The organism is Brevibacterium antiquum CNRZ 918, assembly GCF_900169145.1.
Taxonomy (GTDB): domain Bacteria; phylum Actinomycetota; class Actinomycetes; order Actinomycetales; family Brevibacteriaceae; genus Brevibacterium; species Brevibacterium koreense.
In genome coordinates, this window is sequence record NZ_FXZD01000005.1 from 1 (window position 1) to 57,671 (window position 57,671).

51 protein-coding genes (1 of these 51 running past the window's edge) are annotated in these 57,671 nt (G+C 62.7%); 22 read left to right on the plus strand and 29 right to left on the minus strand.

The features are described from left to right. The first annotated feature begins 146 nt into the window (after positions 1 to 146). Positions 147 to 968 carry a hypothetical protein gene (locus BANT918_RS08280; protein ID WP_101619807.1) on the plus strand — a complete coding sequence of 274 codons (822 nt, stop codon included), beginning with the start codon at positions 147 to 149 and terminating at the stop codon, positions 966 to 968. A gap of 148 nt (positions 969 to 1,116) precedes the next feature. Next, a complete protein-coding gene (locus tag BANT918_RS08285) occupies positions 1,117 to 3,135 on the plus strand; it encodes a hypothetical protein (RefSeq protein ID WP_101619808.1) in 2,019 nt (672 codons plus the stop codon). A 1,017-nt stretch (positions 3,136 to 4,152) separates the two neighbouring features. Here the strand turns inward: BANT918_RS08285 and BANT918_RS08300 are convergent. Next, positions 4,153 to 4,875: a TetR/AcrR family transcriptional regulator gene (locus BANT918_RS08300; RefSeq protein WP_101619810.1), complete on the minus strand. Its 723-nt coding sequence runs from the start codon at positions 4,873 to 4,875 to the stop codon at positions 4,153 to 4,155. Between the two features lie 87 nt (positions 4,876 to 4,962). Between BANT918_RS08300 and BANT918_RS08305 the strand changes: the two genes are divergently transcribed. Both BANT918_RS08305 and BANT918_RS17995 read left to right on the plus strand, forming a co-directional pair. Then, entirely contained in the window at positions 4,963 to 6,720 is a 1,758-nt protein-coding gene (locus BANT918_RS08305) for an oleate hydratase (RefSeq protein WP_086999542.1), read from the plus strand. Between the two features lie 59 nt (positions 6,721 to 6,779). Continuing rightward, positions 6,780 to 7,442, plus strand: a complete 663-nt coding sequence (locus BANT918_RS17995; protein WP_101619811.1) for a uracil-DNA glycosylase family protein — start codon at positions 6,780 to 6,782, stop codon at positions 7,440 to 7,442. 10 nt (positions 7,443 to 7,452) lie between these two features. Here BANT918_RS17995 and BANT918_RS08315 read toward each other — a convergent pair whose 3' ends face one another. The 3 genes from BANT918_RS08315 to BANT918_RS17545 form a co-directional block, all read right to left on the minus strand. After that, positions 7,453 to 7,956 (minus strand): DUF2254 family protein, encoded by a 504-nt coding sequence (locus tag BANT918_RS08315; RefSeq protein WP_101619812.1) that lies wholly within the window; start codon positions 7,954 to 7,956, stop codon positions 7,453 to 7,455. Between the two features lie 107 nt (positions 7,957 to 8,063). Further along, complete coding sequence (locus BANT918_RS08320; RefSeq protein ID WP_086999536.1) at positions 8,064 to 8,924, minus strand: 3-hydroxyacyl-CoA dehydrogenase; 861 nt, start codon at positions 8,922 to 8,924, stop codon at positions 8,064 to 8,066. A gap of 347 nt (positions 8,925 to 9,271) precedes the next feature. Next, positions 9,272 to 9,649, minus strand: a complete 378-nt coding sequence (locus BANT918_RS17545) for a hypothetical protein (RefSeq protein ID WP_208618058.1) — start codon at positions 9,647 to 9,649, stop codon at positions 9,272 to 9,274. Positions 9,650 to 9,849: 200 nt separating this feature from the next. Between BANT918_RS17545 and BANT918_RS08330 the strand changes: the two genes are divergently transcribed. Beyond that, positions 9,850 to 10,503, plus strand: a complete 654-nt coding sequence (locus BANT918_RS08330; protein ID WP_101619813.1) for a nucleotide-binding domain-containing protein — start codon at positions 9,850 to 9,852, stop codon at positions 10,501 to 10,503. A gap of 192 nt (positions 10,504 to 10,695) precedes the next feature. Here the strand turns inward: BANT918_RS08330 and ychF are convergent, their stop codons facing one another. Beyond that, on the minus strand, positions 10,696 to 11,781 hold the full coding sequence (ychF, locus tag BANT918_RS08335; protein ID WP_101619814.1) for a redox-regulated ATPase YchF: 1,086 nt from the start codon (positions 11,779 to 11,781) through the stop codon (positions 10,696 to 10,698). A 73-nt stretch (positions 11,782 to 11,854) separates the two neighbouring features. On the opposite strand from ychF, the gene BANT918_RS08340 reads away from it, so the two are divergent. Beyond that, positions 11,855 to 13,039 carry a DNA recombination protein RmuC gene (locus tag BANT918_RS08340; protein ID WP_101619815.1) on the plus strand — a complete coding sequence of 395 codons (1,185 nt, stop codon included), beginning with the start codon at positions 11,855 to 11,857 and terminating at the stop codon, positions 13,037 to 13,039. A gap of 13 nt (positions 13,040 to 13,052) precedes the next feature. On the opposite strand, the gene BANT918_RS08345 is transcribed toward BANT918_RS08340, so the two are convergent. Then, entirely contained in the window at positions 13,053 to 14,111 is a 1,059-nt protein-coding gene (locus tag BANT918_RS08345; protein ID WP_101619816.1) for a 4-hydroxy-3-methylbut-2-enyl diphosphate reductase, read from the minus strand. Positions 14,112 to 14,278: 167 nt separating this feature from the next. Here BANT918_RS08345 and xseA point away from each other — a divergent pair, with 167 nt between their 5' ends. Next, the gene (xseA, locus tag BANT918_RS08350; RefSeq protein WP_101619817.1) at positions 14,279 to 15,589 is read left to right on the plus strand and encodes an exodeoxyribonuclease VII large subunit; all 1,311 of its coding nucleotides are present in this window, start codon (positions 14,279 to 14,281) and stop codon (positions 15,587 to 15,589) included. Between the two features lie 48 nt (positions 15,590 to 15,637). Next, positions 15,638 to 15,877, plus strand: coding sequence for an exodeoxyribonuclease VII small subunit (locus BANT918_RS08355; protein WP_101619818.1), 240 nt, complete (start codon positions 15,638 to 15,640; stop codon positions 15,875 to 15,877). A 3-nt stretch (positions 15,878 to 15,880) separates the two neighbouring features. On the opposite strand, the gene BANT918_RS08360 is transcribed toward BANT918_RS08355, so the two are convergent. Next, a complete protein-coding gene (locus tag BANT918_RS08360; RefSeq protein ID WP_233430405.1) occupies positions 15,881 to 16,585 on the minus strand; it encodes a DUF4245 domain-containing protein in 705 nt (234 codons plus the stop codon). 74 nt (positions 16,586 to 16,659) lie between these two features. Between BANT918_RS08360 and glpX the strand changes: the two genes are divergently transcribed. The 3 genes from glpX (at position 16,660) to BANT918_RS08375 (ending at position 19,982) form a co-directional block, all read left to right on the plus strand. Next, a complete protein-coding gene (glpX, locus tag BANT918_RS08365; protein WP_101619820.1) occupies positions 16,660 to 17,784 on the plus strand; it encodes a class II fructose-bisphosphatase in 1,125 nt (374 codons plus the stop codon). Between the two features lie 96 nt (positions 17,785 to 17,880). Then, complete coding sequence (locus BANT918_RS08370) at positions 17,881 to 18,507, plus strand: carbonic anhydrase (RefSeq protein WP_101619821.1); 627 nt, start codon at positions 17,881 to 17,883, stop codon at positions 18,505 to 18,507. Between the two features lie 71 nt (positions 18,508 to 18,578). Next, positions 18,579 to 19,982, plus strand: coding sequence for a class II fumarate hydratase (locus BANT918_RS08375; protein WP_233429316.1), 1,404 nt, complete (start codon positions 18,579 to 18,581; stop codon positions 19,980 to 19,982). 86 nt (positions 19,983 to 20,068) lie between these two features. On the opposite strand, the gene BANT918_RS08380 is transcribed toward BANT918_RS08375, so the two are convergent. Together BANT918_RS08380 and BANT918_RS08385 are read right to left on the minus strand one after the other, a co-directional pair. After that, positions 20,069 to 21,376 (minus strand): PhoH family protein, encoded by a 1,308-nt coding sequence (locus BANT918_RS08380; protein ID WP_101619823.1) that lies wholly within the window; start codon positions 21,374 to 21,376, stop codon positions 20,069 to 20,071. A gap of 177 nt (positions 21,377 to 21,553) precedes the next feature. Beyond that, positions 21,554 to 22,315 (minus strand): isoprenyl transferase, encoded by a 762-nt coding sequence (locus tag BANT918_RS08385; protein WP_101619824.1) that lies wholly within the window; start codon positions 22,313 to 22,315, stop codon positions 21,554 to 21,556. 136 nt (positions 22,316 to 22,451) lie between these two features. On the opposite strand from BANT918_RS08385, the gene trhA reads away from it, so the two are divergent. Further along, the gene (gene trhA / locus BANT918_RS08390) at positions 22,452 to 23,237 is read left to right on the plus strand and encodes a PAQR family membrane homeostasis protein TrhA (RefSeq protein ID WP_101619825.1); all 786 of its coding nucleotides are present in this window, start codon (positions 22,452 to 22,454) and stop codon (positions 23,235 to 23,237) included. 26 nt (positions 23,238 to 23,263) lie between these two features. Here trhA and BANT918_RS08395 read toward each other — a convergent pair whose 3' ends face one another. Together BANT918_RS08395 and mca are read right to left on the minus strand one after the other, a co-directional pair. Beyond that, positions 23,264 to 23,629 (minus strand): hypothetical protein, encoded by a 366-nt coding sequence (locus tag BANT918_RS08395; protein WP_101619826.1) that lies wholly within the window; start codon positions 23,627 to 23,629, stop codon positions 23,264 to 23,266. Continuing rightward, on the minus strand, positions 23,626 to 24,618 hold the full coding sequence (gene mca, locus BANT918_RS08400; RefSeq protein WP_101619827.1) for a mycothiol conjugate amidase Mca: 993 nt from the start codon (positions 24,616 to 24,618) through the stop codon (positions 23,626 to 23,628). Before mca ends, BANT918_RS08395 begins: the two co-directional genes overlap by 4 nt. A 124-nt stretch (positions 24,619 to 24,742) precedes the next feature. On the opposite strand from mca, the gene BANT918_RS08405 reads away from it, so the two are divergent. Next, entirely contained in the window at positions 24,743 to 25,168 is a 426-nt protein-coding gene (locus BANT918_RS08405) for a DUF4307 domain-containing protein (protein ID WP_233430406.1), read from the plus strand. Between the two features lie 191 nt (positions 25,169 to 25,359). Further along, complete coding sequence (gene greA, locus BANT918_RS08410; protein WP_101619829.1) at positions 25,360 to 25,854, plus strand: transcription elongation factor GreA; 495 nt, start codon at positions 25,360 to 25,362, stop codon at positions 25,852 to 25,854. A 121-nt stretch (positions 25,855 to 25,975) separates the two neighbouring features. Here the strand turns inward: greA and BANT918_RS08415 are convergent, their stop codons facing one another. Beyond that, positions 25,976 to 27,334 (minus strand): AI-2E family transporter, encoded by a 1,359-nt coding sequence (locus BANT918_RS08415; RefSeq protein ID WP_101619830.1) that lies wholly within the window; start codon positions 27,332 to 27,334, stop codon positions 25,976 to 25,978. Between the two features lie 77 nt (positions 27,335 to 27,411). Between BANT918_RS08415 and BANT918_RS08420 the strand changes: the two genes are divergently transcribed. The 3 genes from BANT918_RS08420 to BANT918_RS08430 all read left to right on the plus strand — a co-directional run bounded on the left by BANT918_RS08420 (position 27,412) and on the right by BANT918_RS08430 (position 30,947). After that, on the plus strand, positions 27,412 to 28,350 hold the full coding sequence (locus BANT918_RS08420) for an SGNH/GDSL hydrolase family protein (RefSeq protein WP_101619831.1): 939 nt from the start codon (positions 27,412 to 27,414) through the stop codon (positions 28,348 to 28,350). After that, positions 28,347 to 29,015, plus strand: a complete 669-nt coding sequence (locus tag BANT918_RS08425; RefSeq protein WP_101619832.1) for a Maf family protein — start codon at positions 28,347 to 28,349, stop codon at positions 29,013 to 29,015. Before BANT918_RS08420 ends, BANT918_RS08425 begins: the two co-directional genes overlap by 4 nt. A gap of 123 nt (positions 29,016 to 29,138) precedes the next feature. Next, a complete protein-coding gene (locus tag BANT918_RS08430) occupies positions 29,139 to 30,947 on the plus strand; it encodes an acetyl/propionyl/methylcrotonyl-CoA carboxylase subunit alpha (protein ID WP_101619833.1) in 1,809 nt (602 codons plus the stop codon). Between the two features lie 27 nt (positions 30,948 to 30,974). On the opposite strand, the gene BANT918_RS08435 is transcribed toward BANT918_RS08430, so the two are convergent. From BANT918_RS08435 to BANT918_RS08450, 4 genes are all read right to left on the minus strand, one after another. Further along, positions 30,975 to 32,255 (minus strand): RNA polymerase sigma factor, encoded by a 1,281-nt coding sequence (locus BANT918_RS08435; protein WP_101619834.1) that lies wholly within the window; start codon positions 32,253 to 32,255, stop codon positions 30,975 to 30,977. Beyond that, complete coding sequence (locus BANT918_RS08440) at positions 32,255 to 32,596, minus strand: YciI family protein (protein WP_101619835.1); 342 nt, start codon at positions 32,594 to 32,596, stop codon at positions 32,255 to 32,257. The genes BANT918_RS08435 and BANT918_RS08440 overlap by 1 nt, the downstream gene beginning before the upstream one ends. A 118-nt stretch (positions 32,597 to 32,714) precedes the next feature. Further along, the gene (locus BANT918_RS08445) at positions 32,715 to 34,133 is read right to left on the minus strand and encodes an NAD(P)H-quinone dehydrogenase (protein WP_101619836.1); all 1,419 of its coding nucleotides are present in this window, start codon (positions 34,131 to 34,133) and stop codon (positions 32,715 to 32,717) included. Positions 34,134 to 34,263: 130 nt separating this feature from the next. Continuing rightward, a complete protein-coding gene (locus BANT918_RS08450; RefSeq protein WP_101619837.1) occupies positions 34,264 to 34,818 on the minus strand; it encodes a gamma carbonic anhydrase family protein in 555 nt (184 codons plus the stop codon). 360 nt (positions 34,819 to 35,178) lie between these two features. Here BANT918_RS08450 and BANT918_RS08455 point away from each other — a divergent pair, with 360 nt between their 5' ends. Continuing rightward, positions 35,179 to 35,427 (plus strand): WhiB family transcriptional regulator, encoded by a 249-nt coding sequence (locus BANT918_RS08455; protein WP_009884680.1) that lies wholly within the window; start codon positions 35,179 to 35,181, stop codon positions 35,425 to 35,427. 205 nt (positions 35,428 to 35,632) lie between these two features. Here BANT918_RS08455 and BANT918_RS08460 read toward each other — a convergent pair whose 3' ends face one another. Then, on the minus strand, positions 35,633 to 37,147 hold the full coding sequence (locus BANT918_RS08460) for a sensor histidine kinase (protein ID WP_101619838.1): 1,515 nt from the start codon (positions 37,145 to 37,147) through the stop codon (positions 35,633 to 35,635). Between the two features lie 140 nt (positions 37,148 to 37,287). After that, positions 37,288 to 42,177, minus strand: a complete 4,890-nt coding sequence (locus BANT918_RS08465; RefSeq protein ID WP_101619839.1) for an NAD-glutamate dehydrogenase — start codon at positions 42,175 to 42,177, stop codon at positions 37,288 to 37,290. A gap of 139 nt (positions 42,178 to 42,316) precedes the next feature. Between BANT918_RS08465 and BANT918_RS08470 the strand changes: the two genes are divergently transcribed. Next, positions 42,317 to 42,790, plus strand: a complete 474-nt coding sequence (locus tag BANT918_RS08470; protein ID WP_101619840.1) for a DUF2505 domain-containing protein — start codon at positions 42,317 to 42,319, stop codon at positions 42,788 to 42,790. A gap of 92 nt (positions 42,791 to 42,882) precedes the next feature. On the opposite strand, the gene BANT918_RS08475 is transcribed toward BANT918_RS08470, so the two are convergent. From BANT918_RS08475 to BANT918_RS08485, 3 genes are read right to left on the minus strand one after another with little or no spacing between them, the layout of a single operon-like run. Further along, positions 42,883 to 43,407 (minus strand): DUF6912 family protein, encoded by a 525-nt coding sequence (locus BANT918_RS08475; RefSeq protein WP_101619841.1) that lies wholly within the window; start codon positions 43,405 to 43,407, stop codon positions 42,883 to 42,885. Positions 43,408 to 43,416: 9 nt separating this feature from the next. Continuing rightward, positions 43,417 to 44,637 carry an AAA family ATPase gene (locus tag BANT918_RS08480; protein WP_101619842.1) on the minus strand — a complete coding sequence of 407 codons (1,221 nt, stop codon included), beginning with the start codon at positions 44,635 to 44,637 and terminating at the stop codon, positions 43,417 to 43,419. Further along, positions 44,634 to 45,284 carry a hypothetical protein gene (locus BANT918_RS08485; protein ID WP_101619843.1) on the minus strand — a complete coding sequence of 217 codons (651 nt, stop codon included), beginning with the start codon at positions 45,282 to 45,284 and terminating at the stop codon, positions 44,634 to 44,636. The genes BANT918_RS08480 and BANT918_RS08485 overlap by 4 nt, the downstream gene beginning before the upstream one ends. A gap of 140 nt (positions 45,285 to 45,424) precedes the next feature. Between BANT918_RS08485 and BANT918_RS08490 the strand changes: the two genes are divergently transcribed. Continuing rightward, a complete protein-coding gene (locus tag BANT918_RS08490) occupies positions 45,425 to 45,646 on the plus strand; it encodes a helix-turn-helix domain-containing protein (protein WP_101569802.1) in 222 nt (73 codons plus the stop codon). A 65-nt stretch (positions 45,647 to 45,711) separates the two neighbouring features. On the opposite strand, the gene BANT918_RS08495 is transcribed toward BANT918_RS08490, so the two are convergent. Next, positions 45,712 to 46,227 (minus strand): hypothetical protein, encoded by a 516-nt coding sequence (locus BANT918_RS08495; protein ID WP_101620008.1) that lies wholly within the window; start codon positions 46,225 to 46,227, stop codon positions 45,712 to 45,714. Between the two features lie 148 nt (positions 46,228 to 46,375). Here BANT918_RS08495 and BANT918_RS08500 point away from each other — a divergent pair, with 148 nt between their 5' ends. After that, positions 46,376 to 47,143 (plus strand): LysM peptidoglycan-binding domain-containing protein, encoded by a 768-nt coding sequence (locus BANT918_RS08500; RefSeq protein WP_101619844.1) that lies wholly within the window; start codon positions 46,376 to 46,378, stop codon positions 47,141 to 47,143. Next, a complete protein-coding gene (locus BANT918_RS08505; RefSeq protein ID WP_101619845.1) occupies positions 47,140 to 47,607 on the plus strand; it encodes an Rv3235 family protein in 468 nt (155 codons plus the stop codon). Before BANT918_RS08500 ends, BANT918_RS08505 begins: the two co-directional genes overlap by 4 nt. A gap of 22 nt (positions 47,608 to 47,629) precedes the next feature. Here the strand turns inward: BANT918_RS08505 and secA are convergent, their stop codons facing one another. The 7 genes from secA to mtrA all read right to left on the minus strand — a co-directional run. Next, the gene (gene secA, locus BANT918_RS08510; protein WP_101619846.1) at positions 47,630 to 50,332 is read right to left on the minus strand and encodes a preprotein translocase subunit SecA; all 2,703 of its coding nucleotides are present in this window, start codon (positions 50,330 to 50,332) and stop codon (positions 47,630 to 47,632) included. 54 nt (positions 50,333 to 50,386) lie between these two features. Then, positions 50,387 to 51,628: a winged helix-turn-helix domain-containing protein gene (locus tag BANT918_RS08515; protein ID WP_101619847.1), complete on the minus strand. Its 1,242-nt coding sequence runs from the start codon at positions 51,626 to 51,628 to the stop codon at positions 50,387 to 50,389. 262 nt (positions 51,629 to 51,890) lie between these two features. Then, the gene (hpf, locus tag BANT918_RS08520) at positions 51,891 to 52,550 is read right to left on the minus strand and encodes a ribosome hibernation-promoting factor, HPF/YfiA family (protein WP_101619848.1); all 660 of its coding nucleotides are present in this window, start codon (positions 52,548 to 52,550) and stop codon (positions 51,891 to 51,893) included. 66 nt (positions 52,551 to 52,616) lie between these two features. Then, the gene (locus BANT918_RS08525) at positions 52,617 to 53,339 is read right to left on the minus strand and encodes a ComF family protein (protein WP_101619849.1); all 723 of its coding nucleotides are present in this window, start codon (positions 53,337 to 53,339) and stop codon (positions 52,617 to 52,619) included. 60 nt (positions 53,340 to 53,399) lie between these two features. Further along, positions 53,400 to 55,121, minus strand: a complete 1,722-nt coding sequence (locus tag BANT918_RS08530; RefSeq protein WP_101619850.1) for an LpqB family beta-propeller domain-containing protein — start codon at positions 55,119 to 55,121, stop codon at positions 53,400 to 53,402. Continuing rightward, positions 55,118 to 57,112 (minus strand): MtrAB system histidine kinase MtrB, encoded by a 1,995-nt coding sequence (gene mtrB / locus BANT918_RS08535; RefSeq protein ID WP_101619851.1) that lies wholly within the window; start codon positions 57,110 to 57,112, stop codon positions 55,118 to 55,120. The genes BANT918_RS08530 and mtrB overlap by 4 nt, the downstream gene beginning before the upstream one ends. Continuing rightward, positions 57,109 to 57,671 carry the 3' portion of an MtrAB system response regulator MtrA gene (gene mtrA, locus BANT918_RS08540; protein WP_101619852.1) on the minus strand. Its footprint extends 118 nt past the window's final position, so only the last 563 of its 681 coding nucleotides appear in the window; its start codon lies beyond the right edge, outside the window — the gene reads right to left on this strand; its stop codon occupies positions 57,109 to 57,111. Before mtrA ends, mtrB begins: the two co-directional genes overlap by 4 nt.

Genomic DNA, 57,671 nt, shown 5'->3' on the forward strand with positions numbered 1-57,671 from the left:
GGGCGAAGAGGACCTCGCTCGAGGCCCAGTAGCCTCGACCAGGCAACCTCTCCCAGGCCCTGGCGCCGAACTCCCTGACCACCAGCCCGCACCGATCCACCTATCGGCACCAAGATGGATACCCCTTAATCCCAATCATCGCCGATTTGACCACTCTCATCGGCGTTGGCGACATCGTTGGCTGGAGCGCCGACGGCGTGATGGTTTTGGAGTGCAAGAACCGGCCAGCCCCGCAGCACGAGCCCACGACCGGGCGACTGGCTCGGCAGCGTCGGCGCGGGGAACAGCTCGAGACATACTTGACCAGTAGCACTCTCGATGAAGGCGACTTCGTGCGGCAGGCGCACGCCATATCATTGCCGTCTCCAGATTGGGCCGCGGTCGCCGGCCTGCTCGAACGCTGCGAGGCATCGCCGACTAATGTCGCGGTTCACTCGCTCGGGCCGAACGACATCCTCGTGGCCGCAACTTCACAGGCGACAGTGGAACAGGTCGGGAGAGTGATGGCCGCCTTAGGGGATTCAAAGAATCCGTCGGTGGCGTTCTACTCGGAGCTGATCGACACCGCCAGTTACCGGCTGATGGCACCGTCCAGCTATCCGATCGGAGGTGAACGACGATGGCGGCTGCTTGAAGGTGACCTGCAACTGGTCAGATTAGTCGATACAGGCAACTTTGCGGCAGGGTTCGATCACGAAGGTGCGGCAGTAACGTTGGTGCCAGAGCGGTCCGCGGGGCGGCTGAATTTGCGGATTGACATCGACGGCCAGGAGTACACAAAGTTCACACATCAGCTAGCTGAGTTCTGCTTATGGATGCCAGTGCCGTTGGCGGCGCTACGGCTGACACTGATCGACTACGCCCGGATACTGCTCAACGACCGTGCATCAATTGCCGAACTCGGAGACAGCCGAGACCTCGCCCCGGGCGACAACGTCAAGTACGCGACTATCTACCGACCTGACTGACTCCACTAGGTGCCAACCCCGGTCATCGGCCGAAAGTGGTCCCCACGATCGCTGGAATCTGACCCGGGAACTTGCATCTGCAGCTGATGGTGACTGGCCGCCCCGAGGACAAGCGGCGAACGCCGGTGGGCGGCACTATAGTTGAGTCATGGTTCGGCTTGGAGGTTTTCCCGATTCTAGCTCTCTTGACGAGCAGATCTTGATCGAAAGCACGACGGCTGGGGACTTTGAGACAGTCCAAAAGTTTTTGCCTCCTGGCCCGGGGCGTGAGAAGCGATTGGTCGAGCTTCGAAACGCAATGACGTCGAACGCTGCAAAATTGCCGAGTTTGGTCGATGAACTCCGCAACATAATTTCTGGAAGAGACTTGGTGCAGCTGCTCAATTCGGTGGTGGTCCCTGCCTCGATGGTCAGCCTCGGCGAAGGAGAGGGTCTGGCTGACGGGGATCGAACCTCGTCGTGGGCTGCAAAGATCGAGTACCTGGTGGGAGTCGTACTGTCGATTGATCCCTCTGGTGAGGCGGACACCCCTCGGGTGATCACAGAGAGAGTGCTCCAGCTCGTTAGCGCGATTTTCGAAGCGGACTCCGCACGAATGATCACGGAGGAACTGTCTAACGCGAACGGTGACGAGCCTGAGCGGGAGTTGCTGTTGCAACAGTTGAAGATGGAGTATCAATCGGATCGGATGCCGGGTTATGCCGTACATCTTCAGCGGGTGGATGACGAGGTCTTCGCCCGACATCGGGACTACTACTTGAAGGCTCTGGGGTTCTGCCCTGCTGACGTGATTAGGATTACTCGCAAGCACGCACGCTGGGCGAACGAGTCGTTGAATTCGGCGCTTTTTGATATGGCGAACCTACACAACAACGCAGACATTGATCCTGAGGCTGCGGCACTACCCCTCCGGCAGGCATTCGACGCGCCAACGCTGTGGGAGCCGGACGTCGTTGCAGAACATTCGGGCGTCTCGGTTGAACAGGTCAGAGCCATACTGGACTTTTTCGCAACAAATCTCCACTGCCAGCCTGATTTCCGTCTACCCGGTGACAAAAATATTGCACGAACGCACCCCGTTGTCGAGCTCGACGACGGAAGGTACCTGGTTCCAGACCCTTGGGCGATGTCTGCTGTCCTCCATAACCGACTCGCGGTGCAACAGCGTCTCGGATACGATCCGGCAAAGTATCACAAACACCGACAAGACGCGCACGAGCGTTTGATCCTGAACTCGTTGCAGAGTGTATACGGTGAACACGCGTGTGGGTCTCGGCATTATCTATCTCCTTCAGGCGAAGGCGGAGAAATTGACACATTGGTCATATCAGAGTGGCCGCTCGTTATCGAAGGCAAAGCAATTAGCCTGACGGAGGCAGGTCGCCAGGGAAAAGCGCGTCGGGTCGAAACGAAGCTCGCGGAGATCCTTGGAAAGGCCCTAGGCCAGACAAATCGAGCATTGAGCTACATCCTTGAGGAAGAAGGACGTGAGTTCTCGCCCAAACCTTCTAGTCGAGCAGAAAAACTGCTACCAGACGCAGTCTCGGGCGGCACAGCGGTCGTTGTTACGTTCGAGCGCATGGACCCCTTGGCATTCAGCGGAACGGACGTGCTCGACTCCGTTCGTCGACCAACTTGGATAGTTTCGCTGACCGATATGTTTATGGTGGCGGACGTTTTGAAAACACCAGGCGAGTTCAGCCACTACGCGAAAACGCGAGGTGGTATGGTCGGATCCAAGACCATGGCCGCCTCAGAAGCGGATCTCCTCGGCGCCTATCTAGCCGATCGCCTGCGCATCATTGACCAACCGAGTTTGAACGAATTCGATCGCGTAATCATCGGCTATTCCGCTGATGAGCTAAACGAATTCTATACTTCGCGCGAGCTCGGTCTGGCTGCCGAGAAACCGGGAACTGGTGTTCCTGCAGATGTCACGGACGCACTGGCGAGGACCACACATGCGCCAGGATGGACCCATTGCGTCGATACGGTGATGCTAGCGCAACCGACTGCGTGGAAGAAGTGGAAGCGATTCCGCAACCGGCATCGACGCGGTGGCACATTCACGTATGGGGATTTGTCTCTTGCAGTCGTGGCACACGGCGAGCCTTCAATCAACTGCACTGCTGCGTCGATCACGCTCCACGTTCCTGCGCGAAGGTGAAGAACGGTACCGGTGGTACCCGATTGGCCCCCCATTAAAGAAACTAGCTAGATTGGGCCTACTTGATGGTTACGTGACACGTTGGCATCGGTTTAGAGAAGGCTCCCGAATTCACACGCTCTACCCAATAAGCCGGAGCTCCACCAACCTAGGTCACCATGAGGCATCTTGCTCGTGAATTGGGCGAGCAGGGCAATCACCGTCGCTTAGACATTTCAAGAATTAGTCATGTGGAATCCGGTCGAGATGTCAGATGGCTGAACGCCCCCATCTAGGCCGACTAACTTAGCTACGTGCGCAACCAAGTCACCCAAGACTCTCGTGCCCTCGGCACCGTCCTTAGCGGATATGAGAGCCCTGTAAAGTCTCATAGTTTCCGCGTCGTGACCAAAGAGTAACGGCAGCTCATTGAGCCTAAGAACGAGTTGACCCTGATCGAGTCGCCATCGCATGATTTCTCGCACGAGACCGACTCGAGCCTGCTCCTGCCGCTCTTGAAGCTGCTTTGAGAACGACCACCTCTGTTGAAAGTAGCTCCCGACAAGAGTCACAATGGTGCCCGCGACCACGCCTAGCGTTCCCGACCAAAGCGCCAGCGCTACGTCAGTCATCCGACTCCCACCTACACATTGAACCGAAACTCCAACACGTTCGGTAGCCGAATAACCTTTGACGTAGATTGACTCCATGAGTGCTGAGCCTCGGCGGGCCGCCGTCTACCTGCGGATCTCTCAGGATCGCGAGAACCGTCGCCTGGGTGTGGACCGCCACAGGGAGGACGCCGAGGCGCTCATCAAGGCTAGAGGATGGACTCCAGCAGGGGTCTACGAGGACAACGACATCTCCGGCAGTGGAGTTCTCCGATGGCGCCATCTCCCCCGCCCTGCTGGGCGAGGACCTGACCGTGGGGGCCTACACGACCGGGGGCGGGCACGCGCCTGCCGGCCGCGCGGTGGGCAATCGCGGCGGCGCCGGCCGGTGCCAACGGCTGCCCGACCGGCCCGGACGGCTTCCGGGTCACCGGGCGGCGCCCGCCCCCGCCACCACGAGGTCGATGAGCCGGCGGAGCACCACATCGACGTCCTCGCCGTCGATCCGTCTCTGCCGGGAGCGGTTGAGCTCGGCCAGCACCCCGGCGACGATGAGGCGGGCGCCGGCCGCCGCAGCCGCACCGGGCTCCTCGACGGCAGTGCCTGTCGCACCGTCCCGCGCAGCTCCGATCGCACCGGAAGCGTCGGCCCGGCCGTCCTTCAGGCGCGCGGCGATCTGCTCTTCGAGGCGATCGACGCGGTCGAGGACCCGCCGGCGATGCGGCATGTCCGCACCGAAGAGGATCTCGCGCGCGACCCACGTCGCAAGCTCGGACCAGCGCCGCATCGCGGTGACGAGCGGCGAGATCAGCTCCGCGATCCGTTCCGCGGTCTCCCCGCCCGCCGTCGCGGTGCCGGGCGCGGCGAACGCAGAGAGCGAAGTGGTGGTCGTCGCGCGCTCGTGGGCTCCCCAGAGCGCATCGACGACCATCATGAGCAGTTCGACCTTCGTCGCCGCGTACTGGAAGACAGTGCCCTCGGCCACATCTGCCGCGCGCGCGACCTCGCTCATCGAGGTCCGCTCAAAACCGCGCTCCTCGAACAGCGCGCGCGCCGCGGCGAGGATGCGGGCGCGCTTCTCCGCCTTCGCCCGCTCGCGCCTGCCCAGCATCGCCGAGGGCGCCAGCTCCGTGTCATCCCGAGTTCCCATGCGGAAATTGTAGTCGACTCAATTCTGAGTAGACTCAATATCGACGCCGGGTGATCGGCATCCGGCACGCTTCAGGAAGGATGGATCATGCAGCACACGGCAGGTAACTACGAGGCGTTCGCGCGTCCCCGCCCCGCACAGCACGCGCGGGAGACGAAGGCCTACATCGTCGGCAGCGGGCTGGCCGGACTCGCGGCGGCCGTCTTCCTCATCCGCGACGCCGGGGTCCCCGGTGCCAACGTTACGATCCTCGAGAAGGACGACATCGCCGGTGGTGCGCTCGACGGCCTCGACGTCCCGGAGAAGGGCTTCGTCATCCGCGGCGGCCGGGAGCTGGAGAACCACATGGAGTGCCTGTGGGACATGATGCGCTCCATCCCCTCCCTCGAGCTCGAGGGCGCCTCCGTGCTCGACGAGTTCTACTGGCTCAACAAGGATGACCCCAACTACTCGCTGCGTCGGGCCACCGTGCGCCGGGGCGAGGATGCGGGCCACGAGGGCCGCTTCGACCTGCCGAAGCGGGCCCAGAAGGATCTGCTCAGGATCTTCCTCGCCGAGCGTGCGGAGATGGAGGGCAAGCGCATCGACGAGGTGATGGGCCGTGAGTTCCTCGACTCGCCGTTCTGGATGTACTGGCGGACGATGTTCGCCTTCGAGGAGTGGCACTCCGCGCTTGAGTTCAAGCTCTATCTCCACAGGTTCGTCCACCACATCGGCGGACTGCCCGACTTCACGGCGCTGAAGTTCACGAAGTACAACCAGTACGAGTCCTTCGTCCTGCCGCTCATGCACTACCTCACCGAGCACGGCGTCGTCTTCCGCTCCGGCACCGAGGTCCTCGATGTGGACTTCGCCCACCGCAACGGCGAGATCCGCGCCACCGCGATCCACTGCCGCCGCGACGGCGCCGAGGAGACCATCGAGCTCGGTGAGCACGACCTCGCGCTGATGACGATCGGCTCGCTGGTGGACAACTCCGATGACGGCGACCACCACACGGCCGCCGTGCTCAACGAGGCCCCGGCCCCGGCCTGGGACCTGTGGAAGCGCATCGCGAAGAAGGACCCGTCGTTCGGGCGTCCGGAGGTCTTCTGCTCCTCGATCGAGGAGACGAAGTGGGAGTCGGCCACCGTCACCACGCTCGATCAGCGCATCCCGGCCTATATCGAGCGCATCGCCCAGCGCGATCCGTTCAGCGGCCGCGTGGTCACTGGCGGCATCGTCACCGCCGAGGACTCCTCCTGGCTGCTGAGCTGGACGGTCAACCGCCAGCCGCACTTCAAGAAGCAGCCGAAGGATCAAATCGTCGTCTGGGTCTACGGCCTGTTCGTCGACGTCGACGGCGACTACGTGAAGAAGCCCCTGGCGCAGTGCACCGGCGAGGAGATCACCCAGGAGTGGCTCTACCACCTGGGCGTGCCCGTCGAGGAGATCCCCGAGCTCGCGGCGACCGGCGCCCGGTGCGTGCCGGTCATGATGCCCTACGTGACGAGCTTCTTCATGCCCCGCCGCGCGGGTGACCGGCCGCAGGTCGTGCCGGAGGGGGCGACGAACTTCGCGTTCCTCGGGCAGTTCGCGGAGACCGGCCGCGACACGATCTTCACGACCGAGTACTCGGTGCGCACCGGCATGGAGGCCGTCTACGAACTCCTCGACGTGGAGCGCGGCGTGCCGGAGACCTGGGGCTCCACGTACGATGTGCGCGACCTGCTCGAGGCCTCGGCGCGCATGCGCGACGGCAAGAAGGTGGAGATGCCCGGCCCGGCCGCGCTGCGCGGCTACCTGCGCGGCAGGCTCGAGCACGGGGAGATCGGCCAGCTCCTCGAGGAGCACGGCCTCATCTGAGCCCCGCCCACCGCGGGTGCGCCTCGGGCCCGGTCCCGAGGCGCGCCTAGGCTGGTCTCATGTCGCCCACCGCTCCCCTCGGCTCCGAATCCCGCCTGCCCGCCGCCTGGCGCCCCTGGCGCCGGCCCTCGCCGCTGGCCGGTGCGCGGCCCACGCCGGCCCAGCTCGCCGCGGCGGCGGACGGCCCGGCTCGCGACGACGTGCTGCCGCTGCCCGGCGATGCCGAGTCCGCGGGCCTGGTGCGCCTGCTCATCGTGGGCATCAACCCGAGCCCGTGGACGACCGCGGTCAACGCCCCCTTCGCGCGCCCGGGCAACCGCTTCTGGCCCTCGCTCGCTGCGGCAGTCATCCTCCCCCGCACCGTCGATGCCTCGCGGGGGCTGAGCCCGGACGACGAGCGCCTGCTGGCCGAGCGCGGGATCGGGATCGCCAACCTCGTGGGACGGACCACGGCGCGCGCCGCCCAGCTGATGCGCATGCCCCACGTGTCCTCGCAGTCGAGCAGGCGCGGGATGTTGACGGCGAGCACGACGTCCCCCGCGGGGCGCGGCGGCGCCGGCAAACCGGGCGGCCGCCGGCGGCGGTGCCGGTGGCGAGCTCCGCGGCGCGGGTGTGGAAGCGGGCCGCGTCGTAGCGGGTGGAATCGCGGCCCTCGGCGGCGAGGTGGCGCAGCAGCGCGCCGGGGTCGAGCAGCCGGCACACGCGCACGGCGACCGCGATGAACATGACGCCTCAGCCCACGGTGATGGCCACCGCGCCGACGGTCGAGGCCCAGGGGCGATAGGCGTCCCCGCCCACCGCGATCGAGAGCGCGATGAGGAACGCATAGGCGAACGTGCCCACGAAGCAGCCCAGCCCCCACTGCATGACGCGACCGGCCTGGAATACCGGCGAGATGCGCACCGACAGGGCGGTGACGCCCAGGCTCATGGCGGCCGTCAGCGCGCTGAAGACGAGGCCGGCCAAGGTGACCATGGCCCCGAAGATGATGCCCAGCAGCGAGCCCACGCCCCCCGCGTCGAGCTGCGGGTAGTGAAGCGGCGGCGCGAGCGCGCGGTCGGGGGCAAGCAGCACGGCGCCGAGTGCGAGGGCGAGCAGGAAGAGGCGCAGGGGGATGCCCCACATAGTGGGCACGCGGGCGTGGCGGCACATGGCCGCCCATGCGCGGCGGTCGGCGGCGGTCTCCCGGCGGGCCGGGCCCGCCTCGGTATCGCCGTCCCTCAGCGCTGCACCCACACGAACCTCCTCGCGACCGGGCCGCCCGGCGGCGCGCCCGCCGCACCGTGGCGCGGCAGGTCAAGCCTACCGAGCGCGGCCCACCTCCACCACAGAGCGGGCGGGACTCAGCCCTGCGGGTCGTCGTAGAAGCCGCCGCCCGCGCCGGCGCCCATGCGGCCGCGGTCGATGTAGTGCTCCTTGAGCCAGGCGGCGAGGCGCTGGCTGTGTTCATCGCCGCTCGACAGGATGTTGTAGGCGGTGCCGAGGCCCACGACGTCGTAGATCTGGAACGGTCCCATGGGCGCGCCCGTGGCGATCCGCCAGACGTTGTCGACGTCCTCTGGCTGTGCGTAGCCGCCCGCCGGCAGGTCGAGGGCCGCATTGAGGAAGGGCACGAGCAGCGAGTTGAGCACGTAGCCGGGGCGCTCCTTGAGCACGGGGATGGGCACCATGCCGATGGCGCGGGCGAACTCCACGACCGTGTCGAAGACCGCGGGGCTCGTCTCCGCCGTGCCCATGACCTCGGCGGTGTTGAACTTCCAGATCTGGTTGGCGAAGTGCAGGGCGAGGAAGCGGTCGGGCCGCCCGGTGAAGTCCTTCATGTCGCTGGGCAGCAGGGTCGAGGAGTTCGTCGCGAAGATCGTGTGCTCGGGGGCGAGCGCCGCGAGCTTCTCGTAGGTCTCGCGCTTGATGTCGAGGCGCTCCGGGACGGCCTCGATGATGAGATCGGCATTCCCCGCGGCCCGCGCGAGGTCCGTCGTCATCGCCAGGCGCTCGAGCGCTGCCTGTGTGCTGGCCTCGGTGGCGCCCTCGACCTCAGCCCGGTAGGCGGTGACGAGCGCGTCCAGGCGCTTGCGGCCGGCGCTCAGGGCCTCGTCGCCGATGTCGTAGACGGTGACGTCGAAGCCGGAGTAGGCGGTCTGGTAGGCGATCTGGGCGCCGAGCACTCCGGCGCCCAGCACGGTGACGCGGGCGATGTCGCTCATGGTGTTCCTCCTCGATGGGCCGCCGGGGGCGGCAGCCGCGCAACCTGCGCGCCTATTTTTGAGTGTACTCATTTTTCCGCGCTCGGCAAGGGCGCGGCCCGGCGCCCGCTCCCCTAGCGTCCGGGCCACTTCCGCAGCGCGCGGCGGCGAACCGCGCCCGGTCGGCGGGCGCGACCAGCCCGGCAAGCGCCTCGGGCTCGGCTGGCAGCCCCGCCCGGCGCGCGCCCTCGAGCGCCTTAGCATCGAAGAATCGAAGACCGGCGGGAGGGACCAGATCCCCTGGACCTCGCCCAGGAAGATCTGCGCCCCGGCGGACCCGATTTCGGGAAAGGGGCGCAGCAGGCGGCTCAGGGCCGCGGGCTCCGCGTGCCCCGCTGCGCGCAGCCGGCGCAGGTCACCGCCGTAGTCCGCGAGCAGCTGCTCGGACATGCGGCCCAGGCGGGTGGCAGTGCTCTCGTCGTAGCGGCGGTAGCCGGCGCGGCGACGCGCTGGCAGTGCGTCGAGGCGCGCATGTGCGCGGGGGTGGTGAGGCCGGCGTCCCACAGCTCACGCGCTGCGGCCACCGCGATGTCCGCCCCGATCCGCGCGGCCAGGAGGTTGGCGAGCACGAGCAGCTGGAAGAGGGGCGCGGGGCGATCGGCCAGATCGATGCTGGCCTGCTGGGCGTAGGTGGTGCCGTGCTCGTCGAGGAGGTCGCCCGCGATGCGGGCGAGGGGCTTCGCCATGGCGCCCACCCTAGGCCAGCCCCCGCATCGTTGGTGGAGGTCGCCTTGAGGCAGCACTGCGACTACTGAAGTACCTGCGCGATACGAAAACGACGTTCTCCATCAAGTCCGTGCTACTCACAATCCTAGTCGGTAACTCCATCGAGAGCTGGCGCTCCGCGGACGATCCGGAGTAATACGGCGACATCGCGACAGCGCTCGTGCACGTCATCGAAGACCTCAACGACTACCTTCAGTCCAACCCGACGATGCCGTCGATTTACGATCCGGCAAGCACCGGCCGAGATTTCCGGGAACGATGGGACCAGGATGGATGCTCGAACTTCCGGGCCCAGATTCTCCACTACGCCACGAAGATGCGGGAGGCGTACGACGCTGAGACTGTCAACGACTCCGTGGCAGCCTGGCAGGACGCCTTCGGACCGTCGTTCAATAAGCCGGCTGTCGAGGCTGCGCAGAAGTCGTTGCCCGCCGAGCAGTTCATCGACACAATGCTCCGCATTCCGATCCGATTGGAGAATCGCGTCACCTTGTTCGGAAGGGTCCGCCGCGCCGGAGTTGTACGAGCGTACGACCTACCCCGCCGCGAAGACCGAGTGCAGAAGGATCGAACAATCGACTTCGAATTGCGAGACCTAGATGTCACAGGACCTTACGAGGTCTATTGGAAAGTGAAGAACCACGGTTCGGAAGCTGTCCAGGCAGGCCAGCCACGTGGTGACGTCATAGTGGGCGGGGACACCCGATACGAGAGCACGGCGTTTGTGGGGAGCCACTACGTCGAGATGTACATCGTCCAGAACAACGTCTGCGTCGCCAAGGATCGCCAACCAGTGATCATTCAACCGCGCTGAGACGCTCTCCAACACCCACCGTCGCCAAGACCTTGGCAACGATGCCGCCGAGGTTCTTGTCCGTCTAAGGAGCGGCCTGCTTGGCCTTCGCCCGTCTGACAGCCCACCGGGGACAATGGTGGTGTGAGCAGCTCCAACTTCTTCGACAGGTTGCTTGCCGATACATGAAATTGCTCGTCCCCACGCCAGAGGTTAGATTGAAAACCTAAACTCCACCACATCGCCGTCGGCCATCACATAGTCTTTGCCTTCCATCCGGACCTTGCCGGCGGATTTGGCAGCGGCCATGGTGCCGTTGGCATCGAGGTCGTCGAATGAGACCACCTCGGCCTTGATGAAGCCCTTCTGGAAGTCGGTGTGGATGACTCCGGCTGCTTCGGGGGCCGTCGCGCCCTTCGGGATCGTCCAGGCACGGGATTCCTTGGGCCCAGCGGTCAGATAGGTCTGCAGACCCAAGGTGTCGAAGCCGACGCGTGCCAGCTTGTCCAGACCGGCTTCCTCCTGCCCGGTCGATTCCAGCATCTCCCGGGCCTCTTCTTCGTCGAGTTCGGAGAGCTCCGACTCGAACTTGGCGTCCAAGAAGATCGCTTCGACCGGGGCCACCAGAGCACGCATCTCAGCCTTCTTCTCTTCATCGGCGAGCACATCGTCGTCGACGTTGAAGACATAGAGGAACGGCTTGACGGTCATCAGCTGCAGTTCGCGCAGCTGCGTGACATCGAATTTGTCGGCCTGCATCGCCTGGAAAAGGGTCTTTCCGCTCTCGAGGATCTCCACGGCGGCATCGATGACGGTCAGCTGTTCTGCCGGTGCACGCTTGCCCTTCACTTCTTTTTCGATCCTCGGCCGCGCCTTCTCCAAGGTCTGCAGGTCCGCGAGGATGAGCTCAGTGTTGATGGTGTCGATGTCGTCGGCGGGGCTGATCTTGCCCTCGACGTGAATGACATCGTCATCGACGAAACCGCGGATGACCTGGCAGATCGCTTCCGCCTCGCGGATGTTAGCCAGGAACTGGTTGCCCAGGCCTTCGCCTTCGGACGCGCCTCGGACGATCCCGGCAATATCGACGAAGTCGACGGTTGCATTGAGGATGCGTTCGGAGCTGAAGATCTCTGCCAGTCGAGTGAGTCGCGCGTCGGGCAACGGCACCACGCCGACGTTCGGTTCGATCGTCGCAAACGGGTAGTTCGCCGCGAGAACTTGGTTCTTGGTCAATGCATTAAACATGGTCGACTTGCCGACATTGGGCAGTCCCACGATTCCGATAGTTAGAGCCACGGTAGCTAAGTCTATCCCGCCGCCGAGGTGCGGGTCTAAATCTCGTGTCAGTGCCGTCTGTCACGCTCGAGTCATGAATTCTTTCCCCACCGCTGGACTTCCCATCGTCTTCATCCTGGCGATCATCATCAGCGCCGCCCTCGGCTTCCTCCTCGGTCGCGCGCACATGCGTTCTCGCTATATCGAGCGACTCACCAGAGCAGAGACCACGTCTCGGATCCTCACCAGCCGGACGGAGGATCTGGAAGCCGATGCGCAGATGGCCGGTGAGATCACCGCTGCAATCGGGCCGCTGGCGGCAAGCGTCAACCATCTGCAGGAGAATCTTCAGGCTCAGGACCGAACTCAGCTCGAGCAGATCACTCGCCTCAATACGCAGATCGGCCACCTCAGCCAACAGAATCTCCGGTTGCAGGAGTCGACGGGTTCACTGGCCAGTGCCCTGAACTCGACGACTCAGCGCGGTGACTGGGGTGAAGTCCAGCTCAGACGAATCGTCGAATATGCGGGACTCCTCCCCCATGTGGACTTTGAGACACAGGTCAGCAGCGTGCGTGATGGTAAACGCCATCGACCCGATATGACCGTCAACCTACCCGGAGGCGGAACGATCATCATCGATGCCAAGACGCCGCTGTCAGCTCGCATGGACGACGCAGATGCCAGCGATGAAGATCATGCTCGAGCACTTCTGCGCCATATCGATTCTCTGGCGTCCAAGGAGTATTGGAAGTCCTTCGACACCGCGCCGGATTTCGTCGTCTGCTTCGTCCCCACGGACGGACTGCTGTCCGCGGCGGCATCGACCTATCCGAAGATGATCGATCATGCTCTCGGCAAGAACGTCGTGCTCGCCTCCCCCGCCACGCTTCTGGTCCTGCTCAAGACCGTGGCGCTCAATTGGCGGCACGCGGACATGAGCACATCTGCGGCTGAGGTCCTCAAGCTCGGCACCGAACTCTACGAACGCATCGGCACGTTGGTCACCCACGTGACGCGAATGGGCTCGAGTCTCGACCGCTCGGTTGAGGACTACAACCGTTTCGTATCGTCGTTGGAATCACGGTTCCTCGTCACGGCCCGGAAGTTTCCATCCACGGGAATCGTCGCGACCGAGCTGGACACAGTAGCGGAGCTTGACTCACGTAGCCGTGGGATCAGCGCTGAAGAACTCTCGCGGCCACGCTTCTCAGGACAAGATCTTTTCGCGACACCAGACCGGAATGATCTGCGCGGTCGCCACACCGGCACCGATTAGGGAACGGGCCTATCTAGATGAGGTCGTGCTTCCGGTCGGCACCGTCGCGCTTGTTCGAGGTCTTCTCGCCTGCGGCCTTGAGATCTTTGCGCAGTTCGCGAGGCAGGGAGAACATGATGTCTTCCTCTGCCGTGACGATTTCCTCGACCGAGCCGAAACCGTACTCGGCCAACAGCTTCAGAAGATCCTGAACCAGCCCTTCTGGCACGCTCGCTCCTGAGGTCACTCCGACAGACGCGACATCATGGAACCAGGTTTCGTCGACCTCACGAGCGAAATCGACGCGACGCGCGTCCTTAGCCCCATGTTCCAGAGCAACTTCGACAAGACGCACGGAATTCGACGAGTTGGCCGAGCCGACGACCAGAACCAGATCGGACTGCGGGGCGATCTTCTTCACCGCCACCTGCCGGTTCGACGTGGCATAGCAGATGTCATCGCTTGGAGGGTCCTGCAGGTGTGGGAACCGTCCGCGCAGGATATCGACCGTGGCCATCGTTTCGTCGACACTCAACGTCGTCTGTGAAAGCCAGACCAGGCTCTGTGCATCGTCGATCTCGACAGTCTTGGCTTCTTCCGGGTTCTGGATCAGCGTGATGTCGTCGGGAACCTCTCCCATGGTGCCTTCGACCTCTTCGTGACCTGCGTGACCGACAAGCAGAATGTGGTAGCCGTCGCGGGCGAAGCGGACGGCCTCGCGGTGGACCTTCGTGACCAAAGGGCACGTGGCGTCGATTGTGGACAGCTCACGTGCGGCAGCCTCGGCGTGGACCGCAGGCGAGACACCGTGGGCGGAGAACACGAGCCGGGCCCCCTCGGGAACTTCGTCAGTCTCGTTGACGAAGACAGCGCCGCGTTCGGACAGAGTGTCGACCACGTGCCGGTTGTGCACAATCTCCTTGCGCACATAGACAGGAGCACCGTAGTGCTCGAGTGCACGCTCGACGGCGATCACTGCGCGGTCGACACCGGCACAGTATCCGCGCGGGGCCGCCAGAAGGACCTTCTGGTCAGCGCCTTCGGGCGTCCGGATATCCTCCGGGGCAAGACGTTTGCGCGGAATGGTGGGCATGGGTACAGATACGGCAGTCACAAGCTCAGTTTAGGCCGAGGACCTGAACAACGGCTACAAAGGTGAAGCAATCCACATCATCCCCCTCACCGATGGCGTTCCCGCGCGGCGCTCATTCCTCATGTCACCACCGTTCGTTAGGGTGGTGGACTGGAAGGGGAGACAACATGGCGCAACGAATTTCCGGCACTCCCGGGACTCTCGGCGAAACGCTCGAGACTCAGGAGCTGGCCGCGACAGCAGGCGAGACGACGGCAGAGAACCCGTGGCCCCTGAGTCTGCTCTCAAGCAAGATGAAGTCCTATATCGATCGTATGTCGAGCGTATGGATCGAGGGACAGGTCGTCGAGCTCAACCACCGCGGCAAGGCCAGCTATCTGACTCTGCGCGACACCGATGTCGAGATGTCACTGCCGGTGCAGATCTGGAAGAACGTGCTTGAACGCACCGGTGCACCACTGTCGGAAGGCAGTCATGTCGTCGCCAACCTCAAGGCTGATTTCTGGACGAAGACCGGTCGTCTGACCATGCGTGCCAATGACATCCGGGCCGTCGGCCTCGGCGAACTTCTTGCCCGACTCGAGCGGCTGAAGAAACAGCTCGGCGCAGAAGGCCTGTTCGACCCGAACCGGAAGAAGCGTCTGCCGTTCCTGCCCAATCGGATCGGCCTCATCACCGGCAGGGATTCCGATGCGCAGAAGGACGTCGTTCGCAACGTCGCTCTGCGCTGGCCGGCCGCCGAATTCGAAATCCGCAACTGCGCCGTGCAGGGACCCGATGCGGTGCCAGGTGTGATGAAGAATCTGGCCGAACTCGATGCCGATCCACAGATCGACATCATCGTCATCGCTCGCGGGGGCGGGAGCATGGAGGACCTGTTGCCGTTCTCCAACGAGGCTCTGGTCCGAGCGGTGTCTGAGGCGAACACCCCCATCGTGTCGGCAATCGGTCACGAAGCCGACCGCCCGATCCTCGACGAAGTCGCTGACATGCGCGCATCAACTCCCACCGATGCAGCCAAACGCATCGTGCCCGATGTATCCGAGGAGGCGATGAACCTACTGCGCGCTCGGGCTGAACTCGATGCCGCCGTCAATCGGATCATCGACCGGGAGCAGGAGATGCTCACCGCAGTCCGCTCACGCCCGGTCCTTGCCGAGCCTCAGACCATGGTGGATGCGCACGAAGAGCAGCTGCGACTGGTCCGTCGACGCAGTCTCCAAGCGACCACGACGCGCATCATGCAGGGGCAGACCGAGATCAGCCATCTGCGTTCACAGGCACGTTCACTTTCACCCTTGCGGACCCTCGAACGCGGCTACGCCGTCGTCCAAAACGACGATGGTCAGGCCATCAGAGACTCAGCCGAGGTAGTCACCGGCGCCGGCGTCCACGTCCGTGTCGCTCGCGGACGCTTTGACGCCGAGGTGACAGCGGTGCAGGAGAGCACCGATGACAGTCGAGCCTCCGAGCACTAACAGCATCTAGCCCAATCACACTCGATCAATCCCACGAAGGACACAATCATGACAGAACCGACAGTCCAGCAGACCCCGGCCGACATCAACTCCCTCAGCTACGAGCAGGCTCGCGAAGAGCTGGTCGGAATCGTCAAACGACTCGAAGCCGGAAATCTCCCTTTGGAGGATTCGCTGAGTCTGTGGGAACGCGGCGAGGCTTTGGCCGACCGTTGCCAGGGGTGGCTCGATGGGGCACGGGAACGCCTTGACAAGGCGCGCGAAGAATCTTCAGACGACGAGGACTGAGCCTCAGCTCAGCTGTTCGGCGACCTGCTTCGCGAAGGAGTCGATGGTCTCGGGAGTCGCGATTGCGGTGATGACGACGAAGGTGTCGCCCTTGCCTGTAACCCAGTATTCCTTGGCGTCTTCGGTCCGATAGATCTGGAAGTCCGAGCCGCCGACGGTCACCGTCTCAGCGGCAACTGCATCGTCGACTTGGTTCTCAGCCCAGTTCTCGGTGGCCTTCGCCTGCTCGATGCTCACCCATTGCCGTTCGGTGCCGATGAAGGACATATACCAGGAGGTGTAGTCGGATTCGCCCACGCGGTCCAGGCTCGCCTCGTTCGAAGTCCATCCACTCGGGATTTCAGGCACGATGAGTTCGAAGTCGGCACTGTCCTCGGATTGCTCCGCAATAGTCTGGTAGTCGACCACGCGCTGGGAGTCGACCTCCGGTTGCGGCGCGATCAGCAGAACCACTGCGACGACGGCCAGACAGGCCAAGATCGCGATGATCATGTTGACCCAGTTCGAGTTATTCCGCAGGAAGCGCATCTCTTCTCTGGACCCCGGGAGCATCACTTCGGACTCGTCAGCCATTGGCACTCCCTTGGAACTGGCATCCGTGCGTGTCACGGGCGCCTGCGCTCCCTCAGCGTAGGTTTCGGATTGGGCGTTCACATCGCCATTGTCCTCGCGGATGCCGCCAAGGGCCAATCCTGGGCGGGCATTCATGGTGGAGGCCACAGGGACGGAACGAAATCGTCCCGATGTCGGCGCCGAACGTGTGGGGTGGCACAATTGGACTTATGAGTGACTCCAATGAATCTGCTGACGTGAAATCTCATCATGACCGAGGCCGAGTGGATGCCGAGGCCCCTCCGGTAGCTGTGACCGATGCCTGGTCCCAGAAGGCACAGGTCGGAGCAGACGCCCCCGACCGCAACCTCGCCCTCGAACTCGTCAGAGTCACCGAGGCCGCCGCCATTGCAGCCGCCCCCTGGGTGGGCCGCGGCGACAAGATCGCTGCCGACGGTGCCGCTGTTGCTGCAATGCGCAACGTCATCTCGACTGTGCGCATGGCCGGACGAGTCGTCATCGGCGAAGGTGAGAAGGACGAAGCGCCGATGCTCTTCAACGGTGAGCAGATCGGCGACGGCGAAGGCGCCCACTGCGATGTGGCTGTGGACCCGATCGACGGCACCCGTCTGACCGCGCTGGGGATGCCCAACGCGATTTCGGTCATGGCGGTCACCGAAGATGGTGCCATGTACGACCCGTCAGCCGTCTTCTACATGGAGAAGCTCGTCACTGGCCCTGCTGCCGCTGACGCCGTCGACCTGCGCCTGCCTGTGGCAGAGAACATCCGCCGTGTAGCGAAGGGCAAAGGCACAAACGATCCGGCCTCTGTGACCGTGATGATCCTCGATCGTCCGCGCCATCAGAAGATGATCGATGAGATCCGTGCTGCAGGAGCACGCATCCAGCTCATCACCGACGGCGATGTCGCCGGCGCCATCGCCGCCTGCCGTCCCGGAACCGGTGTTGACATGCTGATGGGCATCGGCGGCACCCCCGAAGGCATCATCACCGCCTGCGCGATCAAGGCACTGGGCGGAGTCATCCAGGGCCGTCTGTGGCCGCAGGACGATTCCGAGCGTGAGGCTGCAGCCGCAGCCGGACTCGATGTCGACAAGGTGCTCAACACCGATGATCTCGTCACCGGTGACAACTGCTACTTCGTGGCCACTGGCATCACCAACGGTGATCTGCTCGACGGTGTGAAGTTCGACGGCGGACACGTCACCACTCACTCGCTGGTAATGCGCTCCAAGTCCGGAACCGTGCGTTCGGTCTTCGCCGAGCATCAGGCGGCGAAGACCCATTCGTATGTCGAAGCTGCCGAAGAGGCGGCTCGCCGCGGACTCATCTGAGCCTCGGCCTCTGGCCTCCACACCTCATCACCGTCGACACCGGACGCAACCGATTCGACCCCCTGACCTCACAACCCGGAAGTAGGTTCTTGACCGATGCCGAACGAAGCTTGGACACGTCTGCTCGAAGGAAATCATCGCTTCGTCGACGACGTTCCGCAGCATCCCAATCAGGACACCGCTCGACGTGAGGCACTGTCGAACAACCAGATGCCCTTCGTCACGCTTTTTGGCTGCTCCGACTCACGCGTGGCAGCGGAGATGATCTTCGACGTCGGCCTCGGCGACATGTTCGTCGTGCGCAACGCCGGTCAGGTCGTCGATCCGGTGACACTCGGTTCCCTCGAGTACGGGGTCGAGATCCTCGGCACTCCGCTGCTGGTCGTGCTCGGCCACGACAGCTGCGGTGCTGTGACGGCTGCGTATGACTCCTACGACTCCGGAGAGACTCCCCCAGGGTTCATCTCCGATGTCGTGGCGCGGATCCTGCCCACTGTGGCCAGGGCCCGCAAGAACAACCGCACAACCGTCAATGAGACGGTCGCGCAGAACACCATGGACACGGTTGAGAAGATCATGCAGCTCTCAGCGATCATCGCCCGTGCAGTCAATGAAGGTCGTCTCATCATCGTCGGCCTGACCTACCAGCTGCATGACGGTCGCATCACGGTCGTCGCCCAGCACGGAGGCGACGAGGACGCGGCCTCGACCGACGCTTCCTGAGCACGGCTGCACCCGCGGCCTCAGCAGACACAATGACGAACAGCCCAGACATTATGTCGGAAAGGACAACTATGAGCGAAGAGTTTCGCATCGAACACGACACCATGGGAGAAGTGAAGGTTCCCAAAGATGCTCTGTACAGCGCACAGACACAGCGCGCTGTGCAGAACTTCCCGATCTCAGGCAAAACCCTGGAATCAGCGCATATCGCCGCTCTGGCCCAGGTGAAGAAGGCAGCGGCGAAGGCCAACCTCGAACTCGGAGTCCTCGACGCTGACCGGGCAGAAGCCATCCAGAAGGCCGCCGAGGCGGTCATCGCCGGCGAATATGACGCCCACTTCCCCATCGATGTGTTCCAGACCGGTTCGGGTACATCCTCGAACATGAACACCAACGAGGTGCTTGCCTCCCTGGCGACGAAGGCCCTGGAATCCCAGGGCATCGACGTTCACCCCAACGACCACGTCAACGCTTCGCAGTCCTCGAACGACGTGTTCCCCACCTCCGTGCACGTCGCCGTGACCAAGGCGCTGGTCAACTCGCTGATCCCGGCGATGGAGACCCTGGCCTCCTCACTGGAGAAGAAGGCGAAAGAATTCGCTTCGATCGTCAAGTCGGGCCGCACCCACCTCATGGATGCCACACCGGTGACGCTGGGACAGGAATTCGGCGGCTATGCCGCCCAGGTCCGCTACGGCATCGAACGCATCGAGGCCTCGCTGCCCCGCGTCGCCGAGGTCCCCCAGGGCGGCACCGCCGTGGGCACCGGCATCAACACACCCGACGGATTCTCCGCACGCGTCGTTGAGATCCTCGCCGAGGAGACCGGCCTTCCCATCACGGAAGCACGCAACCATTTCGAGGCTCAGGCCAATCGCGACGGACTCATCGAAGCCTCGGGCCAGCTGCGCACGATCGCCTACGGCTACATGAAGATCTGCAACGATCTGCGGTGGATGGGATCGGGGCCGAACACCGGCCTCGGCGAAATCGCGATCCCCGACCTGCAGCCCGGTTCCTCGATCATGCCCGGCAAGGTCAACCCGGTCATCTGCGAAGCCACGATCCAGGTCGCTGCCCAGGTCATCGGCAACGACACCACCGTGGCGCTGTCCTCGACCAATGGTGCCTTCGAGCTCAACGTCGGCATCCCGGTGATGGCGTCGAACCTGCTCGAATCCATTCGTCTGCTCGCGAACTCCTCGACCGTCATGGCCGAGAAGATGATCGACGGACTCCAGGCCAATGAGGAGCGTGCCCGTTTCCTCGCCGAGGCCAGCCCCTCCATCGTGACTCCGCTGAACAAGGTCATCGGCTACGAATCGGCGGCGAAGATCGCCAAGCACGCCGTGGCCAACAAAATGACCGTGAAGGAAGCCACCATGGACCTCGGCTTCGTCTCCGACGGCTCCATCACCGAGGCCGACCTCGACAAGGCACTCGATGTCACCACGATGATCGGCAACTACAAGTAAGTCACACAGCAGAGGGGCCCGGTGGCAGGACTTCACATCCTGGCACCGGGCCCCTCGCATTCACCTCATCGAGCGCACACTGCGTGTTAGGAGCGGAAGGGATCGAATTCCTCGAGCACATCGGTGACCAGTGCTGCGATCTCGGAGCGTTCCGATCTGGTCAACGTCACGTGGGCGAACAGATCATGGCCCTTGAGCTTCTCGATCACCGCCGCGACGCCGTCATGTCGACCCACTCGAAGATTGTCGCGCTGCGCCACATCGTGGGTGAGCACCACCTTCGAATTCATCCCGATGCGTGAAAGCACGGTCAGCAGCACATTGCGTTCCAGCGACTGAGCCTCGTCGACGATGACGAACGCATCGTGCAACGACCGGCCCCGAATGTGCGTGAGCGGCAGAACCTCGAGCAAGTCGCGGTTCATCACCTCTTCGATGACGTTCTTGCTGACCAATGCCCCAAGGGTGTCGAAGACCGCTTCGGCCCACGGATTCATCTTCTCCCCCTCGGTGCCGGGCAGGAAGCCGAGGCTCTGGCCGCCGACGGCATAGATCGGACGGAAGACCATGATCTTCGAATGCTTGTTCTCCTCGAGCACCTTCTGCAGTCCCGCCATGAGGGCGAGTGCGGACTTCCCCGTTCCGGCTCGGCCTCCCAAGGACACGATTCCCAGCGCATCGTCGAGGAGCATGTCGATGGCCACCCGCTGCTCAGCAGACCGGCCGTGGACACCGAAGATGTCACGATCACCGCGCACCAGCGACACGCGCTTTCCCGAGCGGACACGACCAAGTGCGGAACCACGAGGTGAGGTGATGACGACGCCGGTGTTGACGACCTCATCGGCAACCGCCTCGGTGGTGGCCCACCCCTTGTCGTAGAACTGCGACATCTCGTCCTCGTCCAGTGACAGTTCGCTCATCCCCGTGAACCCGGAGTCGGTGGCGAGTTCCGCCAGATACTCCTCAGCCCGCAGGCCGAGGGCAGAAGCCTTCACCCGCATAGGCACATCCTTGGTCACAACCACCACGTCCTGGCCTTCAGCAGCCAGATTTCGGGCGACTGCGAGGATGCGAGTGTCGTTCTCCGCGCGATCGAAGCCGATCGGCATCGTCGATACATCGACGTGGTTGAGTTCAACCCGCAGTGTGCCACCGGCATCGCCGACGGGAACAGGCTCATCAAGCCGGTCGAATTCGGAACGGAAGTCATCGAGGATGTGCAGTGCTTTGCGGGCGGTGAAACCCAGTTCTGGATGATTGCGTTTGGCTTCCAACTCGGACACGACGACCAGCGGAATGACGAGATGGTGTTCTGCGAATCTCAACAGAGCACCCGGGTCGGAGAGCAGCACCGAGGTGTCGAGAACGTAAATGTGGACGTGTGCGGTCATGAGGACCCCTGTGGCGTGAGTACCGCCGAGATCCGAGTCCTGACATCCCCCGATCTCGGGTTGGTGTCGACCAACTACTGCCAACCTAACCCCGATTCGAGGCCAAGTGGGCAACGGCTCGCGTGTTCGGGAGAGTCGCGGTTGTGAACTTCGCGTGAACCGCGGACGGCCCGGGACCTATTTTCCGAAGCGGCGCTGGCGCAGGCCGTAGTCGCGGACCGCGCGCAGGAAGTCGGTGCGTCGGAAGTCGGGCCAGTACGCTTCGCAGAAATAGAACTCCGAGTAGGCGCTCTGCCACATGAGGAACCCGGACAGGCGCTGCTCACCCGACGAACGGATGATGAGGTCGGGGTCCGGCTGGCCCTTGGTGTACAGATGTTCGCTGATCTGCTGTGGGGAGAGTTCGGAGATGATCGTCTCCAAGTCGGTGCCTTCATCCGTGCGCAGGCGCAACAGCGACTTCACCGCGTTGACGATCTCCTGCCGTCCGCCGTAGCCGACTGCGACGTTGACGCGCATCTGGCAGTCCCCCGCCGAGGTGGCCGCCTCCAAACGTGCCCGCAGGCCCGGTGGCAGGATCTCCAGGTCCCCGACCAACTGCACCCGTACGCCTTTGAGAGCTGCGATCTTCTCGACCAGGTCGGAGATGATCTCGATGAGGACCTCGACCTCTTCGGCGGATCTGGCGAGGTTCTCCTTGGACAGGACGTAGAGCGTGACGATATCGACGTCGATCTCATCACACCACCCGAGGAACTCGACGATCTTCTCGGCTCCGGCCCGGTGCCCGTCGGCGGTGGTGGCACCGAATTCCTTCGCCCAGCGGCGGTTGCCGTCGGTGATGACACCGACATGCCTGGGCACTGGGACAGATTTGTCCAGCTCGCGCAGGAGCCGCCGCTCATAGAGACGGTAGAGCAGGCTCACCGGTCGCGCCACACTGTCCTCTTTCACACTCGGATTCCGGTCGATTCGACCACCTTACACAGTACTATCCCGAACGGCTTCACGTCAGCTGGCGCACCCCGAGGGTGCCGTTGAACGATCCCTCAGGTGAGGTCGATATCCTGAAACCATGAACGCACCAGTCACTGAACCGCCCTCACCCAGCTCCGAAGATCAGAGGTCAGTCGACTCCACATCCCCAGCGCAGTCGCGCTCCGGCTACCCTGTGCACATCGCCCGCAGGCGCTCCGCTCTGCGGCGTGAGTTGGACAAACTGGCAGGTCAGGTCAAACCCAAACTGCGTGGCTGGTTCCACGCAGCAGCCTTTCCCCTCGCGACGTTCGGCGGCTTGGCTCTGGTCATCATCTCCCCCACAATCGAGTCTCGGATCGCGGCTGCGATCTTCGCCATCACCGGGATGTTGCTCTTCGGGACCTCTGCCGTCTATCACCGGGGGCGGTGGCGGACTCGAGCCCGACTGATCCTGCGCCGGCTCGACCATGCGAACATCTTCCTTATCACCGCGGGCACCTATACGCCGTTGGCGGTGCTGACTCTGCGGACAGATCAGACGATCCTGCTCCTGTCCGTCCTCTGGGGTGCAGCAATCCTGGGAGCAGCCTTCAGGACCATCTTCACAACCGCGCCGCGGTGGCTCTTCGTTCCCATCTATGTGGGCTTCGGCGTCGCCGGAGTCGGCTACATTCCCCAGATCTGGGCGAGCAACCCTGCGGTGGGCATCCTCGTCGTGGCAGGCGGAGTCTGCTATGTCGTGGGTGCCGTGATCTACGGAATCAAAAAGCCCAATCCCTCACCGAAGTGGCTTGGCTTCCATGAGATCTTCCACATTCTGACGATCGCCGGCTACGGCTGCCATCTCGCGGCGCTTCTCGTTGCCGCGGTGGCTGCCTACTAGACGCCTGTTACTCAGCTTCTGACAGATCAGTCCTGAGATCGTGCAGGGTCGCCCTGCTCGGGGTCGGTCACGTTCTGACCCGGGGCGTCCTGCTCCGTTTGGGAATTCTCAGTCTCTGCCGCCGTTGACGCCTCCTCATCTGCGACTGGTGCAGATTCGCCGGAGAGCTTTGACTGGTTGGGCACGGCATACTTACGCATCGGGATCGGATACGCATCATCGGCATGTGCGCGTGCGCGCACGCGACGAACTCGTTTGAGGGCATCACGAATGAGGAAGATGATGGCGATGACGATGACCAGTGTGACCACGAAGCCGATCGTGCCGGGAGTCACCAGATCAGGGTCGGGGGCTCCGCTGGGGGTCGCGTCCTGTGCTGCAGCCAGAATCATGCACTCTCACCTGTCACTTCGTCGTACTCGTCTTCGTTCGGTGAAGCAGGCAGCATGCCCTCTGCTGGCACCTTCCGACCATCATCCAAGGTCACCGAGGCGAAGAGGTCGGTCTCTTGAAAATCAACGCCGGGTGTCAACGCGATCCGATCAGTGTTGTCGATGGCGAGCTCGAACTCCTCTGTCGGCCAGTACGTCCGCGCGGCTTTGCGCGAGGCGGAGAAGAACCCGCCGTCGGGATCGATCTGTGTGGCGTGTGACAGAAGAGCACGATCACGGGAAGGAAAGAACTCTGCACAGTCAATCGTCGTGCTCAACCAGTTGACCCTCTGGGCATCGCGTTTCTTGAAGTCCTCGATGTGGCCGGCGAAGGGAGACTCGAGACCTGCCTCGGTCATCTTCTCGTGGATGGTCACCCACTTCTTCGCGGACAGATCCTGGTTGAAGTAGACCTTCTCAACCTGCCAGGGCTCGCCGAGTTCCGGGTTCTTCTCCGGGTCTGCGGCGGCCGCCACCGCCGCCATCGTCACCGCGTGGTTCTTGATGTGATCGGGGTGAGGGTACCCGCCCAGCTCATCGTAGGTCGTCACGACCTGTGGGCGGAAGCTGCGGATGATGTGCACCAGGGGCAGCATGGCCACTTCGTCGGGGACTCGGTAGAAGCAACCGGGGGGCGTCTGGTTGTCGAAGTCACCATCGGGCAGTCCCGAGTCGACGTGTCCGACCCACACATGCTCGGCGCCCAGAGCGGCTGCGGCCGTGGCCATCTCTTCGCGACGCAGACCTGCGATGTCGCGGCTGGCCTTCGGACTCTGCAGCAGTGCAGGGTTGAGGATGTCTCCGGCTTCACCACCGGTCATGCTGGCGATGAGGACTCGAGCTCCGAGTGAGGCGTACTTCGCGCTCGTCGCCGCACCCTTCGAGGATTCGTCGTCAGGATGGGCATGAACCGTCAGCAGACGCAGTCCATGGTACGGAAGCGAAGTCATGTTTGGTGTGTCCCTTTCGATTCAGCCTGGTGACGTTCCGTTTCCTGCGCAACGGCTGAAATGATCGCAGGAGACGGATCGACTACTCTAGGTTAGTGCGCAATGTTCGTAGATGAGGAATTCAATGACTGAGGTAACAGTGGAAAAACCACTGCATGATGATCGCTATGGCCGCGTCCGCGAGCCCAAGCGCCGTCTGGGAAAGACGGCCACGATCATCGCTGTCGTCATCGTCTCTGCCCTGGTCATCGCGATTGCGTTCGTGGCATTCCGCCCCCAGACCACTCCCACGACTCCCAAGACACTCGGCTATTCAGTTGTCGACTCTTCCTTAACACAGGTCACAGTGGCAATATTTCCTGATCAGGATCGGGATGTGCACTGCATCGTGCAGGCGACGAACGACTATGAGGCCATCGTCGGCTTCACCGAGATCACCCTCCCAGCCGATCCCACCGCCGATCCCCACTCGCCCAGGCAGATGGACATCGATCTGGCCACGACGCAGCTGGCTTCGTCCGGCCACGCCGACGCCTGCTGGTTCGAATAGCGCTGTCTGCACGCCTCACCTCTGGCACAACTGCACTGTCACAACAGGAGTAAGCAGGCGTGACGGAGATCATCGTTTTCGCGTGCAGATGCGTTAGACTGTAGTTTCATTCACCATCCGGGCGTACCCAACGCCCGGTTTTTCGTTGCCTGACGCGCCTGTCAGCGCACCGAACCGAAGAAGGAGAAGTCATGACCGAGGATGTCACCCAGGAAGAAACATGGTTGACTCAGGAAGCCTTCGACCGTCTGTCGCAGGAACTTGAACACCTCTCCGGACCGGGACGTGCAGAGATTGCTGAGAAGATCGAAGCCGCCCGCGACGAGGGTGACTTGAAGGAGAACGGCGGATACCACGCGGCGCGCGAGGAGCAGGGCAAGCAAGAGGCACGCATTCGCCAGCTCGAGCTGCTCCTGCAGTCTGCGAAGGTCGGATCCAGCGACAGCGATGGCAAAACCGTGTCCCCCGGTTCCGTCGTCACCGCGAAGGTGGCCGGAAACGACATGCGGTTCCTGCTGGGCAGCCGTGAGATCGCCGGCGATTCCGATATCGACGTGTTTTCGGAGAAGTCCCCACTGGGCGCCGCGGTGCTCGGTGTCGCCGTCGGAGGAAAGTCCAGCTACGAAGCCCCCAATGGCAAGGAGATCAAGGTCGAGGTCAAGAACATCGAACCTTTCTCCGGCTGATCGAACAGCCCCACTCGGGGTGCAGCCATGAAGCAGTGGGCGGGTGATCATCACCCGCCCACTGCTTCATTCACTGTGCTGCTGCGTTATTCACACCGTCACCCTGCTCACACGGACCGACTCATTCGGTTTGGCCTCCGCCCTTCGTCAAGTCATCGTCGGATGTCTCGACCGCAGCCTCGTGGATGGTGGTGTCGAGCTTGCCCTTCGCCCTCTCCAGCACGGCTGAGGCCTGATCCCCTTCCCCATCGGACGGACCATTCGGGTTCTTGGCTCGGACGATGTAGGTCACTACCGTGTTGAGGACGGCGACCATAGGGACCGCGAACAGCGCGCCGACGATGCCGAACAGGAAGCCACCGCCGGTCACTGCGAGGATGACTGCGAGCGGGTGGACTGAAACGGCCTTGCCCATGAGGAAGGGCTGCAGGATCTGACTTTCGATCTGCTGCACGGCGATGACCACAGCCAGCATGATGATGGCACTGACCGGACCGCTGGAGACCAGGGCGACGATAATAGCCACGACGCCCGAGGCGATCGCACCGACGACGGGGACGAACGAGGCCAGGAATACGAGCACTGTCAGCGGAATGACCAGCGGGATCCCGAGGAACGCGGCACCGATGCCGATGCCGATGGCGTCGACGCCGGCCACGAGGACCTGAACACGCACGTACTGGACGAGGGTGGTCCAGCCACGCTCCGAAGCTCCGGTGGCGGTGGGCTGGGCCGGCAGAGGCAGCAGACGCATCGCCCAGCGGAAGATCTTCTCTCCGTCATAGAGGAAGAAGAAGGTGGCGAACAGGCACACTGCGGCACCGGTGAGGAATGTGCCGACCGACGACGTCGCCTGCCACGCGCCGCCGAGGAGCTGGGAGCTGTTGTTCTGGAAGAAGTTCGTGGCCGTATCGATCGAATCGTCGATATAACCGGAGACCGTCGACGCGTCCAGACCGAAGGGCCTGGTGGCCAACCAGTCGCTGATTCCGGAGAACCCTGTGATCACCTGGTCGACGAGGTCTGGCATACCCGAGTAGATCTGCTGGCCGACCAAGGTCAGGAGTCCCGAGACGACGACGATGAACCCGAGGAAGGCGGTGAGCGCGGCGGCGACCCGGGGCAGCCCCTTCTTCACCATCCAGTTGGTGAATGGCGCCAGGAGCGCTGTGAGCAGGAGGGCGATGAGCACCGGCAGAACGACGCTCGAGATCTTCGCCAACAGCCAGAATGCGACGCCGATAGCGACGAGTACGACTATCGAGCGCCAGGACCACGCGGCTGCGAGTTTGAGGCCCGGGGCCACATAGGGGACAGCTTCGGCTTCGATGCGGCTGTGCGCGATCTCCTCGGCACTGACGTCCTGCGCACGTGGAGCCTGCTTGGACGGTGTGGAACGGCCGTCATTGCGGCCCTTGCGGAACGCCTCCCAGGCCCCACGGAACCGATTCGGGGATTGCTTCTTCTCTTTGTCAGACATAACTCAACAATAGTTGTTGGGAGGCTCTGGGAAGTGCAATGATGACGGATAAAGGAGGGAGTTTCGTGGGAAAACGCATGTTGTACACTTTCGCCACCCTGACGGGAACGGCCGTCGGTGTCGGCGCATCGGCCGTTGGTCTCCTCCGCCACCAGGCAGGCGCGCTCCGCAAGGCATTCGACGATGACGCACAGCGCACATATTCCACCTTCGCCGAGGCGGTCGCTCCCCCACGCGGCTACGATGACGATGATTCCGCCGCGCTGGCGATCATCGGCGACTCCTGGCTCTGTGGAATCGATGTCGACGACCCAGCGTTGGCTCCTCCGAAACTCATCGCCCGGGGGCTTGGCCGCATCCTCGGCACCACCGTTCGCGTCCAATCAGCTGCACGACCCTCAACCCTGTCCGAGGATCTGCCGCGCCAAGTCGATGAGATTCTGCGCTCCGCCTGGCTCTCGCGGCAGCTCTCCGAATCCTGGACCCAACAGCGTCGATTCGCGATCATCTCCATCGGTACCGGCGACATCATCCACCCGATTCACGGCACCATCGGCATCCCCGTACTCAACCAGGCGATCAATCGACTCCAGAGGGAGGGCAGGTACACGGTGTTCGTTCTGGTCTGCCCCAACCTCGGCGGCCTTCCGGGGCTGCGGGATCCACTCAAGACCTCCTTGCGACGGACTTCGCGTGTGCTCGCCGGTTCACAGTGGCTGGCCGCTCTGGCTGCCCGCGCCACCCCGTTGCGGGCCACCGGTTCACTGAGTGGGACCACGCGAAAATCATTGCTCAATGAATCCGGGCGCTTCCCCAGCACCCTGGGCTATGCCCAGTTGTCCTCGACCGTTCTCGCAGCGATCGCCGATCGCATCGAGGCTCCCATCGAAGTCGATCGCAGCCTCGACATACCGGAAAAGGGCGAAGTCGCCCGCAGGCCCGCCCCTGCACCGCAGTCGGAGACGGAACCTGAGGCAGACCCCGACCCTGCCCTCGCAGCTGAGGCAGCCCCGTGATCCCTGTCGTCCTGGCCTCACAGTCCCCGGCCCGCCGACAGGTCCTCACCGCATCGGGAATCGACCCGATCATCATCGTCTCCGAAGTCGACGAACCCGCCATCGAAGCAACCTTCGAGGGCACCGTTGCGGATCTCACCACGGCACTGTCCGAGGCGAAGTCGCGTGCCGTCGTCGACCGTGTGCTCGCCTCCCCTCCGGCACAGCTGGACACAGCGGATACGGCGGTGATCATCGCCGGGGATTCGCTGCTCGAGCATGATGGCCAAGCGATCGGCAAACCTGGAACGGCCGAACGTACGCGCGAGGTGTGGGCGGACATAGCCGGGGCGTGGACCGCTCTGCACTCGGGGCACACGCTCGCCGTGCTCAAACGCGCGGACACGTCGGCAGCGAACTTCGAACTCGTCGACATCCGCTCGAAGCGATCGACGACCTCGGTGCTCATCGGCGAACCCACTCCTGAAGAGCTCGAAGCATACATCGCGACCGAGGAGCCCTTCCACGTGGCCGGTGCACTGACCATCGACGGGTACGGCGGAGCATTTGTCGAACGACTTGTAGGCGACCATCTCACCGTCCTCGGTCTCAGCCTCCCTGTGGTCCGTGATTTGGTTCGCGACGCGGGCCTGTTCTGGCCCGATCTGTGGTCACCACGGGCGTAGAATCGCTGAGAGCACACGGACACGCCCGAAGGCATGTAAGTTTTCGGCCGAAGTTTTTAGCTCTCACCTACAAACGCTTGGCGTAGATCTCTAAATTGTTCTGTGATCATACAAAGGAGCGCCATGACCACAGTTCTCCCCGAACAGTCGCCTGCACCGTTGCACACCCGCGTCCCCACAGCTGCTGTGCGCCGCGTCCTCATCGCCAACCGCGGTGAGATCGCACTGCGCATCATCCGGGCGGCCCACGACCTCGGTGTCAAGGCCATCGCCATCTATACCCGCGCCGACTCGGACGCCGATTTCGTGCAGCTGGCCGACGACGCATGGCTCCTCGAAGGAGCCGGCCCTGGGGAGACCTATCTCGACATCGGCAAGATCCTTGCCCTGGCCAAACGCTCAGGCGCCGATGCGATCCACCCCGGCTACGGCTATCTGGCCGAGAACGCACTGTTCGCTCAGGCCGTGATTGACGCCGGCCTGACCTGGATCGGTCCTCCCCCGTCCGCGATCGAGCTCCTTGGTGACAAGTCCGGTGCTCGCGAAGTCGCAGAGGCCGTTTCTGCTCCGGTCGCCCCCGGTTCCGACGGCGCCGTCGCAGATCTGACAGAGGCCGCCGAGGTGGCCCAGCGGATCGGTTATCCAGTCGTCATCAAGGCAGTGCATGGCGGCGGCGGGCGTGGATTTCGCGCCTGTGCCGCAGCCGAAGACCTCGAGACCGCCTACGCTGCAGCAACCCGGGAAGCACTCAGCGCCTTCGGACGCGGAGAATGCCTCATCGAGAAGCAGATTGTGCGCCCGCGCCACATCGAGACCCAGTGCCTCGCCGATGCCCACGGGAACGTGCACGTCCTCTCCACCCGCGACTGCACGCTGCAGCGCCGGAATCAGAAGATCGTCGAGGAGGCTCCGGCGCCGTTCCTCACCTCCGCTCAAGAAGGACTCATCACCGAAGCCTCCATCCGCGTTCTCGCCCATGTCGGCTATGTAGGTGCGGCCACATGCGAATTCCTTTTGGGCACGGACGGCACGATCATCTTCATGGAGGCCAACGCGCGGATCCAGGTCGAGCACACCGTGACAGAAGAGGTCACGGGAGTCGACCTCGTCGCCTGGCAGCTGCGCATCGCCTCGGGAGAGCACCTGCCGGAGGCGTTCCCGCCGGTCCGTGGTCACTCGATCCAATTTCGGATCAATGCCGAAGACCCCACGACTTATTTCCCCGCCACAGGCATGGTGAAGAACCACCGGGCTCCAGCCGGGCCAGGCGTGCGCCTGGACTCGGGCATCGGCGAAGGCAGCATCGTGGGCACCGACTTCGATCCGATGCTGGCCAAGCTCATCATCACTGGAGCCGACAGGAAGCAGGCTTTGGCGCGCGCTCGACGGGCCTTGGACGAGTACCGCATCGAGGGCGTATCGACTCTGCTTCCCCTCCACCGCGTCCTCGTCGCACAGAAGGCCTTCGCCCAGGACTTCGAGGTCTGGACCAATTGGCTCGAAACCACTTTCGTCAATCCACTCACCGACCCGCAACCAGGAGATCAGATGAGCACAGCAACCGACAGTTTCAGTGTTGTGGTCGAGGTCGATGGCCGTCGGATGACCGTCTCGGTCCCCAAGGACGTCATCGCCGACCTCGGGCATGTCCCCAGCCCGAGTGTGCCGCGCCGCAAACGCGGCCTCAGCCGCAAGGGAGCTCAGCTGGCCGACGATTCGAACTCGCTCAACGCGCCCATGCAGGGCACGATCGTGTCCGTGACCGTCGCTGCCGGTGACACGGTCGAAGCCGGCGACACGCTGGCCGTGATCGAGGCGATGAAGATGGAGCAGCCGCTCAAGGCCGGTCATTCGGGAACCGTCGCCGAGGTGCTCGTCGACTCCGGTGTCTCGGTGAAGTCCGGCGAGCCGATCGTCCGTTTCGCCGCCTGAGTCGGCCTTTCGTCGCCTGAGTCAGCTTCAGGAGAGCAGATCCCTGATCTGTGTCTCGAGGTAATCGGATTCGGCATCATTCCCCGGGCAGTCCAGTGCCCTCCTGAAGGCCGCCCCTGCAAGTTCGGGCATGCCCAACTCCCTGAGGGTGAGGGCCCGTGCGATGTGGAACGGGCGATATCCCTCCAACCCTGGTTCTGCAGCCAAATCCTCGAGCGCAGTGAGCCCGTCCTCAGGGCCCTTCGCCTTCCCCCTGGCCACGGCCCGGTTCAGCTCCACCACGGGGCCAGGCTCCATCCTCGAGAGGATGCCGTAGAGGACAAGGATCTGCTCCCAGTCGGTGTCCGAATAGGTGGCCGCTTCTGCGTGCAGTGCCGCAATAGTGGCTTGCACTGTGTAGGGGCCAGCCTCTGGTTCACCCGCGGCGGTGAGCGCCAGTCCCAGCCCTTCGGCGATGTGCCTCGAATCCCACAGCCTGCGATCCTGCTCGGCCAAAGGCACAGGTGCCCCTGCAGAGTCGATGCGTGCCTCGGCTCGCGCACCCGTGAGCAGCAACAACGACAGCAGGCCTCTGGCCTCCGTCTCTTGGGGCAGCAGCGTCACGGCCAATGCAATTGCCTCCCGCTGCATATCGATACGGCTGTGGGCGCCACCGGTCGTTGGTGTGAACCCCTGTGTGAAGATGAGATAGACAACCCGCAGGACCCCGGGAAGGCGCTCGTGCAACTGCTCCGCTGTGGGTGTGCCAAAAGGTACTCCCGTCGTGGTGATCCTTTTCTTGGCTCTGACGATCCGCTGCTGCATGGTCGCCGTATCCACGAGGAATACTGCTGCCACCTCAGCTGTACTCAGACCGGCCAGGAAGCGCAGGATGAGAGCGATCTTCTCCCGTTCCTTCAACGTCGGGTGTGAGCAGGTGAAGAACAGGCTCAGGCGTTCGTCGGGAATGCTCACCGAGCTCAGCTCTTCGCCGAGGCGGCCCGCGTGGTTCAAGTGATCACCACTGCAGACTTCAGATTCGATTCGAAGTCTGGCAAGTTGGCGTGCCTTCACCGCATCAGAGCGGATGATGTCGAGCGCTCGATTCTTCGCAGCCGTCATCAGCCATGCCTGTGGATTCTGCGGGATACCCCGCTTGGTCCACGTTTCCAAGGCGCGCACCATTGCCTCTTGGAGGACGTCGGCGGCTAGGTCGAGATCATGAAATTTTGCTGCCAGAGCTGCAAGCAGTCGCCCACGGTCCTCGACATCGATTGTGTGGAGGATCCGGGCGACCGCCGACTGCTCGGCATTGTCTGCAGAGAACATCAGTAATCGGCGAGGGGCCGTATCTCGATGTGTCCCAGAGTGGAGGCCGGGCTCTTCTCTGCCCACGCGATCGCCTCGTCAATACCTGCGACCTCGATGATGTAGCTTCCGCCGACGAAGTCACCGCCTTCTGCGAACGGTCCTGACGTGACTACAGTTTCCGCGAATTGAGTACTGACTCGCACACCAGTGTCAGGGCCTTCGAGGGAGAAGCCTCCGACAACGATGCCCGCCGCATTGATCTCCTCGTCGAAGGCCATGAACTCGCTGGGATCAGGTCCCTCGTCCGCACCGCATTCGGCATCGGCGACATTTCCCATGAGCAGAAGTGCATACTTCATTTCTCTCTCCCTACATCAAAGGTGCGCCGACATCTGCCGGGCACGTCAAGCGAAGGCGCCTGACACCATACTGACGGGTGAAGGATACCGATATCGACAGCTCGGAGAGAGAAATCTTCTATAGGTGGCGGTGCAGCCGCCGTGATGCCTCGGTCAGGGATCCACTCACCGACGGGTACACGACGAACGAGGCGGAGAGCTGATCGACTGTCAGACGGTTCTCCACGGCCATGGTGATCGGCAGGATGAGCTCGCTGGCACGAGGGCCGACGATGACTCCGCCCAGAATCGAACCCGAACCTCGGCGGGCGAAGAGCTTGACGAAGCCGTCCTTGATGCCCAGCATCTTGGCGCGAGGATTCGTGTCCAGAGGCAGCATCACCGTATCGATGTCCGTCGAGTTCTCCAGATAGTCGGACTGGGTGAAGCCGACGGTTGCGATCTCAGGGGCCGTGAACACGTTTGATGCCACGTGACGAAGCTTCAGCGGCTGCACGGCATCGCCGAGCGCATGGAACATCGCAATCCGCCCCTGCATAGCGGCCACGGACGCCAGGGGAAACACACCGGTGCAGTCTCCTGCCGCGTAGACGCCGGAGCGGGAGGTGCGCGAGACACCGTCGACCTTGATATGACCGGACTCCTTGACCTTGACCTTCGCGGCACTCAGACCCAGGTTTTCGGTATTCGGGATGGAACCGACCGCCATCAGACAGTGCGAACCTTCGACCCGGCGCCCATCGGACAGGGTCACCTCCACACCGTTCTCGGTGCGCTTGACCGAGTCGGCACGCGACCGGGAGAGGACGTTCATCCCCTTATTGCGGAAAACGAACTCCAATACGTCGGCGGCATCCTCGTCCTGACCCGGCAGGACCTTCTCACGGGAGGAGACCAGAGTGACCTTCGTTCCCAGCGCACGGTAGGCGGATGCGAACTCAGCACCGGTGACACCGGAACCGACGACGATGAGGTGTTCGGGCAGCTCATCGAGGCCGTAGAGCTGTGTCCATGTCAGGATTCGCTCCCCGTCCGGCTTCGCCGAGTCGAGTTCACGAGGATGAGAGCCCACCGACAGGAGGATCGTCGAGGCCTCGAGGGTGTACTCCGTGCCGCCGTCTTCGACGACATCGACGTGGTCACGGTCAGCCAGGGTCGCAGTCCCCTGGATCACCTTGACGCCGGAGCGGATGAGACCTTCGTAGATGTCGTTGGCCTGAGCGTCGGCCAGGGACAGGATGCGCTTGTTGACGGCCTTGAGGTCTGCGGTGACCGTATCGCCGTCATCGCCCTCGCTGCCGTGGATACGGATGCCCATGCTCTCAGAGCGGCAGATCTCTTCCATCATCTCGGCCGTGGCAATGAGTGATTTCGACGGTACGACGTCGGTGATGACGGCGGCCCCACCACAACGGTTGCGCTCGATGAGCATCACATCCGCGCCCAATTGGGCGGCAACCAGTGCGGCCTCGTATCCGCCCGGGCCACCACCGATGATGACGACTCGATCTGCAGTGGATTCAGTTTCAGTGTTCACAGTGCAATTCTCTCAAATAGTGGACGACAGGGCGAATGGGCGCTGCGGTTCTGAAAACGACTGCGGAACAGCATCGAAAAGGCCATTCGATGTATCTGCGGCTTCCAGACGCCTCAGAGCCGGAGACACCTCAGAGCCCATCGACGATTTCGGCAGTATCCCGATGGAGCGCCGACAGACGCAGGTACGACTGCGCGTTCTGGCGTACCTTCTCCACTCCTTCGTCCGTCATCTCCCGACGGACCTTGGCCGGGACTCCTGCCACCAGCGACCGGGGCGCGATCTCGGTGCCCTCGAGGACGATCGCACCTGCGGCGACAAGCGACTCGGAGCCCACGTGGGCATCGTTGAGGACGGTGGCGTGCATGCCGATGAGGACGTCGTCGTCAACCACTGCCCCATGAACAAGAGCCTGATGGCCGATGGAGACTCGCGAACCGATGACGACGGGTTTGCCCTCATCAGTGTGCATGACCGTGTTGTCCTGCACATTCGAGTCCTCGCCGATGGTGATCGGGGCGGCTTCTGCGCGAAGCACGCAGCCGTAGAAGATGCTGGCCCCCTTCTTCACCCTCACGTCCCCGACCAGGGTGGCACCGGCGGCGATGAACGCATCGGGATCGATCTGAGGGGTGTGCCCACCAACCGAGATGATGCGGGCATGGGACAGATTGTCCGTTGTCATGAGTCCTCCACTGGTTCAGGTTGCGATTCGGTTCTCGTATTCGACTGAGCCGGCGGCGATGTGGGTTTGCCGCGCAGATGACCAGTCGCTTCATCGCCAGTCTAACCGTGAACCTGCCGCACCTTGGAGGAAGAATCCATCATGATGTCGTCGTTGCCTGGTGCCACGAGAAGGAAGTGAAGTGGACGAATTTGCATCAAGGGGCCCATAGCAGGACAATGAGGAAAATATTTGTCAGAAATTTCACACTGCATTACCCTTGTGTGCCCAAAACGGTTATGTGAACCTTGGGTAAGAGAGTTGCGCGCCTGGAATCTAGGTGTCGTACACCGCGTTCACCTAATTCGTCGAAAGGTCACCATGGATTGGCGACATCGTGCAGCATGCCTCAATGAGGATCCGGAACTGTTCTTCCCGATCGGAAACACCGGTCCCGCCCTGCTTCAGATCGAAGAGGCTAAGACTGTATGCCGCCGCTGTGAAGTAGTCGAGACCTGCCTGCAGTGGGCCCTGGAATCCGGTCAGGATGCTGGCGTCTGGGGCGGCCTCAGCGAGGATGAGCGCCGGGCGCTCAAACGTCGCGCCGCACGTGCCCGCCGCGCTGGCTGAGACCTTCAGCGGCTGGAGACAGTCGGTCGCACGTTGAGTCCCTTGCTCGGAATACGAGATCTTCGCATTTCGAGCAAGGGACTCAATCGTGTCCGCGCACGTCCGTGTTCCTCGGAACACGGCGCACTCTTCATGCCACAGCGCGCCATTCGTGCAGCAACGCGCCATCCATACCGCCGCATGGTTCAGCGGCGACGGTGCAGAATCAGTCGTAGGAGTCGGTGCGCAGCGGCACGTCGAGGATCGCCACGGTTCCGCCGCCTTCACGCTCCTGCCATTGGATCGAACCCGCCAGGTCGGCAGATACCAGGGTCTTGACGATCTGCGTTCCCAGCCCGTTGCCAGGATTGTGGTCCTCCCCCAGCCCCACGCCGTCGTCGGCGATAGTCACGTGCAGATGATCGCCCTCGTGCTGCGGCGTCACCCAGACATGACCGGTGAGCGTTTCGCCCGGGGCCAGCTTCTCCTGCTCCGAAACCGGGAATCCGTGTTCGATGGCATTGGTGATGAGCTCGGTGATCGCCAGCGCCAAAGAGGTAGCGTCAGCTGAGGAGATGGTGCCGAAGCTGCCGCAGCGTTTGAGGCTGACCTGCACCAGTGGGCTCGTCAGCTCGGGAGTCAGGCGCAGTCCTTTGTCGACGACCTCGTCGAAGTCCACCTCGGACTCAACCCCCTGGCTGAGCACGTCATGGACGACGGCGATGATCGAGACTCGGCGCATCGCCTCCGTCAGAGCACCCTTCGCCTCCGGGCTGTCGATCCGACGCGTCTGCAATCGGAGCAGTGCCGAAACGGTCTGCAGATTGTTCTTGACCCGATGGTGCATCTCTTTGATCATCGCATCGCGTGAAAGCAGTTCGCGCTTGCGTCGTCTGATCTCCGATACATCTCGGGCAAGGACGATCGCGCCGGTCCGATTGCCGTCATCGGTCAGCGGCAGCGCCCGCAGGGACACACTCGTACGACCGACCTCGAGCTCGGTCCGCCAGGGGGCACGACCGGTGAGCACGAGCGGCAGAGTCTCATCGACCTGGCGCAGCTCTGCGCTCAGACTCGACACCACCTCAGCGAGGTAATCCCCTTCGATCTCACCGTTGTGCCCCAGACGGTGCATGAGTGAGACTGCGTTCGGGGACGCATACTGGACGTGGGAGTCACGATCAAGGATGAAGATTCCGTCGCCGACACGTGGTTCGCCGTGCCGAGCGCCGCTGGGAGCCTCTCGGTCAGGGAAAGCACCCTGCGCGATCATGGTCAGCAACGACATTGCCGACTGACGGTAGAACTTCTCGAGGCGCGACGAACCCCGACGCCGGACCTCTTCTGAGTACCGGACCATGATGGCGATCGTCGTTCCCTCACGGACGAGGGGCACCGCCTCGGCGGAGACTTCAGTGTCATCGGTGCCGGCGTTGACACCCATGGGTTTCGCCTGGGCCACCTTCGTCACCAGCTCGTGTGAGCTTGCTGCCCTGACCAGGAGTTCGCGCTCGAGTCCGGTGGCTCGGGCTCCGATGAGATCGCGATTGAACATGGTCGCACCCGTGGTCGGACGCGAGTGCGCCACCACTGTGTAGGAGCCGCTGGCCGAGGGTACCCACAGGACGAGATCGGCGAAGGACAGATCGGCGATGAGCTGCCAGTCCCCCACCAATAGGTGGATGTGTTCGACATCAGTTTCGTCGGTGATGCCTTCGGCGGCCAAAAGTTCGTTGAGCACTGTGTTCTTCTTCCGGATGGGCAACGGCACAGGCCGATGATGGCGGCACAGACGCCGACAGACCCGCAGGCTCCAAGCCCGCGAAGTCCGTCGACGTCAGCAATGATCTGACGCTATCACTGATCTGCAGCGGTGCCTGCTCAGACGGCCTGCTCCGATTCCCATGCCGAGGAACGGACGACACCGCGCATCATGCGCAGCAGCACCGACAGCGGTGCCTGGGTGACGGTTTCGAGTCCCAGGATCGTCTCGGTCGTGTCCAGCACCCGTGCGGCCACGGTGTCGTTGCGTTCGAGCCATTCTGCCAGGCGCTGGCCAGCACGCTCATCCGGAGTCCCGGAGATCGGCGAGTCCGTCGCGGCGAGAACCGTGCCGACCACTGAAAGGATGGCCGAGTAGAAGTCATCGCGCAATGAGCCGCGGGCCAGTGCCGACCACCGATCACTGCGGTCGAGGTTGCCGATGAGTGTCAGCAGCTGCGAACCGGAGAACTTGTCGTTGACGGCGTAGTACACCTCGGCGACATCCTCCGCGGATTCGTTCGTCCGACCTGCCAACTGAGCGACGTCGAGGAGGACGAATTCGTCGAGCAGGGCTGCCGCGCGCCACGCGAGTTCGCTCGGCACGCCTTCGTCGATGTATCCCTGCGCCGTGGTCCTCATGCTCTCGGCGTCGAAACCATCGACGAGGTCGGGTACTCGGCCCCGCAGAGCCTCGACGACGTTGCCGTACTTCTCAATGCCGGAATCGACGTCGAGGGTGTCTGGTGCCTGCTGCACCAACCAGCGCGAGGACCGATCGAGCAGACGCACATAGGCGTGCTGGAGCTGGACCTGAACCTCGGTTGACACCTTGTTGTCGAGTGCACACACCGCCTCGAAGAAGTCGTCGAGTCCGAAGATCTCGGAGACGACGACGAAGACACGAGCGATCTGCGGCACTGAAGCGGGAGTCTCTTCCAACATCCGGTAGACGTAGGTGAGTCCACCGCGGTCGATCATCCGGTTGACGAGTTTGGCTGTCGCAATCTCCCGGTGCAGGGGGTGCTCCGGGATGAGCTCTCCGTACTTCTCGACAAGGGAATCGGGGAAGTAGGAGGTCAGTTCCCGCTTCATCCATTCCTCATCGGGAACCACGCTGTCCAGGATCTCATCGGCGGCATGCATCTTGGCGTAGGCGAGGAGAACCGCCAGCTCCGGGGAGACATAGGAACTGAACTCGCGTTTGTTCAGGTCCTGCGCATCGGGCAGGAACTCAACCTGACGATCGAGATCGGCGTTCGTCTCCAGATAGCTGAGCATCCGGCCATAGGTGCCTGACATCGATTCAGTCTGTGCCCGTGCCTCACCGAGGACGACATTCTGGGCGTAGTTGTTGGCCAACACCCGATCGGCGACATCGTCGGTGAAGGACAGCAGGACGCGTTCGCGATCCTCAGCGGCGAAGGCGCCCTTGTGGAGCAGAGTGCGCAGGAGCAGCTTGATGTTGACCTCGTGGTCGGAGCTGTCCACGCCTGCCGAGTTGTCGACGGCGTCGGTGTTGATGGCAACGCCATTCAGTGCCGCTTCGACCCTGCCCAGTTGAGTCACACCGAGGTTGCCGCCTTCTCCGACGACCCGGCTGCGCACATCGCGACCGTCGATGCGGATGGGGTCATTGGCCTTGTCCCCAACATCGCCATGGCTCTCGTCCGAGGACTTGATGTAGGTGCCGATGCCGCCGTTGTAGACGAGATCGACGGGGGCCTTGAGAATCTGCGACATCAGCTCAGCTGGGCTGCGCTTGCCGGGCTCGAGGCCCAGAACTGTCGCGGCCTCGGGGCTGAGGTCAACGGACTTCGCCGATCGGGGGAAGACTCCGCCGCCGGTGGAGATGAGCTCCCGGTCGTAGTCCTGCCAGCTTGAGCGCGGCAGATCGAAGAGACGTTGGCGTTCGACGAAGCTGCGTGCCGCGTCCGGATTGGGATCAAGGAAGATGTCCCGATGGTCGAAGGCCGCAACGAGACGGATGTGCTCGCTGCGCAGCATGCCGTTGCCGAAGACGTCACCGCTCATGTCCCCGATCCCCACAACCGTGAAGTCATCGGCCGCGGTGTTGACACCGAGTTCGCGGAAGTGTCGCTCGACGGACTTCCATGCACCGCGGGAGGTGATGGCCATCTTCTTGTGGTCATAGCCGACCGATCCGCCGGAGGCGAATGCGTCGCCGAGCCAGAAGCCGCGCCGTTCGGCGATGGCGTTGGCCACATCCGAGAAGCGTGCGGTGCCCTTATCGGCAGCGACGACGAGATAGTAGTCATCGCCGTCGTGTCGGACCACGCGCTCCGGGCGGACGACCTCTTGGGCGCCATCGGCGCCGTAGACCAGATTGTCAGCGACCTCGAGGAGGCTTTCGATGAAGACCTCGTAGGCAGCTTGGCCAGCGGCCATCCAAGCATCGCGGTTGCTCATCGGAGGCAGCTGCTTGGGGAAGAAACCGCCCTTGGCACCGGTCGGGACGATGAGGGCATTCTTCACCATCTGAGCCTTGACCAGCCCGAGGACCTCGGTGCGGAAGTCGTCTCGACGATCGGACCACCGCAGGCCGCCACGGGCCACCGTGCCGAAGCGCAGGTGCACGCCTTCGACCTGAGGCGAGTACACCCACATCTCCAATGCGGGTTTGGGCTTGGGCACGAAGCTGAGTTCGTTGGCGCGGATCTTGAGCACGAGTGCCGTCGGCAGTTCGCCGGTCTCGTCGAGGAAGTAGTTCGTCCTCACAGTGGCACGCAGCAGTTCGAGAGAAGAACGCAGGACGCGGTCCGCGTCGAGGCTGGCGACATCGCTGAGTGCCGACTCAACCGACTCGTTGAGTTCGGTCATCCTGTCTTCGCGTCCGGCGTCGTCAGCGGAGGGATCGAACTTCGCGAAGAAGTAGTCCACCAGGAGCCGTGAGATGTCCGGATTGTCGCTGTAGACCTCGCCGACGTAGGCGTCGGAGTAGGTGAAACCGGCTTGACGCAGGTATTTGCCCAGTGCGCGGATGATCGTCACGTGCTTCCAGTGCATACCGCAGACGACGAGACGGTCGAAGACTCCGGCTTCCTTCTTGCCCTCCCAACCGGCGATGAAAGCATCGGAGATCCGTTCAAAGTCAGCATCGTCGAGGTCTTCGGGGAAGGTGAGCCCGAAGTCGTAGATATAGCGGTGTGATCCGTCGAGGAGGTCCACCTCATGGGGACGTTCGTCGAGAACGGTCGCTCCGAAGGCAGTGAGGAACGGCAGCACCTCCGACAACCCGACACGTTCATCGCGGTAGAGGGCCAGACGCACCGGGGCATCCGTGGAGTCCTCGGGGCGGTAGAGGCGCACGGCAGGTCCGTCACCGTCATCAAGGGCCTCGAACCGTGCGACGTCGGCGATTGCGTCGGCGGGAGAGTGGTGTTCTTCGTAGCTGGGTGGGAAGGCCTTCGACCACCGGTTGGCGCGAGCGACCGAACTGTCGTTGTCGCCTCGCTCTGTGGGGGCAAGGAATGCGTGGACGTCTTCGGACCAGGAGCGCACGGCGCCGACGATCCGCTTCTCCACAGTCTGTGGGTCGATCTGCGGCAGTTCGACGTCACGGGCGACGCGGGCCACGAAGTGAATGCGGGCCAATGCGGATTCGGTCAGCAGCACATCGAAGTCGACGCTCTCAGCGTGGTAGAACTTCCGCAGCACCTCCTGGACCCGCATGCGCGCCGACGTGTCGTAGAGATCGCGGGGCAGGTAGAGGATGACGGAGACGAACCGCTGGTAGGGGTCACGGCGGACGAAGACCCGTGATTGGCGACGCTCCTGCATGTCCACGATCTGCATGACAACCTCGAAGATCGTCGCGGTCTCGTCATGCAGGAGGTCATCGCGCGGGTAGGTCTCGAGGACACCGAGGAGCTCATTCGCCGAATGGGAGCCGGCGGGGAATCCGCTGGCGGAGAGGATCTTGCGCACCTTGCGGTTGATCACCGGAATGTTGAGAACGCTGTCGTTGTAGAACTCAGGCTTGAAGACACCGACGAAGCGGCGCTCACCGACGATCTCACCCGCCGAGTCGAAGGTCTTGACCCCGATGTAGTCCATGAAGGACCTGCGGATCACGTGTGAACGTGAGTTCGCCTTCGTCAGCACCAGCACATGCGGTTCAAGGGCTTTGTCGGCAACGGCCCGACTCAGAGGAGATTTCACCAGGGGCCGCAGTGCGGAGATGCCCAGGGACGTGTGCTCAATCGGCTCGAGGCTGCTCTGGCTCTCATCGTGAGAGTAGTCGTATTCGCGGTATCCGAGGAAGGTGAAGTGGCCGTCAAGCCAGTTGAGCAGCTCCGCGGCTGCCTCGGCTTCGGAAGCGAGTTCTGAACGTGGAGGCTGCGCCTGCAGTTCCTTCGCAATGTCCTTGGCCCGAATCGCCATGGCGCTGGCATCGGTGGCCGCGGCCGAAACGTAGTCGAGAACGCTGCGCAGCTGGTCCTCGAGCCCGGGGAGGTCCTCTTCCGCAAGTCGATCGATCTCGAGGCGAATCCAGGACTGCTGCTGCGGAAGGACGGATCCGCTCGCCTCGGCGGATTCGGATATGAGCGGGATGCCAGCGGTATCGGCGGAGACCGCTGGGGCCTCGGTCCGGGACAGTACGGACAGGTCGGAGCCCAGTCCTTCGACGGCGATGATGGGGTGGTGGACCAGACGGATCGCACGACCACTGGCCGCCAGATCGCTGACGATCGAGGAGACAAGGTGGGGCATGTCGGTCAGGACCATGGAGATGACAGTGTGGTTGTCTCGGAACTCGGGCGAGTCGATATCAGGGTTGTAGATCGAGATCGCCGGTGATCTGCCGTCGTACTCAAGCCCTAGCGCGTAGTGCGAGGCGGCCGCCGCGGCCAATGCCTCTGTTCCTGCTTCGGAAGTGCCGGGTTCGAGGCGCGGATAGTACGCCTCGATGAAGTTCTCCGGGGCACCTTGTCCCCTCTGCTTCCTCCACTCTTCTGCAATGTCCGAATATGAGACCTGAGACACCATGTCACCTCTATGATCAGCGCGCAAAATTTACTGCGGTTCGACATCAAACCGCCTTCACCCACACTATGCTCAAATGCCGAGAAAGGCACGCCGACAGCCCTGCCATGCCACGACGCTGATCTCCTGGCAAACTGAAGCTATGCGAACCTTGACACTCAACCACGAATACTCGGACTCTCTGTCAGAATTCCTCCTCCGGCTTGCCGACGTCTCGACCTGGCAGCCGCTGGGATCCGAGGCCCACGCCGAGCGGATTGATCCCGACACCGAGGTGACGGTGAAGACGCCGCTGCCGAAGAGCGAAATGCCCTCTGCCCTGGCCTCGCACCTTCCAGCGGATGCCGAACTCGTCGAGGTCTACATGATTCCCGGCGATGTCATCGGAGACAGCGCGGAGATCCGGATGACCGCTCATGCGGCCGGAGTGCCTGTTGAGATCGATGCGCTCATCACGCTCGAGCAGAAGAGTTCGCGAACCTCGCTGTCGGTGCGTGCCGAGATCAGCTCCTCAATTCCCCTCTTCGGGTCAATGATCGAACAGGCAGTCGTGCCCATCCTGGAGAAGCGCCTGCACGACCGCCTGTCCAAGTTCGAACACACCTCAGACGGTTAGGACGCCGCTGCGGCCGCTGGGACACCCCTGAGGGTCCAGGCTGACCTGCTGCCAGGGCTGGGGTGGCCCGCCCGAGCTGGGCTGGTCTGGACTCAGCCGCGTTCGCGCAGCAGCTCGGGCAGCTCGGTCGCGTCGTACCACAGCAGATCGGAGTCGCCGAGGTGGTCCTCGGCTGCTTCGTGTCCCCTGCCTGCTGCGATGTCGGCAGCTTCCTCCCAGATCTCGACCTCGTCGAGGTGGATGCTGGCGACTGCTGCCATATCGACTTCGGGGAGAGTGAGCAGGTCGAATCCTTCGGCCAGCTCCTCACCAGCGCTCGAGTCTGGTGCGTCGTAGGCGATGACTGCTCGCGGTGAGATGGTGTCAAAACCACTCGCAGACTCCGTGCCTGCCATGGACTCTGAGGCAGGCGCAGGTTCCCGGGTGGTCGCCGCAGCTGCCTCGAACGACTGGGTGGCAGCCAGTGCGGCCGCGATGCGCAGTGCGTCGAATTCCCGTGCCTCGAGTTCGTCCCCGCCCAATTCTCGACCTTGGGCATCGGGGGCGACCGCGTGCACGGGGCCGAGCCCTCCGCGAAGTGCGATCAGTGTGGTCGGGATATAGCAGCGAATGGACATACTCCAATCCTAAAGGGACTTCGCTCTTCGCCCCGCACCGGACTTCCGGGAACGCTTCCTGGCCGGCAGCAGCTCACTCACCGCGGCAGCGATCTCCTGGCTGAGCACAGATTTCGGATTCTCCTCGTGGAGGGTGTGCCCGGACAGCATGGCGGCATCGACCGTCGCCCGGTCGTCACTGAAGATGAAATCGGGGTCTCGGCGAACGAATCTGGCGAGGACTTCGCGGATCCGCACCTCGGCGGGGTGGCCGACAGCTCCCGAGCGCACCTTCGTGATGCCGATGCGCATCTTGGACCCCATCGACTCCACCCTTTCGGTGCCCAGCAGTTTGACGAGTCTCTGCAGCCCGATCGGGTCACCTGCGGCCAGGACCAGCACTGTGTCTGCGGCGTCGAGCGCGGCCCGGGTCGCGCAGTGCCGGTCGTAGAACGGATCGGCGAAGTCATCGTCGGGATCCACCCGGTCGGAGACGTCGACGACGACGAGGTCGAACATCTTGGACAGCCGGGCAAGCACCGCAGTGAGGACCGAGGCGCGAACCTCCGGCCACCTGTCTGGCCTGGTCAGTCCGGTGACAGCATGGAAGTCATCGCGTATCGCAGCATGCGGAACGGCGGAGACGTCCAGAGGCGGCGTCTTCTCCACCTCGAGTCGACACAAGCTTGCCAGGTGCGCAAATTCCTCAGTCAACCCCAATGTGGTGGCGACCATCGCGGCAACGGTATCTGCGTCGACAACGACGCTGCGATGCCCTTGTCTGGCACCATGGTCGCCGAGGTTGACCGCCGTGAGAGTCCGCCCGGGAGAGGAACCTGTGCCCCAGACCGTGACGATGTGCCCCTGCCCGCCAAGCGACCCGGGCGGAGCGATGGGTCGGGGCGGAACGACGGTGGAATCACGGGTGTCATCGAGCGCCTTGGCCACAGCCTCCGCGTCTGCGGTGGAGGGGACACTGCTCGCAATGCCGAGGGCCTCCAACGCCACTGCATCATTGCCGAATCCCAGCACAGCGGTTCCTGCTGCGAGGATCGCAGCGATGACCTGCGCGTCCAAACCGGGGAAGTACTGACCGACGATGACGACGTCGGCGCTGCCGGTCCGACACAATGCCAGAAGTTCGACGTCGTCCGCGGGTCGGGCGACGATAAAGACATCGTCGACCTCACTGAGGAGTTCGAACAGAATCAGGTCGAATTCGAAGTCCACGGCCAAGAGCACCTGCGTCATGACTGGCTGCCCTCGGCCCTGACCTCGGCTGGGGCGCCGACGACTGAGAGAACGCTGTTGCCGTCGAGGGCACCGAGGACGTCGGCGAGCTCCGTGCTGGCAACGAAGACTTCGATTCTGGCGCCATCCCCGACACCGAAGCTGCCCACCTCACGGCTGATGTTCGAGACCGGAGCCGAGGTCACAATCTGCTGCGGGTCAGCACCCTCATCGTCGAGGCCCTTGGACTCCGGTTGAGCCCACACGTCGACGAGACTGCCGGTGTCGACGACTGTGGGCACAGAGCCGGCGACGTCGATCGCCACGATCCTGCCCTCGAGTTCGGCGATGGGAGCCAGCGCCGAGGCCGGCAGAAGCTCACCGGCGGCGATCACGGCCCGTACACTCGAATGGTCCGGGAAGCCGGCATCGGCAGACAGGTACTTGTCACCGATATTAGCCAGATTCACCTCGGCGACCGTCAGATCCTCAGCGCTGACCACCTGACCTGGGACAAGAGGAACCGCACTGGCCCACACTCGGGTCGTCGCGTTCGCAGCGCTGATGAGCAGATAGGTCGCGACGATGGCCACGACGACGAGAACCGCTCCAACCAGCAGCCTGGCATCGGTCCACTTCGGCCGACGAATTCGTTTCGAGAGCTCCATTGCATCTCCACCTTTGGAAAATTTCCCATGACAGGAACTGTTTCTGAGTGATAGTATTGAACACCAAACGAGGTCAAAGCAATGGTTTTGGCAAAATTGGTCACCAAGCAATCAGTCACCTGGAATGAGAAGGGGCCCTCATGGTCGTCGAAAATCGCTTCCTACCGCTCACCGATGTGGCCGATCTGCTCAATGTCTCGATCGCTCAGGCTCGCGCTCTGGTTCGCACTGGAGATCTGCGTGCCATCAAGGTGGGCGGACGCGGACAGTGGCGCGTGGAGAAGACCGAGATCGAGGCGTACATCCAGCGGATGTACGAACGCACCGAGCACGAGATCAAGACCGGTTCATTCGAGGATTGAGGCCAGGACACTCCCCTGGCTCCCCCGAACAACGAACGGCTCATCAACCCAACGGGGCATTGCATCTAGGCGAATGGATTGACTCGGGCCTGCACAAGCGCAATTGAACGGTGCGGGATGATCCGTCCCGAGATCTCGATATAGTCAGAGGCGACCATGTCGCTGCGCCCCCGAATAGCCCCGCCCTCACCCGCCAGCTCCAGGGAGATCTCCTCATGGTCGGAGGCCAGGCGCCTCAGCGCCGAGGCCATCCCCAACCGCTCCAAGGGGCCGGTTTCATATCTGTGCCTTCTGGATCGGGTGCGAATCTCTCGTATCCAGTCGATCGTCACAATGGTCGCTTCGATACCGGCGATCACGAAGATCCCATCACCCAGAAAGACAGCTGTCCCAGATATTTCACGCGCGGCGACCACCACCTGCACGGGCTGGCCGATTGCACCTCGCATGCGCTCGAGCAGCGTCCGCTGTGCGGCATGAACGGCAACTTCGTCGCTGAGCTCTCCCCTTCTGGCATGGGCCTCCCGGGATGCGTGCATGGCTTCCACATCTGAGAGAAGAGCCTCGATCCGATCATCCATGATGTGAAGCCTGCCGCAGGTACGAGCGACAGGCAAGTGTTTCTGCACCGATCGGAGGAACTACAGTGGCGTAGTTATATTTGTCTATTGACATCAAATGACATCTAACTGCATTATTGAGGGACGTTTCCAATGAAGGACAACTCTCATGTATCTGCTGACAGCTTGCACCGTCTCGTGGTTCTGTCTGATCGGTGCGTTCATCGCCACCTGGGTTCACCTCCCGACTCCGCGCAGCACCACTGATCTCGTTGTCATCATCGTCGTCGGCACGGCGGCCGTGCTGTCGGCTCGACTCGGAGCCGTCTCGCTCCTGACGTTGCTGATCAGACTGCTCCCCAATGGGCGCATGAGAACAATCGTCACGCAGTCCGTGCTGCGCATCGTGCCCTCCATCCTGCGCTCGAGCGTTCTCGCTGCGGCCTCAGCAAGCTTGGCTGTCCACGCTGCGCAGGCCTCGCCCCTTCCTGCGGATACGTTCGTGTCTGAAGCTCCCGGTACGCCCACTGAACCGGCGAGTGCCACGCTCGATCCCGGCTGGCCGACTGCGTTCCCAGACGATACCGCGCCGAACCCCGGCTGGCCGACCGTCCCACCGACTGCTGAACCTGAGCCCCCTGCTGCTGAACCCGACTGGCCCAATGCGCAGCCGGCCCCGTCCCCACCCCAGAGCCGACCACCCAGCGACGCTGATTCACCCGCTGAGGGCACAAACGCAGACGAATCCGTCGGGAAGGGCTCGGAGACTCATATCGTCGGCGCCGGCGAAAGCCTGTGGTCGATCGCAGTCGAACAGCCCTCATCCGGTGGCACTACCCAAGACATCGTCGACGACATCTACTCAGCCAACCGGGAAGTCATCGGTGCAAATCCGAACCTCATCATGCCCGGCCAACGATTGGAGATTCAGCCATGACCGCCCCATTGGTGCTTTCACGTCCTCGAGTGGCATCGACGCCACTGAGCGGTGGAGGGCAGAACCCTGTTGGAACTGCCCCTGCTGCGAAGCAGAGCTCGGCAGCAGACGACAGGGATGACAGTCGCATCGCCGCCACCGCAACATCGTTGGCGGTGGCATGCCTGGAGATCTTCGCCGGCATACGTCGCAGCGATTCGATCTCCCGCTGGGTGGACCGGGCCCTGCTGGAGAAGATCGATCAGCGCGCCCAGCTGCGAGCAGAGGTGGCACCGACCAAACCGATCGGAGAGCTCGGCGCGGCACGCACACTGCAGGCAGGCAACGCGAGAGTCTGCAGAGTCACCGGCGCGATCGCTGAAGTCACCGTCGTGGTCCGCACACAGAACCGGTTCCGGGCGGTGGCAATTCGCTTGGAGCTGCTCACCACCCGGTGGACGATGACTGCACTGCAGACGATGTGAGGTCGCAGTCAGAGACTGCGAGTCAGCTCTTCGCCTTCTTCTTCGCGCGACGCTCTGCACGGTTGGCCGGCTGATCGTCTCCGGTTCCGGCCTCTTCATCCTCAGATTCGGTCATGGAAGACGAACCGGCCTCAGAGGGAGCAGACAGCTGCATCTTGGGCGTGGTGTGACGCAGTTCTGCCGCGTCGACCTCGACCTCGGAATCGTCGTCGGAATCGTCTTCAACCCGGTTCACAGTCACCTGCAGGGTATTGGTGAGGCGAACAACGTCCTCCTTGATCCCATCCTGCATAGTCTTGAACATGTCGAAGCCTTCACGCTGATATTCCACCAGCGGATCTTTCTGCGCCATGGCCCGCAGACCGATGCCATTCTTCAGATAGTCCATCTCGTAGAGGTGTTCGCGCCAACGCTTGTCGATGACCGAGAGCACGACCCTTCGTTCGAGTTCACGCGTGGCTTCTTCGCCCAGCGTCTCTTCACGCTGTTGGTAGAACACTTCGATGTCCGACTGAATCTCCTGGTTGAGGCGGTTCTTCGTCAGATTGCCGATTCCGCCGACTTCCTCGGCCAGGTCCTCCTCGGTGATGGAAGGCTCATAGATCTTGCCCAGTGCTTCGAAGAGTTCGTCGACCTTCCAATCCTCGACCGGTCCCGTGGTTGCCTCTGCCACATAGGCGTCGATGATGTCCTCACGGAACTTCGAGACCTGTTCTTCCAGATCTGCCCCATGAAGAACGCTGCGTCGCTCGTCGTAGATCACTGTGCGCTGACGGTTGAGCACGTCATCGTATTTGAGGACGTTCTTTCGCTGTTCGGCATTGCGCTGTTCGATCTGCGACTGCGCAGAGAGAATTGCCCTGGACACCATCTTGGATTCCAACGGAACGTCGTCGGGGACATTTGCGGTGGCCATGATCCGTTCGGCGGCACCGGAACCGAAGAGTCGCATCAGGTCATCGGTCAGGGACAGGTAGAAACGGCTCTCACCCGGGTCGCCCTGGCGCCCTGAACGGCCACGCAGCTGGTTGTCGATGCGCCTGGATTCGTGACGTTCGGTGCCGAGGACATACAGGCCGCCGGCCTCGACGACTTCCTTGGCCTCGGTCTTGACTCGCTTCTCCGCTGCCTTGAGGACGCCTTGCCATTCGGCCTCGTACTGCTCTTCATCCTCCTGCGGGTCCAGGCCCCGCTCCTCCATCTCGGCCACTGCGAGGAACTCGGCGTTGCCACCGAGCATGATATCGGTACCGCGACCGGCCATGTTCGTTGCCACAGTCACGGCATTCTTCCGGCCGGCCAAGGCAACGATGGAAGCTTCACCTGCGTGATTCTTCGCGTTGAGCACCTCGTGACGGATGCCGCGCTTCTTCAGGTGCTTCGAGAGGTATTCGCTCTTCTCGACGCTGGTGGTGCCGACGAGGACCGGCTGTCCGGTTTCGTGGCGCTCAGCGATGTCATCGACGACTGCATCGAACTTCGCAACCTCGTTCTTGTACACGAGATCCGACTGATCAACGCGCTGCATCGGCTTGTTCGTCGGAATCGGAACCACACCGAGCTTGTAGGTCGACATGAACTCTGCGGCCTCGGTCTCTGCGGTGCCGGTCATGCCGGAGAGCTTCTCGTAGAGACGGAAGAAGTTCTGCAGGGTGATCGTCGCCAGGGTCTGGTTCTCGGCCTGGACCTTGACGTTCTCCTTAGCCTCGATGGCCTGGTGCAGACCCTCGTTGTAACGGCGGCCCTTGAGCACACGACCAGTATGTTCGTCGACGATGAGGACTTCACCGTCGAGGATCACATAATCTTTGTCCTTCTTGAACAGTTCCTTCGCCCGGATCGCATTGTTGAGGAAGCTGATCAGCGGGGTGTTCTCTGCATCGTAGAGATTGCCGATGCCCAGGTAGTCCTCGACCCGTTCGATGCCTGGTTCAAGCACACCCACGGTGCGCTTCTTCTCATCGACTTCGTAGTCGCGGTCGGTCTTGAGTCGTTTCACGACCTTGGCGAACTCTCCATACCAGCGGTCGCCATCGCCTTCGGCCGGGCCGGAGATGATGAGCGGGGTGCGAGCCTCGTCAATGAGGATCGAGTCGACCTCGTCGACAATCGCGAATGCGTGTCCGCGCTGCACCAGTTCATCGGCCGACCAGGCCATGTTGTCGCGCAGGTAGTCGAAGCCGAATTCATTGTTCGTCCCGTAGGTGATGTCCGCGGCATACTGCTTGCGACGGCTGGCCGAGGACATGTTCGCCTGGATGCAGCCGGTCTCCATTCCGAGGAACCGGAATACGCGGCCCATGAGCTCGGACTGGTAGGTGGCCAGGTAATCATTGACCGTGATGATGTGCACGGAGCCGCCGGTGAGGGCGTTGAGGTACGCCGGAGCCGTTGCAACCAGAGTCTTACCCTCACCGGTCTTCATCTCAGCGATATCGCCCAGGTGCAGTGCCGCCCCGCCCATGAGCTGAACGTCGAAGTGGCGCATGCCCAGGGTTCGGCCCGAGGCCTCACGAACGGCGGCGAAGGCCTCCGGAAGCAGAGAGTCGAGGGTCTCCCCCTCCTGATAGCGCTTCTTGAAGCGATCGGTTTCCTCCCGCAGCTCAGCATCTGACATTTCGCTGAACTCCTCGGACAGCGCATTGATCGCATCCGTGTACTGGCGGAGCTTCTTCAACGTGCGTCCCTCACCGGTGCGCAGAAGCTTCTCGAGGAAATTAGCCACTTTTCTCCTAATCGGCATGAATGCCTGACAACAACTCGAACGACTCTATATTCCCTAGCTTAATGGCAGGTGAGCACCACTCATATCCACAGCACCCAATTCGAGCCAGTTCGCCATTTCACGCAGCTCCAGCTCCAGTTCCTCTTCATGTTCTTCGCCGGGTTCCCATGTCACCTGCAATGCCCGAAGTGTGTTGGCTGACTGGTCCCGGTGCAGGTCTACTCGACCGACGAGACGTTCGCCGAGGAGGAACGGCAACACGTAGTACCCATGAACGCGGTCTTTGGCCGGAGTGTAGATCTCTATCCGGTAGTGGAAGCCGAAGAGCCATTCGATCCGCGGCCGGTAGAAGACCAGTGGGTCGAATGGAGCCAGGAGGGCCCTGGCCGAGACAGAGCGAGGAGTTCTCGCCGCATGCCATTTCAGTGCCCGAGTCCCCTCCACGTCGACCTCGACGAGCTCGCCGGAGGCCAGCAGCGACGTGATTGCCTCATCTGTGGGGGCACGCTGCTGCCGGAAGTAGTCCGCCAGGCAGTCCGGCCGTGCGATGCCCAATGCTTGGGCCGCAGTCCGGGTCAGCTCGAGTACATTATTCGCCGTGCCTGACACACCGCGGTGTCGTTCGGCATCGGGATCAAGACCGAGCTCGGGGGCGGACGCGGGGCCGTAGGTGAGCTCAAGCGCCGGCAGCGACTGGCTGACATCATGTGGCAGGGCGTAGACGCGTTCGAAATGATCATTGCGGCCAGCGGTGCTGATGATTCCACCGGCGAACAGCGCCTCCAGCGCCATCTTGACCTGGCTGGGGTTCCATCCCCAATGACCGCGGTTGCGTTCGGGAATCTCATGATCAACGAGGCTCGCGACTCCTCGTGCAGTCTTCGGCCCTGAACCCAAAACGTCGAGGACCGATCGCTGCAGAGCCCGGAAGGCCGGGCCGCTGTCGGGATGCCGCTGACCGTAGTCGTTGCGCCACCACTCGGTTCTGGTGCGTTCGAAATGACGCCACGTCTCTGGTGGGACGAAAGCCGCAGCGTGGGCCCAATATTCGACGCCCATCCGAGGTGCTGAGTAGAAGAGTCGGTCGAGGGTCTCACGCGGATACGGCCCGAGCCGCGAGTAGTAGGGCAGGTAATGCGAGCGCACCACGCGGGTGACCGAGTCGATCTGGGTCAGTCCCATTCTCGCGAACGTCGATTTCAGGTGCCGGGCCGTGACCTGTGCCGGACGCGCGCGGTCGAGCCCCGTCGCCGCGATCGCCGTTCTGCGCGCTGCTGACAGTGTCATCTTCTGCATGGGCCCACACTAGAGCACCGCACTGACGCAGAACAGGCGCGGTCATCAGCGACCGCTGTCCACGGTCGCCCGATATCCGCTGCGCCGTGTGTGACCGTTTGAGCGCCCCGCCACCGCCGCCGAGGCCCAACGACGACGGGTGGCCACCACAGCCTCAGACGTGCATGATCTCAGACGCAGATCGCCGAGGTGGGGGTCCCCACCTCGGCGATCGTGTGTGCATCTTCTCGCGTGTGTTCAGATCATCAATGCTCAGATCAGGTCAGTCGGCGACGCCCTGAAGTTCGTGTTCGAGTGTGATCACACCATAGCTCCAGCCCTTACGACGGTAGACGACGGAGGGTTTGCTCGATTCCTCGTCGATGAAGAGGTAGAAGTCGTGACCGACGAGTTCCATACGGTTGAGCGCCTCCTCGATGCCGATGGGAGCTCCGTTGAACGTCTTCTCACGCAGAACCACGGGTGAATCGCCTTCGGCCTTGATGCGGCCGTTCGTCTGGTCGTTGTTCCCGGACTCGTTCGCGTCGATCGCTTGCCCCTCATCGGGGACCAGAGAATCAGCGACGGGCATCTTCGCCAGGGCCTCGGCCGTGGATTCCTTCCGGTGGTGGCCGGCTCGAGGAACCTTATTGCGGTCCCTGGCGCGCCGCAATCGCTCGACGAGCTTCGCCCAGGCCAGATCCAATGCAGCATATTTATCGCTTGCCATGGCCTCCGCGCGAATTGCCGGCCCCTTCGCCACTACAGTGAGTTCGACTCGTTCGCTGGTTTCGGGCTGACGAGAGTTCTTCTCGTGGGCAACGTGCACTTCGACTCGTTGGGCTCGCGGTGCCAGCTGCTCGACCTTGGCGATCTTGTCCTCAATGTGGGTCCGGAAACTGTCGGAGATGGTCAGTTGACGTCCGTTGACAACAATGTCCATGATGCGTCCTTAGCGACTCGTTCTTCGGAATCATCCGATCCCATTCCCTTGGATGGGTAACCCCCGTTATACAGTAAAGGGAGAGACAAATCGAGTGCCCCCGCGGCCGAGACCGAGAACGGCTCCTGCAGCGGGTCTGATCTGCACCGATGCTAATACCCTTGCGCTTTCTGCCAGAGTTGCTCCGGTGGTTGAGAAATCATCGACGAGAAGGTCCACACCGGATTCCGACGCGGTTTCGCCTCCTTCTTCAGGAGACGTCGAGGCCAGAATCGTCGGATTGAGGTACTGCGACTTCGCCACGTTGCGCTCCCTGGCATGGGCTCCCAGCCCGACCTGATCGTGGTGGCGTCTGGTGAGGAGAACGTCGACCACTTCGAGAGACAGCTCAGGTACGAGTTCCGCCGTACGTCGGGCCAGTGCCGCAGTGTGAGAGCCGCCTCGACGTCGCTGTGCCCGTGGGGAGCTCGGCGCGGGAAACAGTCTGACCCGACCACCCGAATGATGAGCCAACTCCAAGGCCGCGGTGATGGAACGTGCAAGTGCCAGGGCCAGAGGGTCGAGAATGTCACGGCGGCCGTTGTCTTTGAAGTTGACCACCATGTGAGAGATCTGAGAGCTGTATTCCGAGACGCCGACGATGGGAATCTGACCATATCGCGGTTCCATGGCCCTCGGGATGCCGCCGAGCAGACTCAGACACGTCGTGCACAGAGAGACGTCCTCCCGCCCGCAGCCGGCACACCGGCGGGGCAGGAAGAGTTCGCCGAATTCGGTCAGCAGTCCCATGGGAGAAATCTACTATGCCACGCCCGAAGGCAGCTCCGTTTGCGCCGACAGCCCGGAGTTTCAGCCCGGGTAGGAGGGGTCCTTGGCCGAGATGTCGATGAGCTTCTGCCAAGCATTGGAATTGTAGGAGTAGATGTCTCCGGATGAGCTCGTCACGAGGATCGAGCGACCGTCTTCTCCGGAGGCGATCCGGCTGCCGTCGGGGACCTCACCCAGCTGTGCAGGAGGCCCGGTGACGCCGATGCGGAACGGCTGAACGTCTTTGCCTTCCGCCGCGGCCAACGCCACCAGCGAGGTCGATCCGGTCCAGGAGATGTCTTTGACCTCGTCGAAGTTCGACCCGACTTCGATCGGTGCCTCAGACACGGCGCTGGAAGGATTTCCCGACTTATCACGCGGGATACCGACGACGTCGATGCGTGACGGTTCTCCCTTGTGCCTGCTCAGCAACGCGATCCGAGTGCCGTCGCGGGAGACTTCCAGGTCGATGAGGTCTCGACGGGACAGGAAGTCCGCGGCGATCGTGTATTCCTTGCTGTCTTCGCCGATGGCTGTGAGCTCACCCTCATTGGCGCGCTCACCGGTCCAGACCGTATTGAACCGGTCGATGCTGGGGCGCACGAGCTTTGTGCCCTTGAGGATCGGGGTCGCGTCACCGGCGTCGGCCTTGAGGCGCATCAGCTCCTTCCTGGAGTTCTGCAGGTAGACGTAGAGCGAATCGTCGACCGAGACTGCAGGGTCGCTGGCCTTGGCCTTGGACAGGTTCGGACTGTTCTCGACTTTGGCCACGGTCGTGCCCGAGATGCGTGAGAGCCGATCTTTGGCCAACACCACCGGGGGACCGTGAACCTGGACCGAGGAATCAGTCTTCGACTGCAGGTCTTCTGAGACGACCTGTCCCCCGATGGTCAATTCGATGCTCGAAATTGAGGGAATGACCTTCAGCGTCGATGCGATCTGCTGTCGGATCAGCCCTTTTCCCTGGTCCGTCGGTGCTTCTCCCTGGTTGCCCAGGGCAATGTGCGCGACGCCGTTTTCGATGGTCACCACGTTCGTATCGCTGAGTTTCGCACCGTCGGGGATCGAGGTCACGACCGCACCTGAGAGGTACGGGGCCGGGCCGCTGAGGAGTTCGTTGATGAGAGCTGTCGGCGTCGACGAGGAACGGAGGAACCAACGGGAGTCCGGAACCAGGTAGGAGTAGTCGGAGGTGAAGAACTGAAGAGAGTAGTTGAGGAAGATCGTCTGGAACTCCGACTGCGAGATGAGCAGACCATCGGGCGCCGAGGCGATACGCCATTCCCCGTTCTCCTGCCGCAGCGAGAACTCCATGTTCGACTGGGTTCCCGGTTTGGTGGAGTTGAAGATACCCGAGGAATTGACAAGTCCGACGACGGGCGCCGACATAGTCAGCGTCTTCTGGTCGGAGGTGATTTCTTGGTTGAGCGAATCCAGATCGGTGTCGTTGGGCAGAAGCGACACCGATTCCTGCGGGTTCCACTCCTGTGCTTCGGCCTCTGTGAGAAAGGACTTGGCGACGGAGAAGTTGTTTCCTGTGCCGGCACCGGCGGAGAGGAAGCCGCGAACGATCTCACCGATGCTGTCCCCGGGTTCGGGCCCGTCGGGGATCCGAGCGCTGCTGGCGCCCGGGTCACCAGATCCTGCTTCGATGTGCCCCACGGGCGAATTGCTCGGGATTGAGGCACAGGCCCCCAGCGCCAGGCTGGCGAAGAGGGCGAGGATGAGCATGTGCAGCCCCTTCTTACGTCGGCGAGTCGTCATGACTGCGATCCTCCTTCGGGTGCCGCATCAGGGGGCCAAACGGTGTCCATGTCAATGTGAATGCTGGTATCGGGATCGGCGTCCACTCCAGTGTCGGTGTCGTCGCGGGTGTCGTCACCAGTCGTGTCGCCAGTGTGCTCAGCGTCGTCGACACCCTCTGTGGCCGTGGCACTCTCAACGCCGACTGAGCGCTCTGGACCCCCGACGAGGTCAGCACCGTCGTCGATGGTGGCCGCATCGCCATGGATGACCTCCGGTCCATCAACATACCCTTCGTGGGTGGGAGGAGCCTGCCCGGTTTCGACCACGATGGGAATGGACCCCGTCTGGATCCGCACGGAACCGTCCGAAGACAGCGGGCCCGCCACCAGGGCAGCACCCTGGATCTGTGCATCCCGAGGCGGCAGGGGCAGAGGCGAGGAGGTGATCTCCTGATCGGGACGGCGTGGGATGGTCAGGCGGAAGCATGAGCCTTCTCCAGGTTTGCCCCAGACCTGCAGCCAACCGTTGTGCAGATGGGCGTCCTCGAGTGAGATCGCCAGTCCCAGGCCAGACCCGCCCAGGGTGCGTTTGCGAGCGGGGTCCGCACGCCAGAAGCGGTCGAAGACGTGCTCGACCTGTTCGTCGTTCATTCCCACCCCGTGGTCGCGTACACTCACGGCCACTGCCTCGGCGTTGGAGGCGACATAGATGTCGATCGGGTTGGTCTCTCCGTGTTCGATCGCGTTGACGACGAGGTTGCGCACGATGCGCGTGATCCGTACCCGGTCGACCTCGGCCATCACCGGTGATGAAGGGGCGTGGACGACGATGTTCGTCGACATCTGATCGGCCACCATCGACACCGTCTCGATGATCGAGGTGACGATTGCCCCGACGTCGACGGGCTTGGCCACCAGCGCAGCGGCACCGGCATCGTAACGGGAGATCTCAAGCAGATCCGAGAGGAGACTGTCGAACCTCTCCGCCTGCGAATTGAGCAACTCGGCGCTGCGGGCCGTGACAGGATCCAGGTCATCACGCGAGTCGTAGATGAGGTCCGCGGCAGCCCGGATCGTCGTCAGAGGTGTGCGCAGCTCATGAGAGACGTCGGAGACGAACTGGCGCTGCAGCACGGACAGTCGCTCCATCTGCTGGATCTGATGTTGGAGGGTGTCGGCCATGTCATTGAAGGACTCCCCCAGCACCGCGATTTCGTCATTGCCGTGGACCGGCATGCGCTCGTCCAGATCACCATCGGCGATCAGACGTGCCACCTCGGCACCGGTGCGCACCGGGGTCACCACGAGTCGGGTGACGATCCACGCCACAGCACCCACGAGAACGACGAGGACGAGTGCTGCGACGAGCATCGACCTCTGGACGAAGTCCAGGGTGTCCTGCTGCTCCGACAGGTCACCCAGATAGTAGAGCTGGAACTGTCCGGCGCCGGGGATTTGGAGCTCTTGGGAGATCAGCAGTCCGGGTCCCGACCCATCGGGAAGCGCCACAGACTGGTAGAGCATATCGTCGGTCGGGGCCTTGCCGATGGCGTCTTTGAGCTCATCGGTGATGGGCAGCTTGACCGCAGAACCAGCAGAGTCTGTCGTCCCGGTACTGATCGTTGAGAACGAGGAGTTCGGATCGCTGGGCTCCAAGGTCAGCGAATACACGGACCCGGTGGAACGGTTGTAGATCGACGACAGCTGAGAACTCAGCTTCTCCTGTGTCACGGCCTGCCCGTCGACGGGGGCGAGGCTGCGCAGCTCGGAGACGATGGTCCCGGCCTGGGACGACAGGGACTGGAGCCTGGTGTCGAAGAGGCCACGCGAAATCTGCTGTGACATGTACGTCCCCACCCCGAAGATGGCCACGGAGGTGAGGACGATGGTGAGAACGACGATGCGCAGCTGCAGGGAATGGCTGAATGAGCGGAGGAGGAACTTCCAGAACGTCCGGATCGCCGAGGCTGCGGTGCGGATCGCTCCGCCCACAGCCGAAGCGCGACTCACGCCGCTCTGCCTGCTTTGTATCCGACGCCGCGAACGGTGACGATGATGTCCGGCTTCTCCGGGTCGCGTTCTATCTTCGAGCGCAGACGCTGCACGTGGACGTTCACGAGGCGCGTGTCCGCCGCATGCCGGTAGCCCCACACTTCTTCGAGCAGGATCTCGCGGGAGAACACCTGCCATGGTTTGCGGGCCAGGGCCACCAGCAGATCGAACTCGAGCGGGGTCAGCGAGACCGGGGAACCGCCCTTGGTCACAGTGTGACCGGCAACGTCGACGACAACATCACCGACGGTGAGCAGCTCCGGTGCCTGCGGCTCGGAGATCCGCAGACGGGCACGCACCCTGGCAATGAGTTCTTTGGGTTTGAACGGTTTTGGAACATAGTCGTCGGCACCGGATTCCAGACCGAGGACAACGTCCACGGTGTCCGACTTCGCCGTGAGCATGATGATCGGCACCGAGGAGATCTCGCGGATCTCTCGGCAGACCTCGAGCCCGTCCTTTCCAGGCAGCATGAGGTCCAGGAGGACGAGGTCCGGGTTCACCTTCTCGAATTCAC

Bases quoted from the DNA above. Each gene is read 5' to 3' on its own strand.
- BANT918_RS08285 (WP_101619808.1), top strand. From the start codon at position 1,117: ATGGTTCGGCTTGGAGGTTTTCCCGATTCTAGCTCTCTTGACGAGCAG.
- BANT918_RS08300 (WP_101619810.1), bottom strand. From the start codon at position 4,875: ATGGGAACTCGGGATGACACGGAGCTGGCGCCCTCGGCGATGCTGGGC.
- BANT918_RS08305 (WP_086999542.1), top strand. From the start codon at position 4,963: ATGCAGCACACGGCAGGTAACTACGAGGCGTTCGCGCGTCCCCGCCCC.
- BANT918_RS17995 (WP_101619811.1), top strand. From the start codon at position 6,780: ATGTCGCCCACCGCTCCCCTCGGCTCCGAATCCCGCCTGCCCGCCGCC.
- BANT918_RS08320 (WP_086999536.1), bottom strand. From the start codon at position 8,924: ATGAGCGACATCGCCCGCGTCACCGTGCTGGGCGCCGGAGTGCTCGGC.
- BANT918_RS17545 (WP_208618058.1), bottom strand. From the start codon at position 9,649: ATGGCGAAGCCCCTCGCCCGCATCGCGGGCGACCTCCTCGACGAGCAC.
- BANT918_RS08340 (WP_101619815.1), top strand. From the start codon at position 11,855: ATGAATTCTTTCCCCACCGCTGGACTTCCCATCGTCTTCATCCTGGCG.
- BANT918_RS08345 (WP_101619816.1), bottom strand. From the start codon at position 14,111: ATGCCCACCATTCCGCGCAAACGTCTTGCCCCGGAGGATATCCGGACG.
- xseA (WP_101619817.1), top strand. From the start codon at position 14,279: ATGGCGCAACGAATTTCCGGCACTCCCGGGACTCTCGGCGAAACGCTC.
- BANT918_RS08355 (WP_101619818.1), top strand. From the start codon at position 15,638: ATGACAGAACCGACAGTCCAGCAGACCCCGGCCGACATCAACTCCCTC.
- BANT918_RS08360 (WP_233430405.1), bottom strand. From the start codon at position 16,585: ATGAATGCCCGCCCAGGATTGGCCCTTGGCGGCATCCGCGAGGACAAT.
- glpX (WP_101619820.1), top strand. From the start codon at position 16,660: ATGAGTGACTCCAATGAATCTGCTGACGTGAAATCTCATCATGACCGA.
- BANT918_RS08370 (WP_101619821.1), top strand. From the start codon at position 17,881: ATGCCGAACGAAGCTTGGACACGTCTGCTCGAAGGAAATCATCGCTTC.
- BANT918_RS08375 (WP_233429316.1), top strand. From the start codon at position 18,579: ATGAGCGAAGAGTTTCGCATCGAACACGACACCATGGGAGAAGTGAAG.
- BANT918_RS08380 (WP_101619823.1), bottom strand. From the start codon at position 21,376: ATGACCGCACACGTCCACATTTACGTTCTCGACACCTCGGTGCTGCTC.
- trhA (WP_101619825.1), top strand. From the start codon at position 22,452: ATGAACGCACCAGTCACTGAACCGCCCTCACCCAGCTCCGAAGATCAG.
- BANT918_RS08395 (WP_101619826.1), bottom strand. From the start codon at position 23,629: ATGATTCTGGCTGCAGCACAGGACGCGACCCCCAGCGGAGCCCCCGAC.
- mca (WP_101619827.1), bottom strand. From the start codon at position 24,618: ATGACTTCGCTTCCGTACCATGGACTGCGTCTGCTGACGGTTCATGCC.
- BANT918_RS08405 (WP_233430406.1), top strand. From the start codon at position 24,743: ATGACTGAGGTAACAGTGGAAAAACCACTGCATGATGATCGCTATGGC.
- greA (WP_101619829.1), top strand. From the start codon at position 25,360: ATGACCGAGGATGTCACCCAGGAAGAAACATGGTTGACTCAGGAAGCC.
- BANT918_RS08415 (WP_101619830.1), bottom strand. From the start codon at position 27,334: ATGTCTGACAAAGAGAAGAAGCAATCCCCGAATCGGTTCCGTGGGGCC.
- BANT918_RS08420 (WP_101619831.1), top strand. From the start codon at position 27,412: ATGTTGTACACTTTCGCCACCCTGACGGGAACGGCCGTCGGTGTCGGC.
- BANT918_RS08430 (WP_101619833.1), top strand. From the start codon at position 29,139: ATGACCACAGTTCTCCCCGAACAGTCGCCTGCACCGTTGCACACCCGC.
- BANT918_RS08435 (WP_101619834.1), bottom strand. From the start codon at position 32,255: ATGTTCTCTGCAGACAATGCCGAGCAGTCGGCGGTCGCCCGGATCCTC.
- BANT918_RS08440 (WP_101619835.1), bottom strand. From the start codon at position 32,596: ATGAAGTATGCACTTCTGCTCATGGGAAATGTCGCCGATGCCGAATGC.
- BANT918_RS08450 (WP_101619837.1), bottom strand. From the start codon at position 34,818: ATGACAACGGACAATCTGTCCCATGCCCGCATCATCTCGGTTGGTGGG.
- BANT918_RS08455 (WP_009884680.1), top strand. From the start codon at position 35,179: ATGGATTGGCGACATCGTGCAGCATGCCTCAATGAGGATCCGGAACTG.
- BANT918_RS08465 (WP_101619839.1), bottom strand. From the start codon at position 42,177: ATGGTGTCTCAGGTCTCATATTCGGACATTGCAGAAGAGTGGAGGAAG.
- BANT918_RS08470 (WP_101619840.1), top strand. From the start codon at position 42,317: ATGCGAACCTTGACACTCAACCACGAATACTCGGACTCTCTGTCAGAA.
- BANT918_RS08475 (WP_101619841.1), bottom strand. From the start codon at position 43,407: ATGTCCATTCGCTGCTATATCCCGACCACACTGATCGCACTTCGCGGA.
- BANT918_RS08480 (WP_101619842.1), bottom strand. From the start codon at position 44,637: ATGACGCAGGTGCTCTTGGCCGTGGACTTCGAATTCGACCTGATTCTG.
- BANT918_RS08485 (WP_101619843.1), bottom strand. From the start codon at position 45,284: ATGGAGCTCTCGAAACGAATTCGTCGGCCGAAGTGGACCGATGCCAGG.
- BANT918_RS08490 (WP_101569802.1), top strand. From the start codon at position 45,425: ATGGTCGTCGAAAATCGCTTCCTACCGCTCACCGATGTGGCCGATCTG.
- BANT918_RS08495 (WP_101620008.1), bottom strand. From the start codon at position 46,227: ATGGATGATCGGATCGAGGCTCTTCTCTCAGATGTGGAAGCCATGCAC.
- BANT918_RS08500 (WP_101619844.1), top strand. From the start codon at position 46,376: ATGTATCTGCTGACAGCTTGCACCGTCTCGTGGTTCTGTCTGATCGGT.
- BANT918_RS08505 (WP_101619845.1), top strand. From the start codon at position 47,140: ATGACCGCCCCATTGGTGCTTTCACGTCCTCGAGTGGCATCGACGCCA.
- BANT918_RS08515 (WP_101619847.1), bottom strand. From the start codon at position 51,628: ATGCAGAAGATGACACTGTCAGCAGCGCGCAGAACGGCGATCGCGGCG.
- hpf (WP_101619848.1), bottom strand. From the start codon at position 52,550: ATGGACATTGTTGTCAACGGACGTCAACTGACCATCTCCGACAGTTTC.
- BANT918_RS08525 (WP_101619849.1), bottom strand. From the start codon at position 53,339: ATGGGACTGCTGACCGAATTCGGCGAACTCTTCCTGCCCCGCCGGTGT.
- BANT918_RS08530 (WP_101619850.1), bottom strand. From the start codon at position 55,121: ATGACGACTCGCCGACGTAAGAAGGGGCTGCACATGCTCATCCTCGCC.